Source organism: Streptomyces sp. NPDC001153, assembly GCF_053598315.1.
This window is the reverse complement of the sequence record NZ_JBSFJZ010000011.1, coordinates 112,539-168,109: the sequence shown is the minus strand read 5'-3', so window position 1 is coordinate 168,109 and position 55,571 is coordinate 112,539. Positions and strand designations below refer to the sequence as shown.

51 protein-coding genes, 1 tRNA gene and 2 pseudogenes (2 of these 54 cut by a window edge) are annotated in these 55,571 nt (G+C 72.0%); 25 read left to right on the top strand and 29 right to left on the bottom strand.

What is annotated here, in order from left to right:
• Window positions 1-65: the 5' portion of an RNA polymerase sigma factor gene (locus tag ACWDEN_RS15225; RefSeq protein ID WP_351615956.1), read on the bottom strand. 574 nt of this gene lie to the left of the window's left edge; 65 of the gene's 639 nt are visible here — the first part of the coding sequence; the start codon lies at window positions 63-65; its stop codon lies beyond the left edge, outside the window.
• A complete protein-coding gene (locus ACWDEN_RS15220) occupies window positions 62-1,486 on the bottom strand; it encodes a S8 family peptidase (protein WP_450859293.1) in 1,425 nt (474 codons plus the stop codon). The genes ACWDEN_RS15225 and ACWDEN_RS15220 overlap by 4 nt, the downstream gene beginning before the upstream one ends.
• Before the next feature lie 76 nt (window positions 1,487-1,562).
• Here ACWDEN_RS15220 and ACWDEN_RS15215 point away from each other — a divergent pair, with 76 nt between their 5' ends.
• Window positions 1,563-4,175, top strand: coding sequence for a CHAT domain-containing protein (locus ACWDEN_RS15215; RefSeq protein WP_450859291.1), 2,613 nt, complete (start codon window positions 1,563-1,565; stop codon window positions 4,173-4,175).
• Between the two features lie 4 nt (window positions 4,176-4,179).
• On the opposite strand, the gene ACWDEN_RS15210 is transcribed toward ACWDEN_RS15215, so the two are convergent.
• On the bottom strand, window positions 4,180-5,892 hold the full coding sequence (locus tag ACWDEN_RS15210) for a LuxR family transcriptional regulator AbsR2 (protein WP_450859289.1): 1,713 nt from the start codon (window positions 5,890-5,892) through the stop codon (window positions 4,180-4,182).
• A 95-nt stretch (window positions 5,893-5,987) separates the two neighbouring features.
• Between ACWDEN_RS15210 and absR1 the strand changes: the two genes are divergently transcribed.
• Window positions 5,988-7,082, top strand: a complete 1,095-nt coding sequence (gene absR1, locus ACWDEN_RS15205; protein ID WP_450859287.1) for a beta-glucuronidase AbsR1 — start codon at window positions 5,988-5,990, stop codon at window positions 7,080-7,082.
• A gap of 108 nt (window positions 7,083-7,190) precedes the next feature.
• On the opposite strand, the gene ACWDEN_RS15200 is transcribed toward absR1, so the two are convergent.
• From ACWDEN_RS15200 to ACWDEN_RS15180, 5 genes are all read right to left on the bottom strand, one after another.
• Window positions 7,191-8,573, bottom strand: coding sequence for an NtaA/DmoA family FMN-dependent monooxygenase (locus ACWDEN_RS15200; RefSeq protein WP_450859285.1), 1,383 nt, complete (start codon window positions 8,571-8,573; stop codon window positions 7,191-7,193).
• Between the two features lie 24 nt (window positions 8,574-8,597).
• A complete protein-coding gene (locus ACWDEN_RS15195; RefSeq protein WP_351623345.1) occupies window positions 8,598-9,824 on the bottom strand; it encodes an LLM class flavin-dependent oxidoreductase in 1,227 nt (408 codons plus the stop codon).
• A gap of 113 nt (window positions 9,825-9,937) precedes the next feature.
• Window positions 9,938-10,048 carry a putative leader peptide gene (locus ACWDEN_RS15190; RefSeq protein ID WP_450859283.1) on the bottom strand — a complete coding sequence of 37 codons (111 nt, stop codon included), beginning with the start codon at window positions 10,046-10,048 and terminating at the stop codon, window positions 9,938-9,940.
• Between the two features lie 187 nt (window positions 10,049-10,235).
• Entirely contained in the window at window positions 10,236-11,123 is an 888-nt protein-coding gene (locus tag ACWDEN_RS15185) for a glutathione S-transferase C-terminal domain-containing protein (RefSeq protein WP_450859281.1), read from the bottom strand.
• A gap of 77 nt (window positions 11,124-11,200) precedes the next feature.
• The gene (locus tag ACWDEN_RS15180; protein ID WP_351623343.1) at window positions 11,201-11,323 is read right to left on the bottom strand and encodes a hypothetical protein; all 123 of its coding nucleotides are present in this window, start codon (window positions 11,321-11,323) and stop codon (window positions 11,201-11,203) included.
• Window positions 11,324-11,485: 162 nt separating this feature from the next.
• Between ACWDEN_RS15180 and ACWDEN_RS15175 the strand changes: the two genes are divergently transcribed.
• The 7 genes from ACWDEN_RS15175 to ACWDEN_RS15145 all read left to right on the top strand — a co-directional run bounded on the left by ACWDEN_RS15175 (window position 11,486) and on the right by ACWDEN_RS15145 (window position 18,729).
• On the top strand, window positions 11,486-12,655 hold the full coding sequence (locus ACWDEN_RS15175; protein ID WP_351623342.1) for an NAD(P)/FAD-dependent oxidoreductase: 1,170 nt from the start codon (window positions 11,486-11,488) through the stop codon (window positions 12,653-12,655).
• A 5-nt stretch (window positions 12,656-12,660) separates the two neighbouring features.
• Window positions 12,661-12,996 (top strand): (2Fe-2S)-binding protein, encoded by a 336-nt coding sequence (locus ACWDEN_RS15170; protein WP_351623341.1) that lies wholly within the window; start codon window positions 12,661-12,663, stop codon window positions 12,994-12,996.
• Window positions 12,989-14,377, top strand: a complete 1,389-nt coding sequence (locus ACWDEN_RS15165; RefSeq protein ID WP_450859278.1) for an FAD-dependent oxidoreductase — start codon at window positions 12,989-12,991, stop codon at window positions 14,375-14,377. The genes ACWDEN_RS15170 and ACWDEN_RS15165 overlap by 8 nt, the downstream gene beginning before the upstream one ends.
• Before the next feature lie 95 nt (window positions 14,378-14,472).
• Window positions 14,473-15,381, top strand: a complete 909-nt coding sequence (locus ACWDEN_RS15160; protein WP_450859276.1) for a dihydrodipicolinate synthase family protein — start codon at window positions 14,473-14,475, stop codon at window positions 15,379-15,381.
• A 22-nt stretch (window positions 15,382-15,403) separates the two neighbouring features.
• Window positions 15,404-16,405, top strand: a complete 1,002-nt coding sequence (locus ACWDEN_RS15155) for a proline racemase family protein (RefSeq protein WP_450859274.1) — start codon at window positions 15,404-15,406, stop codon at window positions 16,403-16,405.
• A gap of 32 nt (window positions 16,406-16,437) precedes the next feature.
• Window positions 16,438-17,130, top strand: coding sequence for a GntR family transcriptional regulator (locus ACWDEN_RS15150; protein WP_351622707.1), 693 nt, complete (start codon window positions 16,438-16,440; stop codon window positions 17,128-17,130).
• 159 nt (window positions 17,131-17,289) lie between these two features.
• The gene (locus ACWDEN_RS15145; RefSeq protein WP_351622704.1) at window positions 17,290-18,729 is read left to right on the top strand and encodes an amino acid permease; all 1,440 of its coding nucleotides are present in this window, start codon (window positions 17,290-17,292) and stop codon (window positions 18,727-18,729) included.
• A gap of 220 nt (window positions 18,730-18,949) precedes the next feature.
• Here ACWDEN_RS15145 and ACWDEN_RS15140 read toward each other — a convergent pair whose 3' ends face one another.
• Window positions 18,950-19,639: a response regulator gene (locus ACWDEN_RS15140; RefSeq protein ID WP_351622701.1), complete on the bottom strand. Its 690-nt coding sequence runs from the start codon at window positions 19,637-19,639 to the stop codon at window positions 18,950-18,952.
• A complete protein-coding gene (locus ACWDEN_RS15135; RefSeq protein WP_351622698.1) occupies window positions 19,639-21,303 on the bottom strand; it encodes a sensor histidine kinase in 1,665 nt (554 codons plus the stop codon). The genes ACWDEN_RS15140 and ACWDEN_RS15135 overlap by 1 nt, the downstream gene beginning before the upstream one ends.
• A 237-nt stretch (window positions 21,304-21,540) precedes the next feature.
• Here ACWDEN_RS15135 and ACWDEN_RS15130 point away from each other — a divergent pair, with 237 nt between their 5' ends.
• The 3 genes from ACWDEN_RS15130 to ACWDEN_RS15120 all read left to right on the top strand — a co-directional run bounded on the left by ACWDEN_RS15130 (window position 21,541) and on the right by ACWDEN_RS15120 (window position 24,419).
• Window positions 21,541-22,401 (top strand): ABC transporter ATP-binding protein, encoded by an 861-nt coding sequence (locus tag ACWDEN_RS15130; protein WP_351622695.1) that lies wholly within the window; start codon window positions 21,541-21,543, stop codon window positions 22,399-22,401.
• Entirely contained in the window at window positions 22,398-23,276 is an 879-nt protein-coding gene (locus ACWDEN_RS15125; RefSeq protein WP_351622692.1) for an ABC transporter permease, read from the top strand. The genes ACWDEN_RS15130 and ACWDEN_RS15125 overlap by 4 nt, the downstream gene beginning before the upstream one ends.
• Before the next feature lie 63 nt (window positions 23,277-23,339).
• Window positions 23,340-24,419, top strand: coding sequence for an ABC transporter substrate-binding protein (locus ACWDEN_RS15120; protein ID WP_450859270.1), 1,080 nt, complete (start codon window positions 23,340-23,342; stop codon window positions 24,417-24,419).
• Window positions 24,420-24,546: 127 nt separating this feature from the next.
• On the opposite strand, the gene ACWDEN_RS15115 is transcribed toward ACWDEN_RS15120, so the two are convergent.
• Complete coding sequence (locus ACWDEN_RS15115; RefSeq protein ID WP_351608780.1) at window positions 24,547-25,575, bottom strand: 6-phosphofructokinase; 1,029 nt, start codon at window positions 25,573-25,575, stop codon at window positions 24,547-24,549.
• A gap of 367 nt (window positions 25,576-25,942) precedes the next feature.
• On the opposite strand from ACWDEN_RS15115, the gene ACWDEN_RS15110 reads away from it, so the two are divergent.
• Window positions 25,943-26,248, top strand: a complete 306-nt coding sequence (locus ACWDEN_RS15110) for a putative quinol monooxygenase (protein ID WP_450859268.1) — start codon at window positions 25,943-25,945, stop codon at window positions 26,246-26,248.
• Between the two features lie 106 nt (window positions 26,249-26,354).
• On the opposite strand, the gene ACWDEN_RS15105 is transcribed toward ACWDEN_RS15110, so the two are convergent.
• A tRNA-Pro gene (locus tag ACWDEN_RS15105) sits at window positions 26,355-26,428 on the bottom strand.
• 45 nt (window positions 26,429-26,473) lie between these two features.
• Window positions 26,474-27,901 (bottom strand): MFS transporter, encoded by a 1,428-nt coding sequence (locus ACWDEN_RS15100; protein WP_351608775.1) that lies wholly within the window; start codon window positions 27,899-27,901, stop codon window positions 26,474-26,476.
• A 190-nt stretch (window positions 27,902-28,091) separates the two neighbouring features.
• On the opposite strand from ACWDEN_RS15100, the gene ACWDEN_RS15095 reads away from it, so the two are divergent.
• Window positions 28,092-28,670 carry a TetR/AcrR family transcriptional regulator gene (locus tag ACWDEN_RS15095; protein ID WP_351608772.1) on the top strand — a complete coding sequence of 193 codons (579 nt, stop codon included), beginning with the start codon at window positions 28,092-28,094 and terminating at the stop codon, window positions 28,668-28,670.
• Window positions 28,671-28,683: 13 nt separating this feature from the next.
• On the opposite strand, the gene ACWDEN_RS15090 is transcribed toward ACWDEN_RS15095, so the two are convergent.
• Window positions 28,684-29,199 carry a hypothetical protein gene (locus ACWDEN_RS15090; protein ID WP_351608769.1) on the bottom strand — a complete coding sequence of 172 codons (516 nt, stop codon included), beginning with the start codon at window positions 29,197-29,199 and terminating at the stop codon, window positions 28,684-28,686.
• A gap of 129 nt (window positions 29,200-29,328) precedes the next feature.
• Between ACWDEN_RS15090 and ACWDEN_RS15085 the strand changes: the two genes are divergently transcribed.
• The gene (locus tag ACWDEN_RS15085; RefSeq protein WP_450859265.1) at window positions 29,329-29,673 is read left to right on the top strand and encodes a cupin domain-containing protein; all 345 of its coding nucleotides are present in this window, start codon (window positions 29,329-29,331) and stop codon (window positions 29,671-29,673) included.
• 34 nt (window positions 29,674-29,707) lie between these two features.
• On the opposite strand, the gene ACWDEN_RS15080 is transcribed toward ACWDEN_RS15085, so the two are convergent.
• Complete coding sequence (locus ACWDEN_RS15080) at window positions 29,708-30,286, bottom strand: poly-gamma-glutamate hydrolase family protein (RefSeq protein ID WP_450859263.1); 579 nt, start codon at window positions 30,284-30,286, stop codon at window positions 29,708-29,710.
• Window positions 30,287-30,297: 11 nt separating this feature from the next.
• Window positions 30,298-31,329: a LacI family DNA-binding transcriptional regulator gene (locus ACWDEN_RS15075; RefSeq protein ID WP_450859261.1), complete on the bottom strand. Its 1,032-nt coding sequence runs from the start codon at window positions 31,327-31,329 to the stop codon at window positions 30,298-30,300.
• Window positions 31,330-31,577: 248 nt separating this feature from the next.
• On the opposite strand from ACWDEN_RS15075, the pseudogene ACWDEN_RS15070 reads away from it, so the two are divergent.
• Together ACWDEN_RS15070 and ACWDEN_RS15065 are read left to right on the top strand one after the other, a co-directional pair.
• Window positions 31,578-31,769, top strand: a pseudogene (locus ACWDEN_RS15070) (SDR family oxidoreductase); the annotation flags it as partial.
• Window positions 31,770-31,794: 25 nt separating this feature from the next.
• On the top strand, window positions 31,795-32,799 hold the full coding sequence (locus tag ACWDEN_RS15065; protein WP_450859259.1) for a Gfo/Idh/MocA family protein: 1,005 nt from the start codon (window positions 31,795-31,797) through the stop codon (window positions 32,797-32,799).
• Window positions 32,800-32,873: 74 nt separating this feature from the next.
• Here the strand turns inward: ACWDEN_RS15065 and ACWDEN_RS15060 are convergent, their stop codons facing one another.
• From ACWDEN_RS15060 to ACWDEN_RS15040, 5 genes are all read right to left on the bottom strand, one after another.
• Entirely contained in the window at window positions 32,874-33,068 is a 195-nt protein-coding gene (locus ACWDEN_RS15060) for a hypothetical protein (RefSeq protein ID WP_351608757.1), read from the bottom strand.
• Window positions 33,069-33,160: 92 nt separating this feature from the next.
• Window positions 33,161-34,069, bottom strand: coding sequence for a sugar phosphate isomerase/epimerase family protein (locus ACWDEN_RS15055; RefSeq protein ID WP_351608754.1), 909 nt, complete (start codon window positions 34,067-34,069; stop codon window positions 33,161-33,163).
• 2 nt (window positions 34,070-34,071) lie between these two features.
• Window positions 34,072-34,977 (bottom strand): ATP-binding cassette domain-containing protein, encoded by a 906-nt coding sequence (locus ACWDEN_RS15050; RefSeq protein WP_450859256.1) that lies wholly within the window; start codon window positions 34,975-34,977, stop codon window positions 34,072-34,074.
• A 4-nt stretch (window positions 34,978-34,981) separates the two neighbouring features.
• Window positions 34,982-36,058, bottom strand: a complete 1,077-nt coding sequence (locus ACWDEN_RS15045; RefSeq protein WP_351608748.1) for an ABC transporter permease — start codon at window positions 36,056-36,058, stop codon at window positions 34,982-34,984.
• A complete protein-coding gene (locus ACWDEN_RS15040) occupies window positions 36,058-37,077 on the bottom strand; it encodes a sugar ABC transporter substrate-binding protein (RefSeq protein ID WP_351608745.1) in 1,020 nt (339 codons plus the stop codon). The genes ACWDEN_RS15045 and ACWDEN_RS15040 overlap by 1 nt, the downstream gene beginning before the upstream one ends.
• A 178-nt stretch (window positions 37,078-37,255) precedes the next feature.
• Between ACWDEN_RS15040 and ACWDEN_RS15035 the strand changes: the two genes are divergently transcribed.
• The 7 genes and pseudogenes from ACWDEN_RS15035 to ACWDEN_RS15005 all read left to right on the top strand — a co-directional run bounded on the left by ACWDEN_RS15035 (window position 37,256) and on the right by ACWDEN_RS15005 (window position 45,297).
• Window positions 37,256-38,047, top strand: a complete 792-nt coding sequence (locus tag ACWDEN_RS15035; protein ID WP_450859253.1) for a GntR family transcriptional regulator — start codon at window positions 37,256-37,258, stop codon at window positions 38,045-38,047.
• Between the two features lie 309 nt (window positions 38,048-38,356).
• Window positions 38,357-39,670 (top strand): ABC transporter substrate-binding protein, encoded by a 1,314-nt coding sequence (locus tag ACWDEN_RS15030; RefSeq protein ID WP_351608740.1) that lies wholly within the window; start codon window positions 38,357-38,359, stop codon window positions 39,668-39,670.
• Window positions 39,671-39,678: 8 nt separating this feature from the next.
• Entirely contained in the window at window positions 39,679-40,659 is a 981-nt protein-coding gene (locus ACWDEN_RS15025) for a carbohydrate ABC transporter permease (RefSeq protein WP_450859251.1), read from the top strand.
• Window positions 40,656-41,543, top strand: a complete 888-nt coding sequence (locus ACWDEN_RS15020) for a carbohydrate ABC transporter permease (protein ID WP_351608734.1) — start codon at window positions 40,656-40,658, stop codon at window positions 41,541-41,543. Before ACWDEN_RS15025 ends, ACWDEN_RS15020 begins: the two co-directional genes overlap by 4 nt.
• Window positions 41,544-41,578: 35 nt before the next feature.
• Entirely contained in the window at window positions 41,579-43,591 is a 2,013-nt protein-coding gene (locus ACWDEN_RS15015; RefSeq protein WP_450859249.1) for a beta-galactosidase, read from the top strand.
• Between the two features lie 921 nt (window positions 43,592-44,512).
• Window positions 44,513-44,875: pseudogene (locus ACWDEN_RS15010) on the top strand (Dyp-type peroxidase domain-containing protein); the annotation flags it as partial.
• A complete protein-coding gene (locus ACWDEN_RS15005; RefSeq protein ID WP_450859373.1) occupies window positions 44,779-45,297 on the top strand; it encodes a Dyp-type peroxidase in 519 nt (172 codons plus the stop codon). The pseudogene ACWDEN_RS15010 and the gene ACWDEN_RS15005, both read left to right, overlap by 97 nt.
• A gap of 95 nt (window positions 45,298-45,392) precedes the next feature.
• Here the strand turns inward: ACWDEN_RS15005 and ACWDEN_RS15000 are convergent, their stop codons facing one another.
• Genes ACWDEN_RS15000 through ACWDEN_RS14975 form a run of 6 tightly spaced genes read right to left on the bottom strand, consistent with a single transcriptional unit; the run spans window position 45,393 to window position 53,171 of the window.
• Window positions 45,393-48,617, bottom strand: coding sequence for an MFS transporter (locus ACWDEN_RS15000; RefSeq protein ID WP_450859247.1), 3,225 nt, complete (start codon window positions 48,615-48,617; stop codon window positions 45,393-45,395).
• Window positions 48,614-49,255 carry a prolyl hydroxylase family protein gene (locus ACWDEN_RS14995; RefSeq protein WP_351608726.1) on the bottom strand — a complete coding sequence of 214 codons (642 nt, stop codon included), beginning with the start codon at window positions 49,253-49,255 and terminating at the stop codon, window positions 48,614-48,616. The genes ACWDEN_RS15000 and ACWDEN_RS14995 overlap by 4 nt, the downstream gene beginning before the upstream one ends.
• 10 nt (window positions 49,256-49,265) lie before the next feature.
• A complete protein-coding gene (locus ACWDEN_RS14990) occupies window positions 49,266-50,000 on the bottom strand; it encodes a tyrosine-protein phosphatase (protein ID WP_351608723.1) in 735 nt (244 codons plus the stop codon).
• A complete protein-coding gene (locus ACWDEN_RS14985) occupies window positions 49,997-51,121 on the bottom strand; it encodes a pyridoxal phosphate-dependent aminotransferase (protein ID WP_351608721.1) in 1,125 nt (374 codons plus the stop codon). Before ACWDEN_RS14985 ends, ACWDEN_RS14990 begins: the two co-directional genes overlap by 4 nt.
• Entirely contained in the window at window positions 51,118-52,482 is a 1,365-nt protein-coding gene (locus ACWDEN_RS14980; RefSeq protein WP_450859243.1) for a B12-binding domain-containing radical SAM protein, read from the bottom strand. The genes ACWDEN_RS14985 and ACWDEN_RS14980 overlap by 4 nt, the downstream gene beginning before the upstream one ends.
• Window positions 52,483-52,514: 32 nt before the next feature.
• A complete protein-coding gene (locus tag ACWDEN_RS14975) occupies window positions 52,515-53,171 on the bottom strand; it encodes a 2OG-Fe(II) oxygenase (RefSeq protein WP_450859241.1) in 657 nt (218 codons plus the stop codon).
• Between the two features lie 234 nt (window positions 53,172-53,405).
• On the opposite strand from ACWDEN_RS14975, the gene ACWDEN_RS14970 reads away from it, so the two are divergent.
• Window positions 53,406-54,032 (top strand): 2OG-Fe(II) oxygenase, encoded by a 627-nt coding sequence (locus ACWDEN_RS14970; protein ID WP_450859239.1) that lies wholly within the window; start codon window positions 53,406-53,408, stop codon window positions 54,030-54,032.
• Between the two features lie 105 nt (window positions 54,033-54,137).
• Here the strand turns inward: ACWDEN_RS14970 and ACWDEN_RS14965 are convergent, their stop codons facing one another.
• Window positions 54,138-54,332, bottom strand: a complete 195-nt coding sequence (locus ACWDEN_RS14965; RefSeq protein WP_351608710.1) for a ferredoxin — start codon at window positions 54,330-54,332, stop codon at window positions 54,138-54,140.
• Window positions 54,333-54,348: 16 nt separating this feature from the next.
• Window positions 54,349-55,571, bottom strand: the 3' portion of a protein-coding gene (locus ACWDEN_RS14960) for a cytochrome P450 (protein ID WP_450859237.1). The gene runs 10 nt beyond the window's last position; 1,223 of the gene's 1,233 nt are visible here — the last part of the coding sequence; its start codon lies off the right edge, out of view; its stop codon occupies window positions 54,349-54,351.

Here is a 55,571-nt window from a genome sequence, read left to right as displayed (position 1 = left end):
ACGGCTCCACCCCTCGTGTACGGCACGTCATCGTACGCCGTGGAGTGGAGCGTTCCGCACCTCATGCGGGCACGGCCGGGGCCACGACCGGGACCGGGCGCCAGGTGCCCGGGCGGAGCGCCGGGACGAGCGCCCCGCGCACCTCGGCGGTGTCCGTCGTGGCCGCGAGCAGCCGGGTGAGCGCGGTGCGCGGGTCGCGCTCCCCGTGCGCCGTCATCCGGGCGGCGACGAGGCCCGCGGCGACCGGCGTGGCGAAGGAGGTGCCGCTCCACTGCGCGAGGCCGTCGAACATCACCTGGTCCGGCTTGGCCCCGGTGCTCTCCCGGCCCTCGCTCAACACGCCGGTGTGGCGCGGGAACTGGCAGGTGCACGGGTAGTCGAAGCCGTACCGGCAGGCGTCGTAGGTGGAGTGCTGGTAGACGTACGGCACGGGGGTGTCGAAGCCGGTGAGGGCGCTGGTGAGGCGCTCGCCGGGGGCGTGGACCCGCACCCATGGGCCGTGGTTGCTGAAGCAGGCCGCGCCGTCGCCGTCGGCGCGCAGTGCGCCGACCGACAGCACGCTGTCGGCGTACTCGGGCAGCGCGGCGTAGGCCGCGGGCCAGAACGGCGTGTCGCCGGCGTTGTTGCCGGCGGCGGCCACCAGCAGGGTGCGCTGCTCGCGCAGTTCGCGCATGAACGCGTCCAGGCCGATCAGTCCGTCGCCGCCCTCGGTCGTGGTGCCGGCCGAGAGGCTGATGATGTCGGGCCAGCCGCCCTGGTCGACCGCCTCGAAGAGCCGGGCGCCGAACTCGGACTCCAGGATCGCCCCGGCGTCGTTCAGGGTTCCGCGGACGGTGATCGCGGTGTTGGGCGCGACGGCCGCGAGGATCCCGGCGATGAACGTGCCGTGGCCGACGTACTGGCGCAGCACCCCGTCGGCACCGGTCTCGGCCGTCTGGGCGTCGCCCGTGGTGTGGGCGAGCAGCGGGTAGGAGCGGTGGTCGTGCACCAGGCCGGTGTCGATCACGAGGACGCCGACGGCGCTGTCCGCGTCGTAACGCCCGTCGGCGGCGGCCGGGTTGGCCTGTCGGGTGCGCGCGACGGGCGCCGGCTCGTCGGCGGGGCAGGCGTTGACCGCGATGTGCATCACGTGGTTACGGCCCACCAGCCGGCGGCCGCGGCGGTCCTCGGCCTCCCGCAGGGCGCGCAGCGCGTGCGGGACGGTGTCGTCGCCGGAACCCGGGGCGCCGGTGCGGATGCGGGTGACGCCGGTGCGGTTGGTCTCCGGGCCGTCCCGCCGGACGTGCGCTGGGTCCAGGCCCTCGGTCGCGGTGAAGTGGGCGCGCACGGCGTCCTCGACGACCATCGCCTCCTCGCCGTCCCGGGCCAGGACGACGCCCTTCTCGTAGAGGAAATGGGCGTCCTCCCCCGGCCCCATGGCCAGGGACACGTCCGGCATGGAGCGCTGGATGTGCTCGAACTGTTCGTGGAACCGCTGTGGAGCCATGACCTGTCCTCCCCCTGAAGACGGTGTTCGACAGTGAGAGTCGCGGGGCCACCGTCTGATACAGCAGGCCACTACCATGCGAGACGTGACGGCGGGAAGCGAGTCGGTTCTCGAACTGCTGCCCCTGGTTTTCGCCGACCCGGGCGAGGCCCGGGCACGCGCGGAACAGGTGCTGGGGGCCGGTCCGCCGCCGCTGCACGCCAGCGTCGCCCACCAGGTGCTGGGCATCTGGCAGCGGGACTTCGGGGATCTGCGGATCGCGCTCAGGCATCTGCGCCGGGCCCGGGACCTGGCCGCGCGCGCCGAGTCGGCCGACCGCGAGGCGGATGTGCTCGCCACGCTCGGGGTCGCACTGGTGCACGCGGGGCGCACGCGGCAGGGGCTCACCTCCTTCGAGCGCGGGGTCTCCCGGGGCAGCGGGCACACCCGGGCCCGGGTGCTGTACCGGCGGGCGTACGTGTGGTGGGTGCTGGGGCATCACCGGGAGGCGCTGGAGGACGTACGGCGGGCGCTGCCGGTGCTGCGGCAGCTCGGCGACGACATCTGGACCGCGCGGGCGCTGACCCTGCGGGCCACCGTGCATCTGGCGCTCGGCGCGGTGGACCGGGCGGTCGCGGACTTCACGGCGGCGGAGCGGCTGTGGGACACCACCGGCCAGGAGCACGACAAGGCCGACGCGGTGGAGAGCCGGGGTCTGGCCGCGTTCCGGTCCGGGGACATCCCGGCGGCCCTGCGGCTGCTGGACGAGGCCGAGGAGCGGTACGCCAAACTCGGCACGCCCACCTACATGCTGTCCCTGCGGCGCTGCGAGGTGCTGATGGCGGCCGGGCTCGCCCCGGAGGCGCTGGCCGAGGCCGACGCGACGACAGCGCTGCTGGACCGGATCGGCGGGCAGTCCACCCGCAAGGCCGAGCTGCTGCTGGCCGCCGCGCGGGCCGCCCGCTCGGCCGGGGACGCGCACACCGCCGTGGCCCGCGCCGCGGTCGCCGTACGGCTGTTCGCGGCACAGCGCCGGATGTGGTGGGAGCAGCATGCCCGGCTGGTGCTGATCGAGGCCCGGGTGGCGGCCGGGCGCCGCTCGGGGCGGCTGGTGGCGGACGCGGCGGCGGTCGCCGGGAAGCTGGCCTCCTTCGGGTCGCCCGCCGCGCCGGAGGCCTCCCTGCTCGCGGGCCGGATCGCGCTCGCGCTGGGCTGGACCGCCGACGCCGAACGGCATCTGGCGGTGGCCGCGCGCAGCCGGTACGGCGGCCCACCGCCGGCGCGGGTGACGGGCTGGGCGGCACAGGCGCTCCGGGCGCGCGCGGCCGGGTCCCGGCGGGGCGTGCTGGAGGCCTGCCGTCGCGGCCTGGACGTGCTGGACGACCACCGGATGACGCTCGGTGCCTCGGAGCTGCGGGCGCACGCCACCGCGCAGGGCGCCGAACTGGCCGCGCTGGCCCAGGAGGTGAGTCTCGCGCAGGGCTCGCCGCGCCGGCTGCTGCAGTGGAGCGAGCGCTGGCGGGCGACGGTGCTGTCCGCGCCGCCCACCCGGCCGCCCGCCGACCCGGCGCTGCTCAGCGGCCTGACCGCCTACCGGGAGATCGCGGCCCGCGCCGAGGAGGCCCGGATGGAGGGCCGTCCGGTGCCCGCGCTGGAACGCGAACAGCGGCGTCTGGAACGGGAGATCCGCTCCCGCACCCACCACATACGCGGCTCCGCCCCGCACGAGGGCGACCGCTTCGACGCGGCCCGGCTGCTGGACCGGCTCGGCGAGGCGCGCCTGGTGGAACTCGCCGTGGTCGACGGGCAGGTGCACGTCCTGCTGTGCGGACAGGGCCGGGTACGGCGGTTCACCGGCGGCCCGCTGGCCGAGGCGGTGGCCGAGGCCGAGTACGTCCAGGCCGGGCTGCGGCGCCTCGCCCATCCCGGCGCCGAGGCCCGGCTGCCGCTGGTGGAGGCCGCGGGCCTGCGCCTGCAGGAACTGCTGCTGGGCGGGGCCGTACCGCATCTGGGCCCGGGCCCGGTGGTGGTCGTGCCGCCGGGGGCGCTGCACCGGGTGCCGTGGGCGCTGCTGCCCGCGCTGCGCGAGAGGGTGCTCAGTGTGTCCCCGTCGGCGGGCAGCTGGCTGCGGGCCCGCGAGACCGAGCCGCCGCCGGGCGGCCGGCATGTGCTGGTGCGCGGCCCGGGTCTCGCGTCCGGCGGCGCGGAGGTACCGGAACTGGCCGCCCGCCACGGTGCGGCGACGGTCCTGGAGGGCGACGACGCCCAGGTCCCGCGGGTCCTGGAACACCTCGACGGGGCGGCCCTCGCGCACCTCGCGGCCCACGGCACGTTCCGCGCCGACAGCCCGCTGTTCTCCGCGCTCCGCATGGCCGACGGCCCGCTGATCGTGCACGACTTCGAACGGCTCACCCGCAGCCCGTACCGGATCATCCTCTCCAGCTGTGACACCGCCCGCCTCGCCTCCGTCGGCGCCGACGAACTCCTCGGCCTGGTCACCGCGTTGCTGCCGCTCGGCACGGCCGGGGTGGTGGCGAGCAGCGCCCCGGTCAACGACGCGGCCGTGGTCCCCCTGATGCTCGCCCTGCACAAGGGCCTTGGCGCGGGACTGTCGTTGGCGGAGGCGCTCCGGGACGCCCGCGCCGCCCTGCCCGAGGACCCGGTCCACCAGGCGACGGGCTGGGCGTTCGCGGCGTTCGGTGCGGCGTAGGCCCCTACGCGGACTCGCACAGCCACGGCAGCGCTCCCCGGTCCCCCGTGCCGAGCCTGCTGTACGCGCTGTACAGATGGTTCCCGACCGTCCGCACGGACAGGGTCAGCCGCTCGGCGATCTCCCGGTTGCTGAGCCCCGCCGCGGCCAGCGTCACGATCTGCCGCTGCCGGGCGGTCAGATGGCCGAGGACCAGTCCGGCCAGCGCGGGCGTCCGCGCGCCCTGGCACCGCCGCGCGAGCGCGACCGCCCGGGTGCGGGACACCCGCGCGGCCCGCGGATCCCGGTGGACCCGTACGGCCTGGGCGTACGCCTCGGCCGCGAACAGCCGGAACCCACGCTCCGCCAGGCCCTCGGCGGCCCGGTCCAGTCCGGACCCGTCCTCCCGCGCCAGCGCTTCGGCGTGCCGCTCGAACACACTGCCGGCGGGCAGCCGCCCCGCGGCCCGCTCGGGTTCACCACGGCGTACGGCGGCGTAGCGGGCGTACGGATCATCACCGACCGCCTCCTCCGCCTCGCCGTCGGCCAGCCGCAGCTCGGCAAGGCATCCCGGGTCTCCCGGCGCGCCCCGCAGCCCCTCCCGAGCCCAGGCGGCGGCGTCGCGTACCTCTCCCCGGAGCCGGGCGAACCGGGCGCGGGCGGCGGCGTACCCGGCGGGGAGTGTGGCGCCCTCCGCCACCAGCCACTCCCCCACCGGTGTCGGCACCGGCCGGACGTCGAGCCGTTCGATCCGCCGTGCCAGGGCCTGCCGTTCGGCCTCCAAGGCCGGGCCGTGGTCGTGCGGAGCGCTGGTCAGCCGGCGGGCACGCAGGCGGCCGGCCGTGGCCCGCAGGGCCGGCCCGTGCAGGGGATCGGCGAGGGTGACGCCGCCCTGGTCGTCGACGTGGATCAGCCCGTCCGCCTCCAGGCGCTCCAGGACCTCCAGGTCGAGGTCTTCCCGCGCCGGCGACAACGGCAGCGGCTCGGCGAACGCCAGCCGTTCCAGCGTGTCCCGCTCGCCGGGGCCGGAGTGCTCCAGCACCGGGGCGAGCCGCTCGCGTACGGCCGCGGTGACCGGCAGCGGCCCCCGCCAGGCCCGCTCCTGCGTTCCCGGAACGGGGGTCAGCCGCCCGGCCGTGCCGAGCGCGGCGACCAGGTCGCGCAGCAGCCGCAGGTCGCCCCGGCACATCCGGTGCAGGCGGCGGACGGTGAGCGGTTCCAGCCGGGCGGCGGCGAGCAGGTGGGCGACGTCCTCGCAGGGCAGCGGTTCCAGGGCCAGCCGGGGCAGCAGCTCACCGGTCCACAGCCGGGACACCGCACCGGGCGCGGGCACACCGTCCACGGCGGCCACGACCAGCCGGGTGCGGCCATGCACGGCGAGCTGGTGGACGAGGGCGGCGGAGGCCTCGTCCAGCAGATGGGCGTCGTCCACGACCAGGAGCCGTACGCCGGACAGGATCCGCACCGCGCGGTGCAGCGAGACGGTGTCGGGCAGCAGGTGGGCGAAGGCCGCGAAGGGCAGGCCCTGGGCCTGGGGCATGCCGGTGACCAGGGCGTGCTCCGTGCCCCGGACCGCCTCGGTGATCAGCCGGGTCTTGCCGTGGCCGGCCGGTGCGGTCACCACGATGCCGTTCCGGCCGCCGGCCGACGAGGCGCGCACCAGCTCCAGTTCGTCCTCCCGGCCGGTGAACGGCCAGGGCAGCTCCAGCGTCTTCGTGTCCTGCTCGTAGTTCCTCACATCATGGAGAGCGCGCGTACTCAGGTTTGATACAGGGCGACTTGAGTAGCCCCCGACTCAGGCGCCCGGCTGCGGCAGGCGAGCATGCTGGCCGCATGACCCGACGCCTCTGCTCGCTCCCGCGGCAGCCGGCCCCGTGCTTCGCACCGGGGCTGACCGCCGAGCGGCTGGGCGCGCTGCTCGCCGGGCGGCGGATGTGGGTCAACGGCACGGTGCTGCACTACGCCTTCTTCGACAGCGTGGGCGACGGTTCCGCCGCCTCGGTGATCCCGGTCCCGGGCACCGGTGAGCTGCGCCGGGTGCCGTGGGCCGGCGGCGAGGAGCAGCAGGACGTGGTCCGCGACTGCTTCCGCGAGTGGCAGGGGCTCGGGATCGGCCTCACGTTCGCCGAGGTCGGCGACCGGCGCGAGGCCGAGCTGCGGATCGGGTTCCAGACCGGTGGCGGTTCCTGGTCGGCGGTGGGCCGGGAGGCGCTGGCGGTGAGCCGGAGCGAGCGCACCATGAACCTGGGCTGGGACGTGACCGGGCCCGGGGAGCGCGACACGGTCCTGCACCAGATCGGGCACGCGCTCGGCATGGTGCACGAGCACCAGAGCCCGTACGCCGGGCTCCACTGGGACGACGAGGCCGTGTACGCCGAGCTGGCGGGTCCGCCGAACTTCTGGAGCCGGGAGACGACGTACACGAACGTCCTGCGCGAGCTGGACGCCGGCGAGGCGAGCTGCTCGGTGTGGGACCCGCAGTCGGTGATGACGTTCCCGTTCGGACCGGGGCTGGTGCTGGAGCCGGAGCAGTACCGCGGGGGGCTGTCTCCGTCCGCTGGGCCGTCCCCGGCCGACAAGGAGTTCGTGCTGCGCTGGTATCCGCCCGCCGCCCCGGCGGGGCCGGCCGCGCTGGTGCCGTTCCGGTCGGCGCCGCTCAGTCTCGGGCCGGGCGAGCAGGCCGATTTCACCGTCGAGCCGCCGGAGACCCGCGACTACACCGTGGGCACCTTCGGCGACGCCGACACCGTGCTCGTGGTCTTCGAGGAGCGCGACGGGGTGCCGCGCTTCCTCGCCGGCCACGACGACGGCGGCACGCCGGACAACGCCGCCGTCCGGGTGCGGCTCGTCAGGGGCCGCCGCTATGTCGTCCGCGTCCGTCCGTACTCCACGTGGGGGTCGGGAGAGACGGCGGTCATGTGCTGGTGAGCACACGCCGACGGCATACGCCACAGTCCGGCACCGGGGGAGCGGCCGTGGACGTCACCTACGGGGGAGGTGACGTCCACGGCCACGCCGGCGTGCGCGGGCGCCGGTTCACGAGGCGGCCCGCTCGGCCGAGGCGTGCACGTCGGCGTCGGGGTGGGCGAGACCGAGGTGGTCGCGCAGGGTCGTGCCCGCGTAGTCGGCGCGGAAGACGCCCTGTACCTGGAGCAGGGGTACGACCCGGTCGGCGAAGGGGTCGAGGCCGCCGGGGGTGATGTGCGGGACGAGGATGAATCCGTCGGCGGCATCCGCCTGGACGAAGTCGTTGATGGCCTGGGCGACCGTGGCCGGGCAGCCGACGAAGGTCTGCCGGTTGCCGGTGTTGATGACCAGGTCGCGGATGGACCACTGGTTCGCCTCGGCGAGCTGCCGCCACTCACGGGCGATGGCGATCGGGTCCCGGTACATCCGCACCTGGGCGCGGCCCCGGGAGATGTGGTCCTCGCTCACCACCGGGTCGACATCGGGCAGCGGGCCCTCCGGGTCGTAGGCCGACAGGTCCCGGTTCCAGACGAACTCCAGGTGTTTGACGGCGGTCGCGCCGCTGACCTGCTGCCGGCGCACCTCGCCGGCGAGCTCGGCGGCCTCCTGGTCGGTGTCGCCGAGGACGAAGGTGGCGGCGGGCAGGATGAGGAGCTGGTCGGGGCGGCGGCCGTAGGTGGCGAGGCGGGACTTGACGTCGGTGTAGAAGGCCTGGCCCTCCTTCAGCGTGGAGTAGCGGCTGAAGATCACGTCCGCGTCGGACGCCGCGAACTCGCGGCCCTCGTCGGAGTCGCCGGCCTGGAAGATCACCGGGCGTCCCTGCGGGGAGCGCGGGACGTTGAACCGGCCGTGGATGTCGAAGTGCTGTCCCTGGTGCACGAAGGCGCCGGCCCGGGCGTCGCGGAGGAAGGTGCCGGTGGCCTGGTCGGCGAGGATCTCGTCGCCGTGCCAGGAGTCGAAGAGTTCGTGCGCGGTGGCCAGGAACTCCTTGGCACGGGAGTAGCGCTCCTGCTGCGGCAGGAAGCCGCCGCGGCGGAAGTTCTCGCCGGTGAAGGCGTCCCAGGAGGTGACCACGTTCCACGCGGAGCGGCCGCCGGAGAGGTGGTCGAGGCTGGCGAACTGGCGGGCCACCTCGTACGGCTCGTTGAAGGTGGAGTTGATGGTGCCGGTCAGGCCGAGCCGGTCGGTGACGGCGGCCAGTGCGGCCAGCACGGTGAAGGTGTCGGGGCGGCCGACGACGTCCAGGTCGTAGATCTTTCCGCCCTGTTCGCGCAGCCTGAGCCCCTCGGCGAGGAACAGGAAGTCGAACTTGGCGCGTTCGGCCGTCCGCGCGAAGTGCGCGAAGGAGCCGAACTCGATGTGGCTGCCGGCGGCCGGGTCGCTCCACACGGTGGTGTTGTTGACGCCGGGGAAGTGGGCGGCCAGGTGGATCTGCTTCAGCGGCTTGCTCATGGTGCGGTCGTCCTCTCCGGCTGCTCAGGCGGTGGCTGCTGCGTAGCGGTTGGCGGGGCGGGCGAGGCCCAGCAGACCGCGCAGGGTGCCGGAGTCGTAGGCCTCCCGGAAGCGGCCCCGGCGCTGCAGTTCGGGCACCAGGTCACGGCTGACGCGGGGCAGATCGTGCCCGGCGACGGCGGGCCGCAGCCGGAACCCGGTCAGTCCGCCCGCCGCCAGCTCCTCCAGCAGGCCGGCGAGTTCCAGGGCCGTACCGGTGAAGATCCGGGCGTCGCCGGTGTACGGCTCGCCCGCGAGCGCGTCCAGCCGCTCCCGCCGGGCCTGGGCCTCGGCCCGGCTGTCGTCGAGGAAGACGACGAGGTCGCCGAAGATGTGCACGGTGTCCCCGGCGCGGCCCGCCGCCCGCTGCTCGGTGCGGATCTCGGCGACGATCGCCCGGGCCTGCTCCGCGTCCTGCGGGGTGACATAGCCGACGTCGGCCTGGCGGGCGACGAGCCGGTACGGGACGGTCCGGTGGGCGAGGGCGGTGACCAGCGGTTGCCCCTGGGGCGGGCGGGGCGTGATCGAGGGTCCCTTGACGCTGAAGTGGCGGCCCTCGAAGTCGATGTAGTGCAGCTTGTCCCGGTCGATGAAGCGGCCCGTCGCCGCGTCCCGGATCTCGGCGTCGTCCTCCCAGCTGTCCCAGAGCCGACGCACGACTTCCACGTGGTCGGCGGCCTCGTCGAACAGTTCGGTGACGATGTCCTGTGCGGCCGGGCTGTCGTGGGCCTCGATCCGGCCGATGGTACGGCGGCCGAAGTGGGCGGCCTCGTTCGGCCGGGCGCTGATCCGCACCCGCAGGCCCGCGCGGCCGTTGCTGACGTGGTCGAGGGTGGCGATCGCCTTGGAGATGTGGAACGGCTCGGTGTGCGTGGCCACCACGGTCGGGACCAGGCCTATGTACTGGGTGAGCGGGGCGACACGGGAGGCGACGAGGACCGCATCGAGCCGGCCGCGCACCTGGTCGGTGCGCTCGTCGGGGTCGAGGAGGTGCGTGGACTGCGGGCCGAGGCCGTCCTCGATGGTGACGAAGTCGATGAGGCCTCGTTCGGCCTCGGCGACCAGATCGGCCCAGTAGCCAGCGGTGAACAGGTCCCGGGGGCGGGCGACGGGTTCACGCCAGGACGCGGGATGCCACCCGGTGCCGTCCAGGGCGACGGCAAGGTGCAGTGGGGGGACCGGTGTTGAGGACACGGCGGTGCCTTCCTTCATGTCCGTGACGGATGTCCGTGACGAGAACACCGGCGCGCGAGGACAGGCGTCGGCGAGGGCGAGCGCGGCAGGAGCAGACCCGGGCCCTGACGCTGGGCAGGCCGGGGAGAAGGTCAGCGGCGACAGAGCGCGGCGGACACGCGCTGGAGGTCTATGTGCGGCCGGGATATCAGCCGGACGGAGCCGTACGGGCGCGGGGCGCGGGGCGGGAGCACGCGGGTCACGGCCGTCACCTCCCGTCCCTCGGCCGCGGCGGGCCGTCTCGCCCGCCTGTCGGATCTCGTCATGACGCACAACGCGCGGCCGGCCGCGGTTGTTCCCACACCTCCGGTCGCTCTTCCGCCTGTTCTCGCACCACCGGTTGTTCCTTCGCTGCGGACCTGCGCGAGGCAGCCGCCGCCCGACCGCTTCTCACCTGCGGGAAGCGTCCTCCGCATCCGCCGCGTGACCCGCCCAGTCCAGGATCTGGACCGCGGCCCCGGCGGCCTCCAGGCCCTGGCAACGGCCGTGGTGGCGGCGGGAGATGCCGTCCAGGTCGAGATGGCGGCCGAAGGCGGGGTGGGCGGCCAGGCGGCGGGCGTAGGCCCACAGGGCGCGGTGGCCCGCGATGCGGTGAACGGCGGAGGCGTCCAGGTGGCAGCGGTGGACGGTGTCCAACTGCACGAGGGTGACCCAGAGTTCGACGTCGGCCGCGGTGAGCCGGTCGTCGACGAGGTACGCCTCTGCGGCCAGCCGGCTCTCCAGCCGGCCCAGGGTGTCCAGGAGCACGTCCAGGGCGGCGGCCCGCTCGGCGGGACCGGCCCCGGCCTGCCCGGCGCGCTGCGCGGCCTCCTCGATCCCCTCGGCGCACATCCGCTCGACGGCCTGGATGACGGACTCCTGATCGCACGGGTACAGGGCGGCGCGGCCCTCGCGCAGGAAGCGGTCGAGGTCGCGCAGGATGTCGCGGGCATGGGTGCTGACGATCCGTCCGGACCAGTCGTCGCTGAGCACGGGCGCGAGGGCCGGGCCGGTGTAGTGGTGGGCGCTCGCCTCGTACAGCGGGCGCAGCGCGGAGTGGCCGCCGCCGGGACAGTCCGGTACGGCGGGCAGGACCGTCACCGGACAACTGCCGTCCAGGCCGAGGAGGCTGTGTCCGACGGCGAGGCGGAGCCCGTCGGGGCAGGCGGTCGACAGATGGAGCCGGTAGCGGTGCGGCACGGCGTAGTGGCCGCTGCGCGCGTCCCGGCCGATCCGGCCCCGGAAGACGGGCGCGGCGCGATGGCCGGACGGGAGGGCGGTGAGCGGAGTGATGGACATGCGTCTCCCCGGGTGATGGACGTACGGGTGTGTGCGGCGACGAGCGGCGCCGGCCGGTGGGCGCGCGGAGCCCAGGCTCAGCGGCAGCGGCTGATCGCGCTGCAGACGCGCAACAGGTCGATGTGCCGGCGGCAGGTGAGCAGGGGGGCGCGCAACGGCGTACGGCCCGTGAGGCCGGTGACCGTTGCGAGGCGCGTCATCATTCCCTACCTACTCACTAGGATTCCCACCCTGGAGTGTCGATCCGGCATCCGGCGACGTCAAGGGGGCGTCCACGCCTGGGACTGCGGGCGGATGCACGGGTCTGCATGCGGAGGAGCCGGGGTCTCCCCACAGGCAGCGCCATGTGACATAGTACTGCCGTGGCAAAGCGACTGACCTGCGATGTCGTGGTCGTCGGAGCCGGCATGGTGGGCGCGGCCTGTGCGCTCTACGCCGCGCGGTCCGGCCTCCAGGTGCGAGTGGTGGACCGGGGCCCGGTGGCCGGCGGCACCACCGGCGCGGGCGAGGGCAACCTGCTCGTCTCCGACAAGGAACCGGGCCCCGAGCTCGACCTGGCCCTGCTGTCCGCCCGGTTGTGGGCCCAGCTGGGCGACGAGCTCGGAGCGGCGGTCGAGTACGAGCCCAAGGGCGGACTCGTGGTCACCTCCACCCCCCGGACCCTCGCCGCGCTGCACGCGTTCGCGGACGGCCAGCGGGCCGCGGGCGTCGTGGCCGACCCGGTGGCCGCAGACCAACTGTCCTCCCTCGAGCCCCACTTGGCTTCCGGCCTGGCGGGCGGGGTGCACTATCCGCAGGACGCCCAGGTCATGCCCGCCCTGGCCGCCGCCCACGTCCTGCGCGCCTCCGGCGCCCGCCTGCACACGGGACGGACCGTGACCGGCGTGCTGCGCACGGCCGACGGCACGGTGACCGGCGTCCGCACCGACCGGGGCGAACTGCACGCACCGGCGGTGGTGAACGCGGCCGGCACCTGGGGCGGCGACCTCGCGGCGCTCGCCGGCGTCCGGCTGCCGGTGCTCCCCCGGCGCGGCTTCGTCCTGGTCACCGAGCCGCTGCCGCGGATGGTCCGGCACAAGGTGTACGCCGCCGACTACGTGACCGACGTCGCGAGCGACTCGGCCGCCCTGCGGACCTCGCCGGTGGTGGAGGGCACGGCCGCCGGTCCGGTGCTGATCGGCGCGAGCCGGGAGCGGGTCGGCTTCGACCGCTCGCTGTCGCTTCCGGCCGTACGGGCGCTGGCGGCCGGGGCGATCGGGCTGTTCCCGTTCCTGGAGCGGGTGCGCGCGCTGCGGACGTACGCGGGGTTCCGGCCGTACCTGCCGGACCACCTCCCGGCGATCGGCCCCGACCCCCGCGCGCCGGGGCTGTTCCACGCCTGCGGACACGAGGGCGCCGGCATCGGACTGGCCGCCGGTACGGGCCGGTTGATCGCGCAGGCGCTCACCGGGATGACCCCGGAACTGGATCTGACACCGTTCCGGCCGGAGCGGTTCGAGCGAGGCGACACCGACGGAGGCGACACGCCGTGAATCCCATGGAGTCGGCACGGAATCGGCTGAAGTCGGCCCGGGATCCCCTGGAGTTGGCCGGGGCGAGGCCGGGCGAGGCCTTCACCGTCACCCTCGACGGGCGGCCCCTCGCGGCCCTGCCCGGGCAGACGGTCGCGGCGGCGCTGTGGGCGGCGGGCGTGACCTCCTGGCGCAGCACCCGCGGGGCCGGCCGGCCGCGCGGGGTGTTCTGCGGGATCGGGGTGTGCTTCGACTGCCTGGTGACCGTCAACGGGCAGCCGAACCAACGGGCTTGCCTGGTGCCGGTCCGGCCGGGCGATGTGATCCGCACACAGGAGGGGACGGGCCGGGACCATGACTGAGCGAGCGCATCTCGCCGTCGTCGGGGCGGGCCCGGCGGGACTCGCCGGGGCACTGGCGGCGGCCGCCGGGGGCGTACGGGTCACCCTGGTCGACGCGGCCGAGCAGGCGGGCGGCCAGTTCTACCGGCAGCCCGCCCGGGCCCTCGGCGCCCGCCGTCCCGAGGCCCTGCACCACCAGTGGCGCACCTGGGAGCGGCTGCGGGACGGCATCGAGCGGCACATCACCGCCGGACGCATCACCCACCTGACCGATCACCATGTCTGGTGTGCACAGGGTGAGTCGGGCGCCTTCACGGTGCACGCCCTGCGCGGCCCCGCACAGGAGGAGGGGGTCACCGTCCACGCCGACGCCGTGCTGCTCGCCACCGGCGGGTACGAGCGCGTGCTGCCCTTCCCCGGCTGGACCCTGCCCGGTGTGGTCACGGCGGGCGGCGCGCAGGCCATGCTCAAGGGCGGCCTGGTGCTGCCCGGCCGCACGGTCGTGGTCGCCGGAACCGGGCCACTTCTGCTGCCCGTGGCCACAGGGCTCGCCGCGGCCGGGGCACGGGTGGCCGCGCTGGTCGAGTCCGCCGGCCCCGGGGCCGTACTGCGCCGCGCTCCGGCCCTGGCGGCGGCGCCCGGCAAGCTCGCCGAAGGCGCCTGGTACGCGGGCCGGTTGCTGCGGCACAAGGTGCGCGCGCTGCCCCGGCACACCGTGCTGGAGGCGCACGGCACCGACCGGCTGGAGGCGGTCACCGTGGCCGCGCTGGACAGGGCCGGGCGGATCAGGTCCGGCAGCGCGTGCCGCATCCCCTGTGACACCCTCGCCGTCGGACACGGCATGCTGCCGCACACCGACCTCGCCGACACGCTCGGCTGCACCCTGACCGGCACGGACGTACGGGTCGACGACGAGCAGCGCACCGACGTGCCCGGGGTCTGGGCCGCAGGGGAGACCACCGGGATCGGCGGCGCGGCCCTCGCGCTCGCCGAGGGACACATCGCGGGCCGCTCGATCGCCGCCCGGCTGCGCGGCGCCGCCCCGGACCCGCGCACCTGGGCGGCGGCCGCCCGGGCAAGGACCCGGCAGCGGGCCTTCTTCGCGGCCCTGGAAACGGTGTACGCGCCGCCCGCGGGCTGGGCGGACCGGATCACGGAGGACACGGTGGTGTGCCGGTGCGAGGAGGTCACCGCCGGTCAGGTGCGAACGGCCGCCGGCCGGCTCGGCGCGGGTGATCTGCGTACCGCGAAGCTGCTCACCCGGGCCGGGATGGGCTGGTGCCAGGGCCGGGTGTGCGCGCCCGCGGTGGCCGGCCTGACCGGATGCCCGCTCACTCCCGGCCGCCGCCCCTTCGCCCGACCGGTGCCGCTCGGCGTCCTGGCCGCACTGCCGGAAGACTGAAAATCACCCGGACCGAATCGCCCGAACCGAGACCTGTCCACAGGTCACCGGTGCACAGTAATATGTCACACCTCATTGAATGGGGGATCCCCGTCATGACCCACTCGCCCGCCCACGCTCCGCACCGCCCCTGGCGCGGTGTCCTCGTCGCCACCGCCCTCCCGCTGCGCGACGACCTCTCGATCGACTACGACCGCTATGCCGAGCACTGCGCCTGGCTGGTGGCGAACGGCTGCGACGGCGTCGTACCGAACGGCTCGCTCGGCGAGTACCAGGTGCTCACCGCCGAGGAGCGCGCCCGCGTGGTGGAGACGGCCGTGGCGGCGATCGGCGGTGAGCGGGTGATGCCGGGCGTCGCCGCGTACGGCTCGGCCGAGGCCCGGCGCTGGGCCGAGCAGGCGGGCGAGGCCGGCTGCGCCTCGGTGATGCTGTTGCCGCCCAACGCCTACCGCGCCGACGAGCGTTCCGTGCTCGCCCATTACGCCGAGGTGGCCCGCGCGGGCCTGCCGGTGGTGGCGTACAACAACCCGGTCGACACCAAGGTCGACCTGGTGCCCGAACTCCTCGCCCGGCTGCACGGCGAGGGCCACATCCACGGCATCAAGGAGTTCTCCGGTGACGTCCGCCGCGCCTACCGCATCGCCGAACTCGCCCCGGAACTCGATCTGTTGATCGGCGCCGACGATGTGCTGCTGGAGTTGGCCGTGGCGGGCGCCAAGGGCTGGGTGGCCGGCTATCCGAACGCGCTCCCCGCAGCCTCGGTGCAGCTGTACCGCGCCGCGGTGGCCGGGGACCTCACCGCCGCGCTCCCCCTGTACCGGCAGCTCCATCCGCTGCTGCGCTGGGACTCCCGGGTGGAGTTCGTGCAGGCCATCAAACTGTCCATGGACGTCGTCGGCCGGTACGGCGGCCCGGTGCGCCCGCCCCGCGTCCCGCTGCCGGCCGAGCAGGAGGCGGCGGTCCGGGCCGCCACCGAGAAGGCCGTCGCCGCGGGTCTCGCATAAGCGCGCACAAGGGAGCCGGATCATGCGCAGCAAGCTCGTCCTGCACGCCGTCGACTCGCACACCGAGGGCATGCCGACCCGGGTGATCACCGGCGGGATCGGCACTGTACCGGGTGCGACGATGAACGAACGGCGGCTGTACTTCCGTGAACACCGCGACCACATCAAGCGGTTGCTGATGAACGAGCCGCGCGGCCACTCCGCGATGAGCGGCGCGATCCTGCAGCCGCCGACCCGTCCCGACTGCGACTGGGGCGTGATCTACATCGAGGTCTCCGGCTATCTGCCGATGTGCGGGCACGGCACCATCGGGGTGGCGACCGTGCTGGTCGAGACCGGCATGGTGGAGGTGGTGGAGCCGGTGACCACCATCCGGCTCGACACCCCGGCGGGGCTGGTGGTCGCCGAGGTGGCGGTGGAGAACGGGGCCGCGCGGAACGTGACCCTGAAGAACGTGCCGTCGTTCGCCGTCGCCCTGGACCGCAAGATCACCCTGCCCGACGGGCGCACGGTCACCTACGACCTGGCCTACGGCGGCAACTTCTACGCGATCCTGCCGCTCGACGCCTTCGGGCTGCCCTTCGACCGCGCCCGCAAGGACGACATCCTGGCGGCCGGTCTGACGCTGATGGAGGCGATCAACTCCGAGGCGGAACCGGTGCATCCGGAGGACCCCTCCATCCGCGGCTGCCACCACGTCCACCTCTACGCCCCCGGTGCCACGGGCCGCCACTCCCGCCACGCGATGGCCATCCACCCCGGCTGGTTCGACCGCTCCCCCTGCGGGACGGGCACCAGCGCGCGCATGGCGCAACTGCACGCCCGCGGCGAACTGCCGTTGCACACCGAGTTCGTGAACGAGTCCTTCATCGGCACCCGCTTCACCGGACGGCTGCTGGGCACGACGGAGGTCGCGGGCCGCCCGGCGGTGCTGCCCAGCTTCACCGGCCGCGCGTGGATCACCGGGACCGCCCAGTACCTCCTGGACCCCACCGACCCCTTCCCGGAGGGCTTCGTCCTCTAGCCGTCCTCTAGACTCAGCCGGTGATGGGTGACATGGCACCGAACTTGCGAGGCACCGAGATGCCCGCGCTCCCCCGGCTGGGCGGCCGGCGCAGCAGCTACCGCGAGCGGGTCGCCGACGCGCTGCGCGCCGCGCTGATCGCCGGCGAGCTGCGGCCGGGCGAGGTCTACTCCGCGCCCTCGCTCGCGGCCCGCTTCGGCGTCTCGGCGACGCCGGTGCGGGAGGCGATGCTGGACCTGGCCAAGGAGGGCCTGGTCGACACCGTGCCCAACAAGGGCTTCCGGGTCACCGCCGTCTCCGACAAGCAGCTGGACGAGTACACGCACATCCGCGCCCTGATCGAGATCCCGACCGTCGTCGGCCTGACCCGCACCGCCGACAGCGTCTCGCTGGAGGCGCTGCGCCCGGCGGCCCGCGAGATCGTGGCGGCGGCGGTGGCGGGCGACCTGATCGCCTATGTCGAGGCCGATACCCGCTTCCACCTCGGCCTGCTCGCCCTCGCGGGCAACGCGCACCTGGTCGAGGTGGTCGCCGACCTGCGCAAACGCTCCCGGCTGTACGGCTTGACGGCCCTGGTGGAGGCCGGCCGGCTGCTCGCCTCGGCCGAGGAGCACCTGCAGCTGCTCGACGCCCTGCTGGAACGGGACGAGAAGGCCGTACACGCGATCATGACCCGCCATCTGGGCCATGTGCGCAGCCTGTGGGCCGACGGCGAGGCCTGGTGAACATCTCGCGGTGAAAAGGCCGTAACGGTGCACTTTTTTCATGATCAGGCGCGTCGGACGGCACAAGAAGCGGCGATTTTGCGGCGGGCAAGGGCATACCGGACCATTGCTGCGTCCCGGCGATCCCGGGACATCTGTTCGATGAGAGGCGCACCACCCATGCACGTCACCGGAACCGCCCCGCAGCCGGCTCCGGCCCCCGCCGAGGACCTCACCGCTGCCGTCGGAGACCTCCCCGGCACCACCGGCGTCACGGACGCTGCCCATGCTTCCACCAGCAAGCACGCCCGCCGCTTCGGGCTGCCGGTCGCGACCGCGCTGGTCATGGGGAACATCATCGGCGGCGGCATCTTCCTGCTCCCCGCCTCGATCGCCCCGTACGGCTGGGTCAGCCTGATCGCGTTCGGTGTGCTGACCGTGGGGGCCGTCGCGCTCGCGCTGGTCTTCGGCCGGCTCGCCGCGCGCGACCCCCGTACCGGCGGGCCCTATGTCTACACCCGCGAGGCCTTCGGTGACTTCGCCGGGTTCCTCGCCGCCTGGGCGTACTGGATCACCACCTGGGTGTCGAACGCGGCGCTCGCCGTCGCGGCCGTCGGCTACCTGGACGTGCTGATCCCGGTCAACCACCACAAGTGGACCGCGTGCCTGGCCGCCCTGGCCCTGCAGTGGCTGCCCGCTCTCGCCAACTTCGCCGGCACCCGGTACGTGGGCGCGGTCCAGCTGGTGTCGACGGTGCTGAAGTTCGTACCACTGCTGCTCGTCGCGGTCGGGGGCCTGTTCTTCTTCGACCCGTCCCGGCTCGGGCCCTTCAACGCCAGTGGTCACAGCGCCGTGGGTGCCGTCTCCGCCTCCGCCGCCCTGCTGCTCTTCTCCTACCTCGGCGTGGAGTCCGCCGCCGTGAGCGCGGGCGAGGTCCGCAACGCCCGCCGCAACGTGGGCCGCGCCACCGTGATCGGCACCGCGGGCGCCGCGCTGGTCTATCTGCTGGGCACGCTGTCCGTCTTCGGCACGGTCGCGCACAACCGGCTGGTGGCCTCCACCGCCCCCTTCTCCGACGCCGTGAACACGATGTTCGGGGGCAGCTGGGGCGGTACGGCGGTGGCGCTGGCGGCGCTGGTGTCGATGACCGGCTGCCTCAACGGCTGGACGCTGCTGAGCGCGCAGACCCCGTACGCCGCGGCCAAGGACGGCCTGTTCCCGGCGGCGTTCGCGCGCCGCCGCCGGGGCGTGCCGACGGTGGGTGTCGGCGTCACCGTCGTGCTCTCCTCCCTGCTCACGGCGTACAACTACCTGTCGGGCTCGGCGAAGGTCTTCGACGTCCTGGTCCTCGTCACCACTTTCACCGCCACCGTGCCGTATCTGCTGGCGACGGCGGCGCAGCTCTTCCACCTGGTCTCCGGCAGGTCGGTGGACCGGGCGCGCCTGGTGCGGGACTCGGTGATCACCGCGGTCGCGGCCGTCTTCTCGGTCTGGCTGATGGCGGGCGCCGGTTACGCGGCGGTGTACCAGGGCGTGCTGTTCCTGTTCGTCGGGATCCTGGTCCACGCGGTGATGGCGGCGCGGCGGCAGCGGAAGACGGCGGAGACCGGCACCCCGTAAATCGCTCGCCGCTCGCATTGACCGGCGGGATGATGCCCGGCGTCGGTCGTGCGACCCCCGTGCCGGTCGGGGAGCCCGAGTACGACGGGGCCCGGCTCGCGTGGGAGGCGCGGCCTGGTCCCGGTGACGTTCAACTACCGTGTGGGCATGGAGAGTTTCGCCTCTCGACGGAGCGCCCGCCAACCGGGGGCCACGTCTTCGCGGCGCTGCCGCTGCTCGGTCAGGAGACGATGCGATAGAGGTGCTCCGGGCGCCCGGCCGCGCCGTACCGGAGCTCCAGGCGGACCATGCCCTCCTTGACGAGGTACGACAGATAGCGCTGGGCCGTGGCGCGGGAGACGCCGGTGAGTTCGGCCGCCTCGGCCGCCGACACCGGGCCGCTCGCGGCGCGCAGCGCCTGGTGGACCAGGGTCAGGGTGGGCGCCGAGTGGCCCTTGGCCGGCACCCGCGGCACGGCGGGCGGCCGGGCGGCGCTGAACAGGGCGTCCACGTCGGCCTGATCGGTCTCGGCGGTCGGGCCGAGCACCTCCACGCGGTGCTGGAGCTCCCGGTAGGCGGTGAGCCGCTCGCACAGGTCGGGCGAGCCGAACGGCTTGACCAGGTAGCCCACCGCACCGAGCTTCATGGCGGTGCGCACCGACTCGATGTCCCGGTCCGCCGTGATCATCAGGGCGTCGGGCCGGGCTCCGCCCTCGTCCCCGGTGAGCCGGCGCAGCACGTCGAGCCCGCTGCCGTCGGGCAGGAAGATGTCGAGCAGCAGCAGGTCGGGACGGAGTGCCCGGACCGCCTCGAGTGCCTCGGCGACGCTCGCCGCCTCGCCGACCACGTCGAAGCCCGGGACGCGGCTCGCGTACTCGCTGTGGATGTGGCTCACCCGGAAGTCGTCGTCCACGACCAGGGTCCGGATCATCAGCGCTCGCCTCCCACCGGCAACGCCGTGGTGAACAGTGCGCCCCGCGGCGCCGAGGCCGTCTCGGGCAGGGGCAGTACGACCGTGAAGACGGCGCCGGGGCCCTCGCTGACCGTGATGGTGCCGCCGTGCCGTTGCACCAGCCGGTGCACCAGGGCCAGGCCGAGGCCGCGCCGGGCGGTGCCCCGTTCCGGCCGGGTCGAGAAGCCGTCCTCGAAGATCGACTCGGCGGCCTCCGCCGGGATCCCCGGACCGGTGTCCGCGACCCGGACCCGCACCTCGTGGGAGCTCTCGGTCAGGGTGAGCCGCACCTCGCGGCCGTCCGCCGGGCGCGGACCCTCGCCGGCCGCGTCGACCGCGTTGTCCAGCAGGTTGCCCACGATGGTCAGCAACCGGTGCAGGTGCGGCGGGTCCTGGCCCAGGGACGAGTCGTCGGTCAGCGCGATCCGTACCCCGCGTTCGGCGGCGACCGTGGTCTTGGCCACGATCAGACCGACCATGAGCGAGTTCCCGATCCGCCTGCGCACGGACTCGCTGAGCGCCTGGCCGGCGCCGGCCGCGCCGACGGCGAACTCGTAGGCGTCGTCGTACTCCCCGATGTCGAGCAGGCCGGCCAGGGTGTGCATGCGGTTGGTGAACTCGTGCTGCTGGGCCCGCAGTGCGTCGGTCAGGCCCCGCACGGAGTCCAGTTCGCGCAGCAGCCCGACCATTTCGGTGCGATCCCGTACGGTGACCACGGCACCGAGTTCCCGGCCGTGCAGGGTCACCGGCATGCGGTTGACGACGAGGCAGTGCTCGTCGGTCAGGACGCTGACGTCGGTACCGGTCAGGGTGCCGTCCAGGGCGCGGCGCAGCCGGCCGTCGGGCAGCACCTCCTCGACGGTCCTGCCGAGCGCGGTGCCGAGCCCGAGCAGCCGGCGGGCCTCGTCGTTCACGACGGTGATCCGGTCGTCGGGGTCGAAGGCGACCACGCCCTCGCGGATGCCGTGCAGCATCGCCTCGCGGTCCTGCAGCAGGCCGGCGATCTCCTCCAGTTCCAGCCCGAACGTGGTCCGCTTCAGCCGTCTGGCCAGCAGATACGCGGCCGCGGAACCGAGCGCGGTGGCGATCGCGGCGTACAGGCCGAAGGTGGGCAGCTCGCGCCACAGCTCGCTGAGCACGTGCCGTTCGGGGATGCCCACGGACACCTCGCCGACCAGCCTGCCCGTCGGCCCTTTCAGCGGGGCCTTGCCGTTGGCGGACCGTCCGGTCGCGCCCTGGTCGGTACCGACGTGCGTCCGGCCGTCCAGCACCACGAGCGGCTCGGCCACCGGCGAGCCGACCAGCCGCGCCATGGGGTGCGAGTGGCGGACCCCGTGCAGGTCGATCACCACCACGTACGACGCGCCCGACGCGATCCGGATCCGCTCGGCGGCGGTCTGCACCACGTCACCGCCGTCGCCGTACTCCATGGCGCGCCGGATCTGCGGGTCCGCTGCCGCGGTCTGCGCGATGCCCACGGCCCGCTCCTCGTAGGTGCGGTCGAGTGCGGAGCGCTGCGCGAAGGCGAACAGGACGAATCCGATGGCGCCCGTGAGCGCCAGGATGACGAGCTGGCTGACGAGGATCCGCGCGGAGAGTCTCCCCCTCCCGCCGCGCCCGATCCGCATACGGATGGGTGTCACAGGTGCCTCTTCGCCTCTGTCCCGCGTGGTGCCGGGCCGGCCCGACGCCGGACCCGTGGTGGCGTGATTGTGCCTGATGGCCGAAATCCTGCCCAGCCCCGTATCACTGAGCAGAATGAGCAGAACCCCGGTTAACGCGGGTTTCGCGAGATACCTGGGAAACAGCGACGTAACACTGGGTGGCCTCTAGCGTCTGCCTTCCTCGACCCCACGAGGTGTGGAAGGAGACGGCCTCACATGGCTTCGCGAAACGATGTCGCGAGGAGCCCGATCGCCGATGCAGCAGAGCGCGAGGACGCTCGCATCGAGATCTCCGGGCTCACCAAGCGATTCCTGACCCCTGCCGGTGAGGTGTTCACGGCGCTGCAAGGCGTTTCGTTCACCGTGGAGCCGGGTCAGTTCTGTGCGGTGGTCGGCCCCACCGGCTGCGGCAAGTCGACCACGCTCGGCATGGTGTCCGGGCTCGACCGGCCCAGCGAGGGCTCGGTCAAGGTCGGCGGCCGCGAGGTGGACGGCATCACCGACGGCGTCAGCTTCATGTTCCAGGCGGACGCCCTGCTGCCCTGGAAGACGGTCCTCGGCAATGTGCTCATGGGCCCCGTCTTCCGCGGCGTCCCCAAGCAGCAGGCGCAGGCCTCGGCGCGGGACTGGCTGCGCCGGGTCGGGCTCTCCGGCTTCGAGGACCGCTACCCGCACCAGCTCTCCGGCGGTATGCGCAAGCGCGTGGCGATGGCCGCGGCGCTGATCAACGAACCCAAGATCCTGATCATGGACGAGCCGTTCGGCGCCCTGGACGTGCAGACCAAGGCGATCATGTCGACCGAGCTGCTGGACCTGTGGGAGCAGATCCGTCCCTCCGTCATCTTCATCACGCACGACCTGGACGAGGCCGTGGCGCTCGCCGACCGGGTCGTCGTCATGACGTCCAGCCCCGGGTCGGTCAAGGCCGTCTTCGACATCGACCTGCCGCGGCCGCGCGGCTCGGTCCAGGAGATCCGCTACCAGCCCCGCTTCATCGAGCTCCAGCACCAGATCTGGGACACGCTGCGCGAAGAGGTGGAGCGCGCTTACGCACGCACCGCAGGAGGAAAGGCATGAGCACGACGTCCACCGCTTCCGCCGTCCGGGGCGCCGACGGCGGGCAGGCCTCGGCCGCGGCCGCCGCCAAACGGGCCGCACGACGCCGTGTCGCGCTGGTCTGGGCGGGCCGCCTCGGCCTCGCCGCGTTCATCATCGGCGGCTGGCAGGCGTTCACCACCTGGGGCATCGTCGACCCCTTCTTCTTCGGACAGCCGTCCGGGATCTGGAAGCGGCTGATCGACCTCTTCCAGAACGGCACCGAGTTCGGGTCCTTCTACGCGAACATCTGGACCACCATCCAGGAGGCGCTCATCGGCTTCGCCCTCGGCGCCGGCACCGGGGTCGTCTTCGGCGTCGCGCTGGGCCAGAGCCGCTACCTGTCCGACGTCCTCGGTCCCTACATCAAGATGGTCAACGCCATCCCGCGCATCGTCCTCGGCTCGATCTTCATCGTCGCCTTCGGCATCGGCGTCACCCCGAAGATCCTGCTCGCCGCCGTGCTGGTGTTCTTCATCGTCTTCTTCAACGCCTTCCAGGGCGTCCGCGAGGTCGACCGCAACATCCTCGCCAACGCCCGGGTGCTGGGCGCCTCCCAGCTGCAGATCATCCGGCACGTCATCGTGCCCTCCGCGCTGACCTGGATCATCGCCAGCCTGCACAGCGCGTTCGGCTTCGCCATCGTCGGCGCGCTGGTCGGCGAGGTGCTCGGCGCGCAGAGCGGCCTCGGTCTCGTCATCAAGACCGCGCAGAACAACTTCGACCCCAACGGTGTGTTCGCCACGATGCTCGTCATCGCGGTGATCGTGCTCGGCGCTGAGTGGCTGATCGGCAAGCTCGAGCACCGGCTGCTCTCCTGGCGCCCGCCGGCCCCCACCGAGGCCAACAGCCTCTGATCCTCCCCCCTCCCCGGTCCATCCCCAGCTCCTCCGGTCCCTTCCCAGAACGAAAGAGCCGCCATGTCCAAGAGAATCCTCACCGCGTCCCTCGTCACCGTCCTCGCCCTCGGCGCGGCCACCGCGTGCTCCAGCAGTTCCTCCGGCTCCAGCGGCTCCGGCGGCACCCCGACCGTCAGGCTCATGGTCGGCGGCATCGACAAGCAGATCTACCTGCCCTACCAGCTCGCACAGAACCTCGGCTTCTACAAGAAGTACGGCGTCAACGTCGTGCTGAGCACCGAGCAGGACGGCGGCACCGGCGCCGAGGACGCCATGGCCTCGGGGCAGGTGGACATGGCGGGCGCCTGGTACAACCACACGATCGACTTCCAGGTGAAGGGCAAGGCGGTGGAGGACGTCGTCCAGCTGTCCGGCGCGCCGGGCGAGCGGGAGATGTGCGGCACCAAGAGCGGTGTGCACTCGGCGGCGGACTTCAAGGGCAAGACGCTGGGCGTGACCGACCTGGGCTCGGGCACCGACACGCTCACCCAGTTCCTGGCCGCCAAGAAGGGCGTCAAGACGAGCGACTTCCACCGGATCGGGGTCGGCGCGGGCTCCACCGCCATCGCGGCGCTGCAGAACGGCAAGGTGGCCTGTGTCATGACGACGCAGCCGACGGTCGCCGCGATCGAGAAGAAGGGCATCGGCTACTCGGCGGTCGACGTGGCCACCACCGAGGGTGCCCAGGCCGCGACCGGCGGCGCCTGGCCGGCCGCGGGTGTCATCGCCCGTACCGACTGGGTGAACTCGCACAAGGACGCGGTGCAGAAGGTCGTCGACGCGCTGGTCGCCACCATGCACTGGATCGACAAGCACAGCGCGGCCGACATCGCCGACAAGCTGCCGCAGTCGTTCGTGCAGAACCAGCTGGTCACCAAGGCCGACTACGTCTCGGCCCTGACCCAGGACAAGGGCCAGTTCCTCCCGGACGGCATCATGCCGGCCGGCGGTCCCAAGAACGTCCTGTCCACGGAGGAACTGGTGGGCCACGCGACCTCGAAGGTGAACCTCGGTACGACGTTCACCAACGACTTCGCCCTCGCGGCCAACAAGAAGGAGGGCTTCACCACGACGACGACCCCGGCGGGGAGCGCCGGCTGAGCACCCGTCACCCACGCAGGACCGGTCGGCCGTGTCGGATCAGCTCCGACACGGCCGACCGGTCTGCGGCAGCACGGCACCGGGACCTGCGGACGCTTGCCGTGCCGAACGCCACCACGTGGCAGCGTCAGGTACCGAAGAAAACGTCGAACTCCGTGTACAGCTCTTGCGGGACCCGTTTGGTCGCCTTCGTCGCGTCAGCGAGCGGGATCCGTGTGATGTCCGTGCCGCGTAGAGCCATCATCGTGCCGAAGTCGCCGTCCCGGACCGCGTCCACGGCGTGCAGGCCGAAGCGTGTGGCGAGCCACCGGTCGTATGCACTCGGCGTGCCACCACGCTGGACGTGGCCGAGAACGGTCGTGCGGGCCTCCTTCTCCGTGTGGTGCTCGACCTGCCTGGCCAGCCAGTCACCGATCCCGGACAGGCGCACGTGCCCGAACTCGTCGCGCGACTCGTCCTTGACCACCATCTGTCCGGCCCTGGGAACGGCTCCCTCGGCCACGACGACGATCGGCGCGTAGTTGATCTCGAAGCGCTTCTCCACCCAGGCGCACACCTGGTCGAGATCGAACTCCACTTCCGGGATGAGGATGGCATTCGCGCCCCCGGCGACGCCGGCATGCAGAGCGATCCACCCGGAGTGGCGTCCCATCACTTCGACGACGAGTGTGCGCTTGTGGGACTCCGCGGTGGTGTGGAGGCGGTCGATGGCCTCGGTCGCGATGCTGACGGCGGTGTCGAAGCCGAAGGTGTAGTCGGTGCCGCCCACGTCGTTGTCGATGGTCTTGGGCACGCCGACCAGGTTGATCCCCGCGTCGGACAGTGCGGTCGCGACGCTGAGCGTGTCCTCGCCGCCGATGACGACCAGGGCATCGATCTTGTGGGCGCCGAGGGTGTTCTTGATGCGGTCGATGCCGTCCTCGAGCCGGAGGGGGTTGGTGCGAGAGGAACCGAGAATCGTGCCGCCGAGCGGAAGGATTCCGCGCACGGCCGGGACGTCCAAGGACATGGTCACGTCCTTGACCGCGCCGGCCCAGCCGTCGACGATCCCCACGAACTTCCAGGCGTGTTCCTGCGCCCCTTTGCGTACGACACTGCGGATCACCGCATTGAGACCAGGGCAGTCGCCACCCCCGGTCAGCACTCCCACCCGCATGATCGTTCTCCCTCGCCTTCACACGTCGGGCGCCACCGGCCCGGCCTGGAGCGGAGCCGGTGCCCGTATGGAGATCTGTCTCCAGCTTGAACCCACACGGGACGGAGCGCACGGTGTGCCCCCGCTCGTCGGCTCCCGGGGCCGCGGAGCCTTGCCGGCAGCCCTGCCCGAGGTCCGGCCGTCCGTCCAGGGCCGGTGAGGGTGTCCAGGACGACGAGCGTGGGTCCACACTCGCCCGGCCGGATGTCACACTCCGGGACCTGCCGCGGCTCTCAGGTGCGACCGCCCACGAATGCCACGAGGGCGGTCCTGTCCGCGGCCTCAGGCCGCGGACGGTCGGAACAACGACACCGACTGGAGAGAAGCCATGGTCAATGTGGGACTGTTCGTGCGCATAGAAGCCGAACCGGGCCACGAGACGGCAGTGGAAGCCCAGTTGAAGGCGGCCCTTACGCACGTCGAGGCCGAGTCCGGCACCGTCGTCTGGCTGGCACTCCGCCTGGGGCCGGGGATCTACGCGATCGTCGACGCCTTCCCCGGCGAGGCCGACCGCCAGGCACACCTGGAGGCAGGACGAACCCGACTGGCTGAAGCACTCGAGCACTTCACCCATCCGCCCACGCTCGAGCGCACGGACGTCATCGCCGCCAAAATCCCCTCACCGGGGGCCTGAGCGCCGAGACCCGCAGTCGAGAGTGCTCGTCCCCACATGGTCCCCGGGATCGCACAAGAGGCCGTATCGGATGTCCGATACGGCCTCTGACCTGCTACGTCGCAAGTCGGGACGACAGGATTTGAACCTGCGACCCCTTGACCCCCAGTCAAGTGCGCTACCAAGCTGCGCCACGTCCCGTTGCGGTCTCACCCGGGGTGTCCCGCGTGATCACGCAGGTCAACACTACCGCACCTGGGCGGGTGCCTGTGCCGCCCCCGCCGCGGCGGGGATCGTCGTACGGGTGGGGCGGCGGGCCGGGACGAGGAGGGCGGCGCCGGCCGCGGCCAGGCAGAGGAGGGCGAGCAGGGTCCAGCCGTGGGTGTAGCCGGAGGCGTAGGGCAGGCCGGAGGGCTGGAGGCGGCCGGTGACCAGGACGCTGGTGAGCGCGGCGCCGATGGAGCCGCCGATGGTGCGGATGTTGGCGTTCATACCGGTCGCGGCGCCGGTCTGCTCGCGCGGGACGCTGCCGACGACGAGGTTGGCCATGGAGGCGAAGGCCAGTCCGATGCCGAGGCCGAACAGCCCCGCCACCACGGCTATCTGCCACTGGGCGTCGTGCCAGAGGGTGAGGAATCCGCAGGCCAGCGCGCCCAGTGCGGCACCGGTGGTGAGGAGCGCCTTGGCGCCGACGCGGGGCTCGAGACGGCCCGAGAGGACGCCGGAGACGAACATCGCCAGCAGCATCGGGAGCATGAGGAGACCGGAGGCGGTGACGCTCGCCCCGAAGCCGTAACCGGCCGCGGCCGGCGTCTGGACGAAGCCCGGCAGGAAGGACCAGATCGCGTACATGCCCGCGCCGAAGAGCAGGGCGGCGGCGTTGGTCGTCCACACCGCGGGCAGCCGCATCACACGCAGATCGATGAGCGGGGTGCGGGAGCGGGCCTCGGCCGTGAGCCACAGGGCGAACAGCACGACGGCGGCGGCGAACAGGCCGAGCACCTTCGGCGAGCCCCAGCCCCACTGCCCGGCCTGGCTCAGCGGCAGCAGCAGGGCCACCAGCCACGCGGAGAGCAGCACGGCGCCGTACCAACTGACCTTCCCCTGGGCCCGCTTGGGTGACTCGGGGACGTAGGCCACGGCGATCAGGACCGTCGCGGCGACGATCGCCACGGGGATCCAGAAGAGCCAGCGGTAGTCGAGCGCGGAGACGATCGGTCCGGCGGCCACCATGCCGACCCCGCCGCCCGCGGCGATGACCGCGGAGAGGTTGCTGATGCTGCCGCTCACCTCGGCGGGCGCGAACTCGTCGCGGATGATGCCGAAGGACAGCGGGAACAGGGCACCGCCGACGCCCTGGACGACCCGGGCGACGATGAGGACACCGATGTCCGGGGCGAGCGCGGCGACGAGACAGCCGGCGAGGACGGCGAGCAGGACGCCGACGAGCGTGCGTTTCTTGCCGACGAGGTCGCCGACCCGGCCGAGGATCGGGGTGAAGACCGAGGCGGACAGCAGATAGGCGGTCATCACCCAGGTCGCGGTCGACTGGGAGGCGTGCAGGGCGTGCTGGACGGTCGGCAGGGCCGGCGCGATCAGCGACTGGAGCATGGAGAACACGCCCGCACCGGTCGCGAGGACCGCGAAGGTGAGGCGGGTGGACGTGCGGGGCATGGGAGGGCCTCTCCGAGTGGGAGTGCTGTGACGGGCGAAGGGGGCGTCGTGCCGGGGCATGTCCGCCCACGGCGGTGGCGCCCCCGCAGTGCTAAAGTGGAGGCGCCCCTCCACTATAGCGGAGGTAGCCCTCCGGTTCAACCGAACCGGATGCATTCCTCCGGTTCATCGATTCCCCTGGGAGGCACCAGTGACGGCCACGCCCTTCCCCGTCGGCGAGATCGTGGCGGCCCGCCGCCCGCACCGCAAGGACGCCGCCCGCAACTACGACGCCCTGCTCGACGCCGCCCGCGAGGCGTTCGCCGAGCACGGCTCCGACGCCTCCCTGGAGGACATCGCCCGCCGCGCGGGCGTCGGCATCGGCACGCTCTACCGGAACTTCCCCACCCGCCGCGACCTCTTCGAGAGCGTCTACGCCGACGAGGTCAACGCCCTGTGCCGGGCGGCCGTGGAGGTCGCGGACCTGGAGCCGTGGGAGGCGCTGACCGCCTGGCTGGACCGGTTCGCCGGCTACATGGTCACCAAGCGCGCGGTGCGCGAGGCACTCAACGACGAGTCGGAGATCTTCCAGGCCTGCCGCGACTCGATGTACGCCGCCGGAGGCCCGCTGCTGGAGCGCGCCCAGCGGGCGGGCGTGGCCCGCGCGGACATGGACTTCACCGACCTGCTGCGGATGGTCGCCGGCATCACGGCCACGGCCTTCGACGACGACGCCCAGCGCGACCGGGTTCTCGCCATCGCGCTGGACGGGGTGCGCACCGGCCGCTGAGGCCGGGCACCGCCTACTTGATGAGCGCGTTCGCCACCACCACGATCACCCCGAGCAACGCGTCCCCGGCGCCCATGAGGACCGCCATGGGCCAACTCCGGGCGGACCAGCGGGCGGTGATCAGGCCGAGGACGAAAAGGATCACGATGTTGAGGGCGAACGCCGGGTACTGGACGCCGTTCGGTGACCACCAGCCCCAGCCCGCGCCCGCGAGCAGGAAGACCGTGGGCAGCACGGCCGTGACCAGCGGCCACTCGTCCCGCAGCGTGCGCAGCACGTCCCAACGGCGGTGCGGGGCGCGTTCGGCGATGTAGTGGGCGTAGCCGTGCGCGAGGGCGGAGGCGAAAGCGGTCACCAGGAGCCACACGGCGTCGTAGCGGCGGCCGGCGGCTGTCGTACGGCCGTACTGGGTGAGCGCCGCCACCATCGAGCTGGCGAGGACGGCGCCGTACACACCGCCGAACAGGACGGCCTCACGTGTGTCGTGCTGCCGGGGCGGTGCCGTGCCGACCGCCGTGGAGTCAGCCATGGTCCCCACGATCACCCGTGCGGCGCCGCCCCGCCAGTCCGCGCGGGATGACGAAGTGTCCTCCCACCAGCCCCGATGCTCCACACACTGTCGACTCCGGCGCGGCTCGGCGCTGGCTAGGCTCGCCGCATGACGCACAGCTTCGCGCTCCACATCCCCGACGCCGGCCTCGAACCCGAGCCCCTCGACCCGGAACAGATCGTCTCCGGCTCCCCCGAGGTCACCGGGAAGGTGGTCTGGGAGTCCCCGGACGGACGGCAGATCCGTGGGATCTGGCAGATCACGCCGGGCGTCGTCACCGACACGGAGGCGGACGAACTGTTCGTCGTGATCAGCGGTTCGGCGACGGTCGAGGTCGAGGACGGGCCGACGCTCGAGGTGGGGCCGGGCGACATGGCGGTGCTGCGCGCGGGCGACCGTACGACGTGGACCGTGCACGAGACGCTGCGCAAGGCGTACGCGATCAACCTGTGAGGCGGGGCGCGGCCGGGGTGCCACCGGTCCTCCGTCAGGCGCTCAGCCCCTTGACGCCGGCGGTCAGCGCCTCGACCACCTTCTCCGGCGGGACGTCCGCTCGCCCGCTCGTCCGGGCCGAGAGCGGCAGTTCCACCTGGACTCCGCCGCGGCGGGTCAGGTTGACCGGGTTCCTGGGATGCACGCCGCGCAGGTCGGCCGGGATGGCGGCCAGGTCGGTGACGGCCGGGAAGTCCCGGGCCCCGGCGGCCAGTGCCTCGGCGAGGACGCGGGCCGCGGCCCGGTTGCGGCCGCCGAGGAAGACGGTGTGCGGTGCCTCGGGCCGCATGTGACCGTGCAGGGAGACGGTGAGGGAGACCCGGTCCAGGAACTCCCGCAGGAGTGCGCAGTGGTCGGCCGCCATGAGCGGGGACGGGATGTGCACGGGCTGCCGTACCCCCGGCTGGGTGAAGACGAGGCTGGTGGCGCCGCAGCGGCGCGCCACGAGGTCCGCGAGTTCGGCCGTACCCCCTTCGTTGCTGCCGTGCAGGGCCAGCAGCCCGATCTCGCCACCCGGTACGAGGGTCGCGACCAGCGGTGTGCCCTGGATCTCCGTGTGCTCGGTGCGGGTCACCGGGTCCCCCTTCACTCGGCCGCCTGCGCGGGCAGGTTGTACGGCGTGACGACCTGGATCGCGGACAGCGTCGGCGGGCCGGCCGGAGGCAGCGCGCCGTGCGCCCGCATCACGAGGTGGCAGGCCTCCCGCATGTCCTGGCGCAGGTCGTGGTGGAGCACGGCGGACAGCCGGTGCTCGCGCAGCAGTCGCGTGTTGTCGTGATCGAGGTCGTGGGCGATGAACACCGCGCAGGCACGGCCGAGGTCGGCGAAGGCGCGCAGGGTGGCGTTGTTGCCGCCGCCGATGGAGTACACGGCCCGGATCTCCGGGTCCCGTTCCAGGGCGGCGCGGACCAGGTCGTACTGGGTGGCGTCCAGGCCCTGTCCCTCGGTGATCTCCACCAGGGTGCGCTCCGGATGCCGGGTCCGCATCACGCTCCGGAACCCCATCTCGCGCTCCTCCTCGTTGCGGAAGAAGCCGCTGCTCAGGCTGGTGAGGACATGGCCGGGCCGGTCGCCGAGCCACTGGCCCGTCAGATAGGCGGCGGTGGCGCCGGCGGCCCGGTTGTCGCTGCCGACGTAGCCGATCCGGCCGCTGGCGGGCAGGTCGGTGACCAGGGTGACGACCGGGATGCCGGCCGCGGTGAGCCGGCTCACGGCGGCGGTGACCTCGGGGACGTCGGGCGCCTTGAGGATCACGCCCTGGGAGCCGCGCCGGGCGATCCGGTCCAGCGTCCTGACCTGCTCTGCGGCCGGACCGGTCTCGCGGAAGTGGAAGCGTGAGCGGACCACGGCCGGGTGCAGGGACGGCAGTTCGGCTTCCAGGGCGGCGCGCACGGCGGTGCTGAACCGCTCCGGTGCCTGCACCACGATGTCGACCATGAAGGTACGGCCGACCAGCCGCACCTGGGTGCGCTGCCGGTCGAGGTCGGCGATGGCCCGGTGCACCTCTTGCGCGGTGCTCTCACGTACTCCTCCCCTGCCGTTGAGGACACGGTCCACCGTGGCCTCGCTGAGGCCCGCCTGACGTGCGATCTCCCGGATCGGGAACGGGTGGCCCATGGGCCGGCTCCTTGAGGGGTTTTTGATGGCTGACTGCTGGTTGTTCGAGGGGTTTGTCATGACAAGAATGACAGGGCCGCGTCGTCGCCGTGGCCGAAAGCCGTGATCGAAAGGACGCCGATGTCCGCCGCCTCCGTGCCAGGACGTGCCTGGCCGTCCGGGCAGGACTGCGACCTGGCCGCCTTCCGCGCCCAGACCGACCGGACGACCCGCCTCGTGGACCACCCGCACGCCGCCTCGGTGACGGAAAGGCCTTCCACTGCGCCGGCGAGGACTGGCGCGAGCAGTCCGCTGCGCAGCTGCCGACGGGCACGCTGGGCCAACCGGACGAGATCGCCGACTTCGTGGTCTTGCTGCTGTCCGGCCGGTCAGGGGTGGTCACGGGGTCGGTGATCGACTGGGACCGGAACGTCCTCGGCACCCTCGACCGACCTCCCTGACGGAAACTCGTACTCAAGGAGCACCATGCGTATCGGAATCCTCGGCCTCGGCCGCATCGGCGCCTTCCACGCCGAGACCCTGTCCGGACTGGACGCCGTCGAGGCGCTCGTCGTCGCCGACCCGTTCGCGGACGCCGCCAAGGCCGCCGCCGAGCGGTTCGGCGCCGAGGTCGCGGACTCGCCGGAGGCGCTGCTCGCGGCCGGGGTGGACGGCCTGGTCGTCGCGGCGGCCACGGACGCCCACCCGGCGCTGATCCGGGCCGGCGTCGAGGCCGGTGTCCCCGTCTTCTGCGAGAAGCCGGTCGCCCGCACCATGGCGGAGGGTGTCGAGGTGCTGAAGGCCGTGCGCGACAGCGACGTGCCGATCCAGATCGGTTACAACCGCCGCTTCGACGCGGGCTTCACCGCCGCGCGCGCCGCCGTACAGGCGGGCGAACTGGGCAAGCTGCACACGGTCCGCTCCACGACGTTGGACCCGGCGCCGCCGCCGGCCGCGTACATCGCCGCCTCCGGGGGCATCTTCCGGGACTGTTCCGTGCACGACTTCGACATCATCCGCTGGGTGACGGGCCGCGAGGTCACCGAGGTGTACGCGGTCGGGGGCAACCGGGGCGCCGACTACATCGAGGCGGCGGGCGACGCGGACACCACCGGCGCGATCCTCACCCTGGACGACGGCACCATCGCGGTGGTCTCCAACTCCCGCCACAACGCCCGGGGTTACGACGTCCGCATGGAGCTCCACGGCTTCGCCGACTCCATCGCCGTCGGCCTGGACGACAAGCTCCCGCTGCGCTCTGTCGAGCCCGGCGTGACCTTCCCGTCCGGCACCCCGCACGACTTCTTCATGGACCGCTTCACCGACGCCTACCGCGCCGAACTCACCGCGTTCACCGAGGTCGTGGCCGGCACCCGCCCCTCCCCCTGCACCGTCGAGGACGCCCTGGAGGCAGGCTGGATCGCCGAGGCCTGCACCCTGTCCCTCCAGGAGCACCGGCCGGTGACGCTCGCGGAGGTGCGGAAGCTCTGAGACATGCGGGAGGCGCCGGGCGGAGGTGCCCGGCGCCGTACCCGTGTCCCAGCCGCGGTGGCCGTACCCGTGTCTCAGCCGCAGTAACGGATCAGCCACTCGTCGGGGTTGTACGTGTCGCGCGCCGGGTCGGGCAGGGTGGCCGGCTTGGTCTCGACCATGTCCTCGGGGCGTATCCGATCGGGCAGCGTGCCGAAGCGGTCGCGGCGCAGCGTCACCGGGTCGGTCGCGTCCCGGGCCGTCTTCCGGGGTTCGGTGCGGTGAGTCATCTGGTCCTCCCGTGTTCGCGGGCGCCCCCGTCGTCGTACACAACGCCCGCGTGCCACCGGTTGGTTCCCGGCCGCCTCCTGGCCCAATCCTGTCAGGCCCCGCAGGACCGCAGGAACCTCCGGGTCCGCACCGCGATCGGCAGGGGCCGGTCCGGCTCGCAGGGATACATGTCCTGCTCGACGATCGCGAACAGCTCCACGCCCAGCCCCTGCGCGGCCTCCAGGACGGGCCCCAGTTCGGGCACGCCGGAGGGCGGTTCGCACATCACGCCGCGCTGCACCGCCGGCCCGAACGGCACCTCGTCGGCGATCACCTCGGCGAGGACGTCCGGGTCGACCTGCTTGAGGTGCAGATAGCCGATGCGCTCGCCGTAGGTCTCGATGAGCTTGACGCTGTCCCCGCCGCAGTAGGCGTAGTGCCCGGTGTCCAGGCAGAGGTTGACCAGGTCGGTGTCGGTCGAGTCCAGGAAGCGCTCGACGTGGTCCTCGGTGTCGATGTGGGTGTCGGCGTGCGGGTGGACCACGATGTCCAGGCCGTACGTCTCCTTGACCTCGTGGCCGAGCCGTTCCATGCCCTTGGTCAGGTGCGCCCACTGCTCGGCGGTCAGCTCGGGCGGCTCCAGGATCTCGGCGGTCCTGTCGTCCCGCCAGAAGGAGGGGATGACCACCAGGTGCCGCGCGCCCATCGCCTGGGTGAGCGCGGCGACCTGGCTGACATGTGCCCACGTCTCCGCCCAGACGGACGGGCCGCGGTGCATGCCGGTGAAGACCGTGCCGGCGGAGACCTTCAGGTTCCGCCGGGCCACCTCGTCGCCGAGCCGCGCCGGGTCGGTGGGGAGGTAGCCGTAGGGGCCGAGTTCGATCCACTCGTAGCCGGCCTGGGACACCTCGTCCAGGAAGCGTTCCCAGGGCACCTGCCGCGGGTCGTCGGGGAACCAGACGCCCCAGGAGTCGGGGGCCGAGCCGACCCGGATCCGGTCCAGCGGGGTGGGGGTGGCCATGGTCAGGGGGTTCCTTCCGGGGAGGGCGCGACGGGTGCGGTGAGGTCCTCCTCCTCGGGTAGTTCGTCGGTGTCGACGCCGCGTACCTGGGCCAGTTCGTGCTTGAGGGCGGCGAGTTCGGCGCCGCCGGCCATGTGGTTGGTCAGTTCCTCCAGGCCGACCTCGGTGCGGGAGGCGGACAGCTCCAGGGTGCCCAGGCGCAGGACGCTGAAGTGGTCGCCGACCATGTAGGCGTGGTGGGGGTTGTGGGTGATGAAGATGACGCCGAGGCCGCGGTCGCGGGCGGCGGCGATGTACTTCAGCACGACCCCGGACTGCTTCACGCCCAGGGCGGCGGTGGGCTCGTCCAGGATCAGGACCCGGGCACCGAAGTGGACGGCACGGGCGATGGCCACGCACTGGCGCTGGCCGCCGGAGAGGGTACCGATGGGCTGTTCCAGGTCGTCCAGGACGATGCCCATGCGGCGCAGTTCCTCGTCCGCGGTCTTCTTCATAGCCGCGATGTCCAGGCGGCGGACCGGCCACGGGCCCTTGGTCATCTCCGAGCCGAGGAAGAAGTTGCGCCACACCGGCATCAACGGCACCGTGGCCAGGTCCTGGTAGACGGTCGCGATACCGCGGTCGAGGGCCTCGCGCGGGCTGGAGAAGCGGACCGGGGCGCCGTCGACGAGGAACTCGCCCTCGGTGTGCTGGTGCAGCCCCGACACGATCTTGATGAGGGTGGACTTGCCCGCGCCGTTGTCCCCGAGGACGCAGGTGACCTCACCGGCGTGGACCTTGAGGTCGACGCCGTGCAGGGCGCGGATGTTGCCGTAGGACTTGCCGGCCCTGCGCAGTTCGACCAGCAAGCCGTCGTCGGCGGGCGGTGTGTCCTGGACAAGGGTGCCGTGGGTCTTGTTGTCGGTCATCGCTCTACCTCCGCGTCGCCGTGCGCCGGACCCACAGATTGATCAGGACGGCGCCGAGCAGCATCACGCCCAGGAAGGCCTTGAACCAGTCGGGGTTCCAGCCGGCGTAGACGATGCCCTGGTTGACCATGCCGAACATGAACGCGCCGAAGACCGGGCCGATCGCGGAGCCGGCGCCGCCGGTGAGCAGACACCCGCCGATGACGGCCGCCGCGATGTAGATCAGCTCCTGGCCGACGCCCTCGCCGGACTGCACGGTGTTGAAGGAGAACAGGTTGTGCATGCCGATGAACCAGGCGCCGAACCCGACCAGCATGAACAGCGAGATCTTGGTGAAGGTCACCGGGACACCGACGGCCCGCGCGCTCTCCTTGTTGCCGCCGACCGCGAAGATCCAGTTGCCGTACCGGGTGCGCAGCAGCACCCAGGTCGCCAGGGCCGCGAAGACCAGCCACCACACCACGGTGATCTTCACCTGGACCCCGCCGACGTCGAACGAGGACGCGAAGACCTTCCTGGCCTGGTCGAAGCCGTCCATGTCGCTGATGTCGTCGGTGGCCACGTTGCCGGTGACCAGCTTGGTCACGGCCAGGTTCACGCCCTGCAGGATCAGGAACGTGCCCAGGGTGATCAGGAAGCTGGGCAGGCCCGTCTTCACCACCATCCAGCCGTTGAAGAACCCGATCCCCAGCGACACGACCAGCGCGACGATCACCCCCGTCCACACGTTCATCGTCAGCTGGTAGCTGAGCATGCTGGCGGTGAGCGCCGAGGTGATCACCGCGACGCCCGCGGAGAGGTCGAACTCGCCGCCGATCATCAGCAGGGCCACCGGCAGGGCCATGATCCCGATGGTCGAGGACTGGTAGAGGATCGTCGCCATCGAGCTGCCCTGGCGGACCGAAGGCGCGACGACCAGGAAGAAGACCAGTACGGCGGCGGCGCCGAGGAAGACGCCCACCTCGGGGCGGGCCAGCAGCCGCAGCACCAGCGGGCGGCGGGCGGTGCGGCCGTCGGTCTGCTCGGGGCCGGACGCCGGCGGCCTGCCGAGGGCGGGCTCAGCCTGCTGGGCCATACTCATCACCGGGTCCCCTTCGCGGCGAACTCGGCGACCTTGTCGACGTTGGACTTGTCGACGAAGGCCGGGCCGGTCAGCACCGGCTGGACCCCGCCGCCGCTGTAGTTGCCGTTGTTCTTGTAGAGCCACAGCGCGTCGACCGCCAGGTAACCCTGCAGATAGGGCTGCTGGTCGACGGCGAACTCGATGGAGCCGTTCTGGACGGCCTTCACCAGGTCTTTGTTCAGGTCGAAGGTGGCCACCTTGGCCTTGCTGCCGGCGTCGCTCAGCGACTGCACCGCCGTGAGGGCGAACGGGGCGCCCAGGGTGACGACGGTGTCGATGGCGCTGTCCTGCTTGAGCTTGGCCGTGATGGTCGACTTCACGGACGGCATGTCGGTGCCGTTCACATACAGCGTCTCAGTGGTGCCCTTGAACGTCTTCTGCACCCCGTCGCAGCGCTGGGTGAGGCCCACGTTGCCCTGCTCCTGGATGACACAGACGACCTTCTTGGCGCCGGTGGAGTTCAGCTTGTCGCCGAACGCCTCGCCGGCCACGCTCTCGTCCTGCCCGAAGAACTCCAGCAGGCCCAGCTTCTTCCAGTCGCTCAGGCCCGAGTTCAGGCCCACCACCGGTATGCCGGACTGTTCCGCCTTGCCGATGACGCTCTTCATGGCGTCCGGCTTGGCCAGGGTGACCGCGACGCCGTCGACCTTCTGGTCGATCGCGTTCTGCACCAGGTTCGCCTGGTTGCCGGCGTTCGGATCGGCGGAGTAGACCAGCTTGATGTTGTCCTTGGCGGCGGCGGCCTCGGCGCCCTTGCGGACGGTGTCCCAGAAGGTGTCACCGGGCGCCTGGTGCGTGACCAGCGCGACGGTCATGCGCGGGGTGTTGGCCTTGCCCGCCGAGGCGTTCTGTGCCGCCTCCTCGGCCTTCTTGCCGCCGTGACTGCTGGCGCAGCCGGCGAGGGTCAGGGCCGCCGCGGCGGCGACCGCCACCACCGGGGCCAGTCTCCGGGAGCGGGAGGGAGAAGAGCGGTCCATCTTTCCTGCACCTCACTGTGCGTGTGACGGGGAAGGGACGCTGTTGCGTTGGGACGGGATCCAAGTCCTTGGGGGCGCCTGCTGTCAATACTTTGTTAAGACATCATTTCAGAAGCAGGTCCGAATGTAAGTACAAACCATTGACACCCGCACCGTCCGGGACCTACACCTGAGAGGCATGAGCCCAGTACACCGCACCCCGCAGCGAACGGCACCGGGTGATCGTGCGCTCGACTCCCTCGGCTTCACCCTGGACCGCACCAGCCCGGTGCCCCTGTACTACCAGTTCGCCCGGCAACTGGAAGCGGCCATCGAACACGGCACGCTGGCCCCCGGCGACCTCCTGGGCAACGAGGTCGACCTGTCCGTACGCCTCGGCCTGTCCCGGCCCACCGTGCGCCAGGCGATCCAGTCCCTGGTCGACAAGGGGCTGCTGGTGCGCCGTCGCGGGGTGGGCACGCAGGTCGTGCACAGCAAGGTGAGGCGGCCACTGGAGCTCAGCAGCCTCTACGACGACCTGGAGTCGGCCGGGCAGGAGCCGACCACCCGGGTGCTGCGCAACGAACACATCCCGGCGGGCGCCGAGTTGGCCGCCGCCCTCGGGATCGCGGAGGGCACGGAGGTCACCGTGCTGGAACGGCTGCGCTGCACCCACGGCCGCCCGGTGGCGTTCCTGTGCAACTACCTGCCCGCCTCGCTCCTCGAACTCCCCACGCGGCAGCTGGAGTCGACGGGGCTGTACCGCATGATGCGGTCCGCCGGGATCGTGCTGCACAGCGCCCGCCAGTCCATCGGCGCCCGCAGCGCGACGGCCGAGGAGGGCGCCCTGCTGGAGGAGCGGGAGGGCGCGGCCCTGCTCACCATGCGGCGCACCGCGTACGACGTCACGGGCCGGCCGGTGGAGTACGGCAGCCATGTCTACCGGGCGTCGCGGTACGCCTTCGACTTCCAGCTACTGGTCCGTACCTGAACCGCCGACGCGGGACCCGAACCGCTGGTCAGGACCCGAAGCGGAATCACCCGTGTTCACACAGCCCCCTCGGCCGCCCGCGCCGTGGGGGCTCTCGGCTCTTCGCCCGGGTGAACACGCAGGTAACGGTGACGATTACGTTTCGGGCAAGAGACAGCCCAGGAGGGGCCGCCCTATTGACGCATGAGCGGACATGGGGCTGTTATTACGCCCACGATGTTCGGTCGAGTTGGTTTCTGATCGGTTTCGAAAACCTTTCGGTGATCAACTCATCCCCTTGACCGAGCCCTGTATTCCTCAGGAGCCGCCATGCGCCTCTCCCCCTCCGGTCTCTCCGTCCCGGGTCCCAGCCGTCGTTCGGTCCTGCGCGGAGCAGGCAGTGCCGCCCTGCTCGCCGGGGCCGGCATACCCCTGCTGTCCGCCTGCGGAGGCAGCGGTTCCTCCTCGGACCCGAAGACCGTCACCCTCGGCTCCAACGCCTCGGACGCCGTGCCGAAGCAGGCCTTCGCGAGCGTGTACGCCGGCTTCAAGAAGCAGTACGGCATCACGGTCGACGTGAACACCAAGGACCACAACACCTTCCAGGAGCAGATCAACTCGTATCTGCAGGGCACGCCGGACGACGTGTTCAACTGGTTCGCCGGGTACCGCATGCAGTTCTTCGCGGCGAAGGGCCTGGCCTCGCCGATCGACGACGTGTGGGCGAAGATCGGGGACAACTTCCCCGACGCGATGAAGAAGCTCAGCAAGGGCCAGGACGGCAAGTACTACTTCGTGCCGCTGACGACGTACCCCTGGGCGATCTTCTACCGCAAGAGCGTCTTCCAGCAGCACGGCTACAAGGTCCCCGCCACCTGGGACGAACTCGTCGCGCTGTGCAAGCAGATGAAGAAGGACGGCCTGGTCCCGATCGCCTTCGGCGACAAGGACGCCTGGCCGGCGATGGGCACCTTCGACCAGATCAACTTCCGCCTCAACGGCTACGACTTCCACGTCCAGCTGATGGCGGGCAAGGCGGCCTGGACCGACCCCAAGGTGAAGGCCGTCTTCGACCACTGGGCCGAGATCCTGCCCTACCACCAGGACGGCTTCATGGGCCGTACCTGGGAGGACGCCGCCCAGACCCTGGTGTCGAAGAAGGCCGGCATGTACCTCCTCGGTTCCTTCGTGGCCCAGCAGTTCACCAACAAGGCCGACCTGGACGACCTCGACTTCTTCCCCTTCCCGGAGATCAACTCCGCGTACGGCCAGGAGACGGTCGAGGCACCCACCGACGGTTTCATGGTGAGCAAGTCCCCGAAGAACCACGACGGTGTCGTGAAGCTGCTGGAGTACCTGGGCAGTCCGGCTGCCGAGGAGCTGTACCTCAAGACCGACCCGAGCGTGGTCGCCGCATCGAACAAGGCCAGCACCTCCGCGTACTCGGCGTTGCAGAAGAAGGCGTTCGACATGATCGGCAACGCCAAGAGCCTCACCCAGTTCATGGACCGCGACTCCCGGCCCGACTTCACCTCCACGGTGATGCAGCCCGGCCTGCAGAAGTTCCTGCAGAACCCCAAGGGCGTGGACAGCCTGCTGTCGTCCATCGAGCGCCAGAAGAAGACCATCTTCGCGTCCCAGTGAGCGGCCCGATGACGACCGATACCACCACCCAGACCCCGGAGGCGGCCGCCGTGCCGCCTCCGGGCGCCTCGCCCGCGCGCACGCGGGCCACGCACGGCCATCGCCGCCTGCTGACCCGCCGTGACCGGTTCACGCTCGCCCTGATGGCGGGCGTGCCGACGATCCTGCACGTGCTCCTGGTGTGGGTCACGGCCATCGCCTCGATCTTCCTCGCCTTCACCACCTGGGACGGCATCGGGTTCGGCTCGATCAAGTGGGTGGGCCTGGACAACTTCAAGCAACTCTTCAACGACAACCCGCAGTTCTGGCCCGCCGTCCAGCACAACGTCATCTGGTTCGTCGTACTGATCCTGATCCCGACGCCGTTCGGCCTGTTCCTGGCCGTGCAGCTCGACAAGCGGATCCGCTTCAGCCGGGTCTACCAGACCGCGTTCTTCCTGCCGGTCGTCATCTCGATGGCCTGCATCGGCTTCGTCTGGCAGCTGATCTACAACCCGGACACGGGCCTGATCAACAGCATCATGGGCGCCAACAAGCCGGGCCACTACATCGACTGGATCGGCGACCCGCACCTCAACCTGTGGGCGGTGCTCATCGCCGCGTCCTGGCGGCACACCGGCTACATGATGATCCTGTACCTGGCGGGTCTCAAGAGTGTCGACCCGTCGCTCAGGGAGGCCTCCGCGCTGGACGGCGCGAACGAGTGGCAGACGTTCAAGAGCGTCATCTTCCCGACCCTGCGCCCGACCAACACGGTCGTGCTGGTCGTCACGATCATCGAGGCGCTGCGCGCCTTCGACCTGGTCTTCGTCTTCAACAAGGGCGCCCAGGGCACCGAGTTGCTGTCGATCCTGGTCACCAACAACATCATCGGCGAGTCCAGCCGCATCGGTTACGGCTCCGCCATCGCGGTCGTCCTGCTGGTGATCTCGCTCGCGGTGATCATCCCCTATCTGATCGCCACCTTCCGGAAGGAGCGGCGCGCATGAGCAGCACCACTCTGCCGCTGAAGCGGCGTGCGCCGATCCGCCCGGCCCGTGTCCTGCTGCACGTCTTCCTGGCCGGTACGGCGCTGGCGTGGCTGGCGCCGCTGCTGTGGGCGATCTTCTCGGCCATGCGGCCGTACAGCGAGACCAGCGCCAAGGGTTACGTCTCCTGGCCGGACAAGCTGACGTTCGAGAACTTCACGAACGCGTATCAGCAGTCGGACATGCTGCACTACTTCGGCAACACACTGGTCATCGCGATCCCGGCCGTGCTGCTGACGCTGTTCCTGTCCTCCTGCGTGGCGTTCTACGTGGCCCGGTTCGACTTCCGCCTGAACCTCGCCCTCCTGCTGGTGTTCACGGCCGGCAACCTGCTGCCGCAGCAGGTCATCATCACCCCGCTGTACCGGCTGTACCTGCTGACGAACCTGCCGGGCATCACACAGAGCGGCAAGCTGTACGACTCCGCGCTCGGCCTGGTCCTCATCCATGTGGCGTTCCAGTCCGGGTTCTGCGCGTTCGTGCTGAGCAACTACATGCGCTCGCTGCCGCACGAGCTGACGGAGGCCGCGCTGGTCGACGGTGCCTCGGTGTGGCGGCTGTACTGGCAGATCACGCTGCCGCTGTGCAAGCCGGCGATGGCGGCCCTGGCGACCCTGCTGTCGATCTGGATCTACAACGACTTCTTCTGGGCGCTGGTGCTGATCTCGACCGGCCAGAACATGCCGATCACCTCGGCCCTGAACAACCTATCGGGCCAGTACTTCACCGACCCCAACCTGGTGGCGGCGGGCTCGCTGCTGACCGCGATCCCGACCCTGGTCGTCTACTTCGCGCTGCAGCGCCAGTTCGTCAGCGGTCTGACCCTGGGCTCCAACAAGGGCTGACCCGCCCGCACGTTCAAGGGAACGAAGAGAACACAGTGAAGCGCACCCTGTCCGTCCCCGGCCTGGCCTACGGCGGCGACTACAACCCCGAGCAGTGGCCCGAGGAGGTGTGGGCCGAGGACATGCGCCTGATGCGCGAGGCCGGGGTGAACCTGGTCAGCGTCGGCATCTTCTCCTGGGCGCTGCTGGAACCGTCCGAGGGTCGTTACGACTTCTCGCACCTGGACAAGGTCCTCGGACTCCTGCACGAGAACGGCATCGCCGCCGACCTGGCCACGCCCACGGCGGCGCCTCCGGCGTGGTTCTTCCGCGCCCACCCGGAGGCGCTGCCGGTCGACCGCGACGGCCGCACCCTCTCCTACGGCAGCCGGCAGACCTTCTGCCCGTCCTCCCCCGCCTACCGCGAGGCCGCGCTGCGCATCGCGGGCGCGCTCGCCGAGCGGTACGCGGACCACCCCGCCGTGCGCATGTGGCACGTGCACAACGAGTACGGCTGCCACAACGCGGCCTGCTACTGCGACACCAGCGCGGCCGCGTTCCGCCGCTGGCTCCGGGCCCGCTACGGCCACGACCTGGCGGCACTCAACGGCGCCTGGGGAACGAGGTTCTGGAGCCAGTGGTACGGCGACTGGGAGGAGATCCTCCCGCCGCGCGCCACGGGCGCCGTACCCAACCCGACGCACCAGCTGGACTGGCGCCGGTTCTGCTCCGAGGAGCTGCTGTCGCTGTGCACGGCGGAACGGGACGTGCTGCGGGCGGCGGCGCCGTCGATCCCGGCCACCACCAACTTCATGGTGATGTTCGACTTCGACGCGCTCGACTACTGGCGCTGGGCGCCGGAGCTGGACATCGTCTCCAACGACCACTACCTGATGTCCGCCGACCCGGAGTCGCAGATCGACATCGCGCTGAGCGGCGACCTCACCCGCTCCCTGGCGGGCGGCCCATGGCTGCTGATGGAGCACTCCACCGGCGCGGTGAACTGGCAGCCCGTCAACCGGGCGAAGAATCCTGGAGAGTTGCGCCGTAACGCGCTGGCGCACGTGGCGCGCGGCGCGGACGGCATCGCGTACTTCCAGTGGCGGCAGTCGAGGGCGGGTGCGGAGCAGTGGCACTCGGCGATGGTGCCGCACGCGGGTACCGACAGCCGGATCTGGCGGGACGTGGTCCAACTGGGCGCGGACCTGCGGGCGTTGGCAGAGGTACGCGGCAGCACCTCGCCCGCCGAGGTGGCGGTCGTCTGGGACTGGGGCGCCCGCTGGGCCCTGGAACTGCCCTCGCAGCCGAGCGGGGAGCTGCGCTACGCGGACCTGGTCCGGGCCTGGTACGAGCCGCTGTGGCGGTCGGGTGTGCCCGTGGACTTCGTGCGACCGCAGGCTGACCTGTCCGCCTACCGCCTGGTCCTGGCGCCCAGCCTGTACCTGGTGGACGACGAGGGCGCGGCGAACCTGGCGGCGTTCGCCGAGCGCGGCGGCACCCTCGCCGTGGGCTTCCACAGCGGGGCCGTGGACGAGAACTGCCATGTGCGGCTGGGGGGTTACCCGGGCGCGTTCCGCGAGGTGCTGGGCGTCCGCTCGGACGAACCGTTCCCGCTGCTGCCCGACGAGCAGGTGGCTCTCTCCGGTGCGGTGCCGGACGGGGCGACGGGCACGCTGTGGTCGGAGCGGCTGCGGCTGGGAGGCGCCGAGGCGGTCGCCACGTACGCCGACGGCCCCCTGTCCGGCATCCCCGCGGTGACCCGCCGCCCGCACGGCACGGGCACCGCCTGGTACCTGGCCACGCTCCCGGACCCGGCCACGCTGGCCGCGCTGCTGGGCCGCGTACGGGGCGAGGCGGGCGTGGAACCGGTACGTACGGCCCCGCCCGGCGTGGAGGTGGTCCGCCGGCGCGGCCCGCAGGCGGACTACCTGTTCGTCATCGACCACGCCGGGCAGGGCGCGGAGGTGCCGATCGGACCGGGCGCGACGGAACTCCTCACCGGCAAGGAACTGCACGACTCGGTGACGGTCCCACCGGGCGAGGTCGCCGTCGTACGGGAACCGCGGTGACCTTCGCAGCAGGACGGCTCCCCGGGTGCTCCGGTGCCCGAACATGATCAAGGGGTGGTGCCGGACTGCTCCGGCACCACCCCTGAACCACGACTCTCACAAGTCGGGACGACAGGATCTGAACCCGCGACCCCTTGACCCCAGGAGTGAGCGTCAAGGCTATTTTCTGGACATAGCAGACTTAATCATGGCGCAGGAGGTGAGTGGAAGGCTCCCTCGTGCACCATCGCGCATACCGTGTGGTCCCCAACCGGTCCCCACTCGCGGGCATGGCTCTGATGCCAGACGCTCCGTGAGACGCGTCGACGCCATGACCAGGATGCACCGGCCGGACCTCTGCGGACACTGCCGTACAGCTACCCGTCCCCCGAGGGCGACATCTTCGCTCTGGGCACAGATCTTCACCACGGCCGACGCTACGAGGCAGATCCGTGCACCGGACACTGGTCCCCGGAGCTGGTCCCCAAGCCAACGTCACCGAGCCCTCCACCCAGTTGGAGGAGGAGACACTTACGTCATCGCCGACCAGGCATCCGTTACGCACGTCCAAGGGTTGCCGACGGGTCAGGAGGCCGGTTCGCCGCGGCCGGTCACGGCGTGAGATCTCGCGACTTTCCGCCTGAGGTCGCGGATGGCGACGCCGCGCGAGACACCGTGTTCGCGCATGACCTCAGCTAGGGAAGGCAGTTCCGTCATCTCCAAGTTGTCCTCGATCAGAGCCCTAACCGAGTCGGCAACCTTCAGGAACGTTCCCCGAGGACTGGCCTGCTGCGACACCCGTTATCCCCTCTGCTGGCCGCTAACGGGTTCAAGCGTCTTTACAGTCCCCCCACCTGACCGGCAGAGCGGCCACCGAGGCCCTCGTCCGAACCCTTACCCGCTGGCCCCCTCCTCCAGCACCCCGAGAACCCCGCGCTCACCGGGACCCTTGGGTTCGGCCCCGGTTTCCCCGCGTGCCTGGGCCGTACAGCCCCCGAGCCGCTTCGGGAACTTCCCCCGTTCCCCGGCGACGACCTCACCCACAAGACCCCCGACCTGGTCCTCCAGCTCTGCGCGACCACCCCCGAGGCCCTCACCGCCAAGGCCTGCACCCTCCTCACCGAGGCCACCGGCACCCTCCGTACCCGCTGGCGCCAGCCCGCCCACCTCCCCCCGCCCCCCGGCCAGACCCCCCGCAACCTCCGCGGATTCAAGGACGGCACGGAGAACCCCACCCCGAGGAGTGCGAACGCTGGGTCTGGGCGGACGACGCGACGTACCTCGTGGTCCGCCGTATCCACCTGAAGGTGAAGGAGTTCACGAGCCTCTCCCTCACCGTCCAGGAACAGACGATCGGCCGGCACCGGGACCCCGGCGCGCCCCTTGGACGCCGGCACGAACACGACGACGTGGACGTCTTCTCCAAAACCCCCGAAGGCCGCTACACGACCCCCCTGCACGCCCACGTCCGCGCCGCCAGCCCCCGCTACGACGGCGGCGCGCGCATGCTCCGCCGGGGCTACACGTACGACAACGGACCCGCCGACCAGGGCCTCCTCTTCCTCGCCTACATGCGCGACCCCACCCTCTTCACCCGGGTCCAGGAACAGCTCACGACGAGGGACGACCTGCACCCGTACACGGAACACCGTGCGTCGGCGCTCGCGTACGTCCCCCCGACCCCGGCGCCCGGCGAGTACGTGGAGGAGCGGTTCCTGGACTCATGAGGCTGGGACGCGCCCGCCCGGACGGGCGGTGGTGGCGAGCGCGCCCAGGGCCTCCTTACTCCAGCAGGGCCCCGTCGCGGTCGCGGCTCAGGACGTCAGGCCGGGTCCGCACCGGCCCCCGCCGTGAGCTTCGGCCGGACGTCGGGCGCCGTCGTGTGCCGGATGTCGGCGCCCAGCTTCACCAGGTCCTCGACCAGGTCGCGGTAACCGCGGGCCAGGTGGTGGTGGTTGCGCAGCGTGGTCCGGCCCGGTACCGCGAGCGCGGCGAGCAGCAGGACCGCGGCGGCGCGCAGGTCGGTGGCGTGGAGGTCGGTGCCGGGCCGGTACGGCGGGCAGGGGCCGTCGACGCGCAGGACCGTGTCGTCGACCGCCGTCCGCATGCCGAGCGCCTCCAGCTCCGGGGCGAAGCCGAAGCGGTGCTCCCAGACGGCCTCCCTGATGTGGGTGGGGCCTTCGGCGTACGCCGCCAGCAGGGCGAAGAAGGGCTGGTTGTCGCTGAACACGCCGCGCGACATGGCGGTGAACTCCACCGGCCGCAACGGCTTCGCCAGCGGGTGCGCGGTCACCTCGTCGGCGCCGACGTCGACGCGCACCCCCATGCGGTCCAGCAGGTCGAACTCGGGCGCGAGCGCGTGGACCGCGCGGTCGATGCCCGGGCCGGTGATCCGCAGCGGCTCGTCCGCCAGCAGGACGCCGGCGCAGATCCAGGTGACCACCTCGATCAGGTCGGGGATCAGCGTGACGTCGGCGGGCCGGTCCAGCGCCTGAGGGCCCCGCCCGTGGATCACCCACGTCTCGGGCCCGGCGAACTCGATGTCGGCGCCGAGGTCACGGAGCACGGTGACCATGTCGGTCACGTCGGGCTTGAGGTACGGGTGGTGCAGCGTGGTCGTCCCCTGCGTGACCGCGCCCATCAGCAGCGCGGTCTTGACCGCACCGCTGTAGCAGGGCCCGCTCATGAGCGCCTTGTTGCGCGTGTAGTCGAGCATGTCGATGGTGCACGGCGTGAGCCGCTGCGCGGTGAGGTCCACGGAGCCGTCCGCCGTCAGCCGGGTGGTGACCCCGAACCGCCCCATCACGTCCAGCATGTGCTCGACTGGCCTGCCGCGCGGGCCTTCGCCGATCGTGCAGCCGCCGCTCGCGGGCAGCCGGGCCACGCCGTTGCGCGAGACGAGGGCGGGCAGCAGGTAGAGCGAGCCGTGGATGCGGCCGACGAGATCGGCCGGCAGCTCCGCGCGGTCCCAGGCGGACGCGTCGACGGTGAACGTCTCGGCCGGCCCGTCGTAGTGCGCGTGCGCGCCCGCCGCGCGGAAGATCTCGCCCAGCACCGTCGTCTCGACGATGTCCGGGCAGTTCCCGATGCGCACCGGCGCGCTCGCGGTGGCCGCGGCGGCCACCGTGGTGACCAGGGAGTGCTTGAACCCGGAGGTGCGGACGGACCCGGAGAGCCGGTTCCCGCCGTGGATCTCCAGCAGCGGCTCGCCCGGGGGAGCGGGTTCTCGCCGACGGTCCTGCATGGGGGTACCTCCTGCGCTGAGTGGTGAGGGGGCGGGCGAAAGGGGCCGGTGCTCGATCGAACGCAGCCACTGCCGCGCTTGACTCGCACTGGTCAGGTGGACGACGGCGAGGCCGGGGTGCAGGCCGAGGAAAGCGGCCGTCTCGGCCCGCCGGGTGGCGTGCTGGGACCAGGCCCAGCGCAGCGGGTGGCGCGGGTTGCGCAGCATCGACCGCCAGGTCTCCCGGTTGCCGTGCCACAGCTCCCGGCCGGTGGCGGCGCGGACCACCGAGCGCCGCAGAACGCGGCGCATGACGGTCCGGCGGGGCAGGTCGAGCCAGACGAACGTGTCGGCGCGCTCGCCGAGCAGGTCGCCGACGACCCAGTGGTACTGGGCGTCGCAGATCCACGCCGGTGCCCGCGTGGCGCGCTCCACGTCGTCCGCGAACTCCGCGCGGTGGGTCCACCCGGGCCCGTGGTAGAGCGCGTCCATCTCGATGTGCCGGATGTCCAGCGCCCCGGCGAGGGCGGCGGCCAGCGTGGTCTTGCCCGCGCCGGAGATCCCGCCGACGACGATCCGCCGCATCGGTGCCTGCCCGGGCGCCACCGGCCGCGTCGGCCGCGTGAGGAACCCGGCCGACAGGGCCGTCCCCGCGCAGACGACGGCCAGGCCGAGCCACAGGACGGCGTTCCCGTGGGCCAGCAGCACCGTCCCGGCCGCCGGGGCGACGGCGCCCGCGATCCCGAAGGACGTCTGGAACGTCGCGTTGTAGCGGCCCTCCAGACCGGGCGGCGCGGCGGCGTTCGCCGTCGTGGTGACGACGGGGGCGAACAGCGCGTCGCCGAGCGTGCCGATCAGCGCCGCGCCGAGGACGACCGCGGTGGTGGACGGCCCCGTCCAGCCGGACGGTGCCATGACCAGGGCCGCCAGGGTGAAGAAGCAGGCCGCCAGGCGCAACGCCGGCGGGGCGGAGACGCGCTGCGCGTAGGCGACCGCGGGCCGCCGGGCCACGGCCATCGCCACGCAGGCGACGGCGATCACCACCCCCGGCACCCACGACGGCTGCCCCAGCACCACGACGGCAACCACCGGGAGCATCGTCGTCAGGCAGTCGGAGACGAACGCCAGCAACAGCGTCAGCAGGCACAGCCGCAGGAACCCGGGGTCGTCCCGCAAGTCGCGCCACCGCCACGCCCGCCCGTCGGCCGAGGGCTCGGCCCCGGGGGACGGCCGGACGTGCCGGCGCACCGTGAGCACCAGGCCCATGGCCGCCGCGTAGGTGAGGCCGTTGGCGTACGCGACCAGGTGCAGTCCCGTACCGCTGTCGATCAGCAGGCTCCCGGCGGCCGCGCCCATCGCGCCGCCCGCCGCCCACCCGCCGACCTTCAGCACGCTCGCCGTGCTCAGCACGCCGAGGAGCGCCTCGGCCGGGACCAACCGGGCCAGCAGCGGGGTGCTGGCCGTCCAGAACAGCCGGTCCGCGCCGACCGCGACGACGGCGAGCACGCCGACCTGCCAAGTCGCGGAGACGAAGGGGAACAGCGCGAACACCCCGGTGCGCACGGCGTAGCTCAGGGCCGCGCCGTTCGCCGGGCCCCACCGGTCCACCAGCAGGCCGTTCACCGGCCCCGCCAGCAGGCCGAGGAGCCCGCCGACCGTCAGCGCGGCACCGACGTGCGCCAGGGGGAGGTGCTGCCCCCGGGTGAAGAAGATCAACGCGACCGGCGTCCACAGGCCGTTGCCCACGCAGTCGACGGTCAGCGCCACCAGGTAGGTGCGCTTCCCGGGCGTCTCCCGCCCCCGGCCGATCCGGAACGGGGTCACGGGCGGACGAAGTGCACGAGCAGCGCCCGCCGGTCCACGGGGCAGGTGTCGGCGACCGGCGGGACGCCGTGCCAGGACCGGTCCGAGCGGACGAGCACGACGGACGTCCCGGTGGTCGGCGCCACCCGCTTCGCGCAGTCGTCCATGTCGGCGCTGCGCAGCAGCCGCAGGTCACCGCTCCACCGCGGGTCCCACCCGTCGTTGAAGTAGAAGAGGTGGGTCACCGCCTTGTCCGGGCGGTCGGTGTGCGGCTCGATCCAGCACCCCCGGGCGTAGCGGGTCATGCGGGCCTCGACCAGGCACCGTTCCAGGTCCACGCCGGTGAGCGCGGACAGCGCCTCGCGGTAGGGCCGGGAGACGACGTCCGCGACGAGCTGCCGCCAGTTCGCGGGGAGCGTGCGCACCTGGCCCTCGTCGACCGCGCCGGCGGTGACGAGGTTGCGGTTGAACATCCGGTACTGCTTGTCGGACCGGTTCAGGTCCGTGCGCTCGGACTCCTCGAAGCCGTCGTCGCTGAACTCGCCGCGCAGGCTCTCGGCGACGGCGTCCGTGACGAACGAGCGGGGGATCACGGCGTGGCCGAACGGGTCCTGTTCCAGCTCGGCCCCGCTGATGGTCTCGATGTCGACGAGGGACACGTCTTCTTCCTCACAGGTGGACGGGGTGGGTGAACGCGCCGGCGACCGTGCGCAGCCGGGTCTCCTCCCGGAGGCCGTGGAGCGTGAGCAGCCGGGCGACGCTGCCGTGTTCGGCTTCGATCCCGGCGATCAGCGAGCGCATCGTCGCCGCCGGCGTGGAGGTCCGCAGCCGCAGTTGCGCGAGGGTGTCCTCGCGGGTCCAGCCCGGGCGGGCGTCGGCGCCGCGCAGGGCGCGGTAGGCGCGGGCGGTCAGGGCGTAGTCCCGGGCGACGTCCGCCGTCCGCACCCCGAGCGCCCGCAGGACCAGGGCGCTGACCACGCCGGTGCGGTCCTTGCCCATCGCGCAGCAGATGTAGACGGGGACCTCCGCCCCGTCGGCGAGCAGGTCCACGATCTCCGCCGCGACCGGCGCCGCCCTGGTCAGCATGTCGCGGTAGTTCGCGAGGTAGTCGCTGGGCCGGGGCCGCACATTGCCCCGGATACGGCTCATGTCGCCGGCCACGGGCCGAGGCAGCACGGTCGCGCCCGTGCACTCGGGCCCCCGGTACTGCCGGCGTTCCTCCTCCAGGCGCAGGTCGACGACGGTACGGATGCCCAGCCCGCCCAGCGCCGGCGCCGTCTCCGGCGACGGCGCCGGCCCCCGGACGAGGAGCCCCCGCCGCAGGTACCCCCCGCCGGGACCGCGCAGCCCGCCCAGGTCACGCACGTTGGGCAGGCCCGGGACCATGATCCTCCGGGTGTTCATGCCATCCCTTCGCGGTACCGGTCGCTCAGGGCGGCGACGACCTGACGGACGACGGCCTCGTTCGCGACCGCGATACGGACGGCGGCCGGCAGCCCCGGCGCGCCCGACAGGTCCCGTACGACGATCCCCCGCTCCAGGAGGTGCCGGCTCGCGGCCTCGGCGGCCGTCGGGTCGGGGACGTCCCAGGTCACGAAGTTCCCGCCGCTCGGCCGGGCGCGCCAGCCGGGCACCGCGCGCTCGACCTCGGCCGCGAACCGCTCCCGCAGCCGTCGCACGTCGGCCCAGATCCCGGTGAAGACGGCCTGCTCCTCCAGCGAACGCCGCAGCAGCGCGACCGCCAGAGCGGAGACCGAGCCCTCCGGGTCCAGGTCGAACAGGTGCCGGGCGGTCGCCGGGTGCGCGACCGTCACCGCGATCCGGGCACCCGACAGGCCATAGCACTTGGAGAACGTGTTGACGCGGACGACGTGCCGCAGACCGGCGAGCCCGCGCACCAGCTCCTCGCCGCCCTCGGTGAACGCCAGGTAGGCGGTGTCCACGACCAGGAGACTGCCGTGCTCCGCCACGGCGTCCGCCAGCTCGGCCAGCTCCTCCGCACCGTGCACCTGCCCGGTGAAGCTGTGCGGGGTGGTGACGACGACGAACGCCGGCGCACCCGCGCGCAGCCGCCGCGCCAGGTCACGGAGGTCGAACAGGCCGGTCTCCGGGTCCGGGGCGACCGGGTCGAGGACACAGCCCGAGATCGCCGCGAACTTCGCCCAGCCGTCGAAGTTCGGCTGGTGCAGGACGATCCGCGACACCTCCGGGAACGCCCGGGTCAGCAGGTTCAGCCCCGGATCGCTGCCCGCGGTGAGCACGAGCGAGTCGACGTCCACCCCGAACCGGTCGGCCAGCATGCCGTAGACCGGCTGGAGGATGGGGTAGGTCAGCACGTCGTTCGGGTCGAACCGATCCAGCGTGGCCCGGTGCACCGCCGCCGCCCGGCTGTCGAGCAGCCCGCAGTTCTTGAGGTTGATCTCGTCGGGGACCCGGACGCGCCGGCTGCGGAACCGGCCGGCGCTCTCCCGCAGGAAGGGGGAGCCCGCCCCTTCCCGCGCCGTCACGAGCGTCTCGTCCCTCATGCCGGGCGCAGGGCCGGGCCGGCGGCGCGGGCAGGGATGTTCTCGAACACCTGCGTGACGTCCGGCTGGCTGCCGAAGACGATGTCGTAGCCCCGGGCCAGCTCCTCGTCGGTCAGCGCGTGGGTGCCCGGCACGAACAACTGCCGGTTGAACGCGGCCATCTCGTGATCGAGGAGGTCGGGGCCCGCGAGCTCCCAGGGGGCGTACACGGTCGGCCGGGCCCGGCCCCCGCGCTCCTGGACGGCCTCGATGGTCCGCTCGGCACCCTCGATCGTGGTGCCGGGCAGTCCGACGATGACGAAGCAGTTCAGCTCGATGCCCGACTCCTTGCACCAGGCCGAGAGCCGGTCGAGGTCCATCGCGGACTTCTGCTTCGGCCGGGGCAGCAACGCGCCCTCCTGCGGGTCGAGCGTCTCCAGACCGACGCTGATCCGGACGCAGCCGGCCGCCCCCATCGACCGGATCATCCCCTCGCTGAGGTGGTGGATCGTCGTCGCGCACTTCCACGGGTACGGGGACCCCCGGCCGGTCAGCTCCCGGCAGAGCTCCTCCATCCACTTCTTGTCCAGCGTGAACGTCGGCGCGTAGAACGCCACGTACTCGAACGGCGCCGCGGCGAACGACTCCTCGATGTACCGGAGCGTCCGCTCGACCGTGAGCCGCCGTTCCTTCCTCGTGTAGATCAGCGGCACCTCGCAGTAGGAGCAGCCGACCGGGCACCCGCGAGCCGCCGGGACGACCAGTTCGCGGCGGCGCGGGATGCCGCAGAACTTGTTCGCGTCGTCGAAGTAGAGGGCGTCGTAGTGCCCGTACGGGATCTCGTCGGGCGTCGGCAGGTACCAGTCCTCAGCCGGAAGCAGGTCACCGCGGCGCTTCGGAGCGGCCCAGGAGCCGTCGCGCCGCAGGTGCACCCCCGCCGCGTCCGACGCACGGCCCCGGAAGGTCTCGATCGCGGCGCCGACACCGGCCTCGAAGTCGCCGGTCTCCACGATCGCGTCGATGTCGAAGCGCTCGAAGAAGCGGGGGTTGACCCCGGACAGCCTGCCGAACGTGACGATCGGGGCGTCGGGGTTCAGCGCCCGCGCGTAGGAGACGAGCCGGCGCAGTCCGTCGATGCCGTCGAACTCGTTCATCACGGCGATCACGTCGTACCGCTCCTGGAAGAGCCTGCTGCCGAGGTCCTTCCACGTCAGCCGCTCGACACTGGCGTCGATGGCGGTCACCTGGGCGCCCGGGTAGACGGCGCGCAGGTGACCGGTGACCTGGTAAAGCGCGAGGTGGTGCCCCGCGTTGAAGTAGCTGAGCACCTGCGGCGGCCAGATCACGAGGATCTTCCGGGGTTCGTCCACAATCTTTCCCATGGGGGGTCCTTTCGGTGCCGGGCGCCGGACGGTCAGTTCTGCGGCCGGTACGCGGAGCCGGCGAGCCCGGTGGTCAGCCAGTACTCGATCTGGACCGTGATCCGCTCGGTCCCCTCCGGGTGCTCGATCTTCGAGACCGCGTGCCACGACTTGTCGGTGGGCGGGAAGGCGAGCAGTTGGCCGCCGACCGGGCTGATCTCCTCCGTGGGGCCCGCCTTGGGGGACGCGAAGATCTGGAACTGCCCGCCCGCCTCGATGGGCCAGTCACGGTTCAGGTAGAGGATCACGGTGATCGCCTTGGTCGGCTTGTCCTTGTGCACCGACAGGTAGTCGCCGTTGCGGTGGGTGTAGAGGCCGATGCTGCGTTGCAGGCCGGCCAGCGCGATCCCGGTCGACTTCTCCAGCCAGGCGGTGAACTCGGCGCCCCGCAGGTCCTCCACGAGGTCGCGCCAGATCGCGGGCAGGCGGGGGAAGACCGGGGCTTCCTTCTCCAGGACGATGAGGTCCACGAGGTTCATCCGGTACTGCTTCTCGTGCTTGGGGTCCTCGACCGCGATCTTCGCGACGTCGGCGGTCGGCATGGTCGCGAGCAACTCCTTCAGCTGCCCGTCGTCGAGCAGGTCACGGCCGCGGAAGAGCTGGAACGGCTGGGTACGTTCCTCCAGCGCCGAGTCGAGCGTCAGCACCACGGTGTCTCCTTCGGGTCGATGCGGGGGTCCCGGGACGGCCGGGGCCCGACCTGGCCACAGCCTGTACGCGGGCCCCTGCCGACCCCTTGTCGGTTCGCTGCCCGGCCGCTGCCGGGGATCGGCAAGGTCTTCGCAAACCGGCGCGCCATCACACGGCAAGCGCGGCGGTGAGACTGGCGGGGCAGCCCTGATACCCGAACCGGTGCACACGCCGGCCGCTGAGAGGTGTGAGTCTTGATCAACCTGGACGTCCGGCTCGAAACGTGGGACCACCCCTTCAGGTACTTCCGCGGCGCCGGTCTGATCTGCGCGCGCGACCTGGCCGACCTCGGCGCCACCGCGCCGGACGCGGGCCTGTTCCAGCGGATCGACACCTCGACCGGTGACGTACGGCGCCGCTACCGCTCGTCCGTGCTGCCGTTCGCCGACAACAAGACCGGCCTCACCCCCGATGACATCCCTCTGGCGGCGCCCTGGCGCGAACTGGTCACCGACCTGCTGTCCGACGAGTTCACCGACTGGCTGCGCCGCGAGACCGGGGTGGACACCACCGGGCTCCACCGCCGGGCCGAGATCTACCACCACTGCGACGGCGACTTCGAGGACCTCAACGTCGGCAAACAGCACAAGAGACTCGCCTTCGCGCTGCACACCAACGAGCACTGGCCGGCCGACGGCGGCGGAGAACAGGAGTACTGGTCCGGCCCGGACAGGTCGGCCGGCCCCGCCTCGACGATGTCCCCGACGGGAGGCACCGCCTGGTTGTACTCGGCTTCGCCCTCGTCCTGGCACCAGATGGCGCCGGTCAGCGCGGGGCGGGGCCTGGTGCGGCGGTCGGTCGTCATGGACTTCTTCGAGTAGCCGGCGAACCCCGGCCGGACACCGACAGCCAAACACCGACGGAAGCCGCCGCCCGAGCTGTCTCGGACGGCGGCTTCCGTCGGTGGACCTCTACGCTCCCGCCGGTCACTCCTCGTCGATCCGGATGGCCGACGACGGGCACAGGTGGACCGCCTGACGGACGGCCGGCCCGTCCGCCCCGGCCGGATCCACCGTCAGCGGCGCGACCAGCCCCTCCTCGTCCTGGTCGAAGACGGCGGGCGCCGCCAGAACGCACTGGGCGGCACCGACGCACCGCTCCCTGTCCGTGGTGATGTGCACGGGCGTGCCCCTTCCCTCAGCAGTGCACCGGCACCCGGTAGATGCCGTAGATCCCGGCGTCGTCCTTGTACGGCAGCTCCTTGGCCGGCACGGCCAGCGACAGGTCCGGCACCCGCCGCAGCAGCGTCTCGAACACGACCTCCAGCTCCACCCGGGCCAGGTTCTGCCCGAGGCACTGGTGGACCCCGTACCCGAAGGCGACGTGGTGGCGCGCGCCGCGCTCGAAGTCGAGCCGGTCCGGGTGCTCGAAGACCTCGTCGTCCCAGTCGGCGGCCAGGCCGGACACGACGATGCCCTCGTCCTTGCGGATCGTGACGCCGCCGATCTCGATGTCCTCGGTGGCGACCCGGGCGGGCGCGTTCTCCACGACGCTGAAGTAGCGCAGCATCTCCTCGATCGCCGGGGGCAGCAGCGCGGGGTCGGCCGCGATCCGCGCCCTGTGCTCCGGGTTCTCCAGCAGCGCGACCACGCCCAGCGAGATCATGTTCGCGGTGGTCTGGTGCCCGGCGATCAGCAGCATGACGGCGGTGCCGACGATCTCGTCGTGCGTCATGACCGGTGTCTGCCGGTTGCGCGCGATGAGCCGGCCGATCAGGTCGTCGGTGGGCTCGCCCCGCTCCTTCTCGGTGACGAGGTCCTCCAGGAAGTCGTTGAGCGAGTCGGAGGCCGCGGCGCGCTCCCGTATCGACACGGACCGGCTGACCAGCATGCCCGCCCACTCGTGGAAGTCGCGGCGCTGCTCGTGGGGCACGCCCAGCAGCTCGCAGATCACCAGCGACGGCACCGCCTGCGACACGTGCTCGACGAGGTCGGCGGGCTGCGGCGCGGCCAGCAACTCGTCGATGCTCCGGTCGACGATCTCCTGGACGCGCGGGCGCAGCGCGGCGATCCGGCGCAGCGAGAACTCGCCGGTCAGGATCTTGCGGTGGGCCCCGTGCTCGGCCCCGTCCAGGTGGATCATGGACCGCCGGGTGCTGAGCCGGCGCACGCGCTCGGCCGCCGCGCGCTGCTCGGCGGTCAGCCGGCCCGGGAACGCCGGGTGCAGGCGGTCGGCGCTGACCCGCGGGTCGGCGAGCAGTCTGCGGGCCAGCTCGTGCTTGGTGACCAGCCAGGCCACCTGCCCGTCGGGCATCCGGACCCGGCTGACCGGCTCCTGCCCGCGCAGCTTGCGGTACTCGGCGGGCGGGTGCATGGGGCACTCGCGGGCCATCGGGAACGACGGAATGTCGTGGTCGAGTG

Bases quoted from the DNA above. Each gene is read 5' to 3' on its own strand.
- ACWDEN_RS15150 (WP_351622707.1), top strand. From the start codon at position 16,438: ATGGCACCGAACTTGCGAGGCACCGAGATGCCCGCGCTCCCCCGGCTG.
- ACWDEN_RS15220 (WP_450859293.1), bottom strand. From the start codon at position 1,486: ATGGCTCCACAGCGGTTCCACGAACAGTTCGAGCACATCCAGCGCTCC.
- ACWDEN_RS14985 (WP_351608721.1), bottom strand. From the start codon at position 51,121: ATGAGGGACGAGACGCTCGTGACGGCGCGGGAAGGGGCGGGCTCCCCC.
- ACWDEN_RS15050 (WP_450859256.1), bottom strand. From the start codon at position 34,977: ATGACCGACAACAAGACCCACGGCACCCTTGTCCAGGACACACCGCCC.
- ACWDEN_RS15040 (WP_351608745.1), bottom strand. From the start codon at position 37,077: ATGGACCGCTCTTCTCCCTCCCGCTCCCGGAGACTGGCCCCGGTGGTG.
- ACWDEN_RS15155 (WP_450859274.1), top strand. From the start codon at position 15,404: ATGCGCAGCAAGCTCGTCCTGCACGCCGTCGACTCGCACACCGAGGGC.
- ACWDEN_RS15110 (WP_450859268.1), top strand. From the start codon at position 25,943: ATGGTCAATGTGGGACTGTTCGTGCGCATAGAAGCCGAACCGGGCCAC.
- ACWDEN_RS15195 (WP_351623345.1), bottom strand. From the start codon at position 9,824: ATGAAGGAAGGCACCGCCGTGTCCTCAACACCGGTCCCCCCACTGCAC.
- ACWDEN_RS15185 (WP_450859281.1), bottom strand. From the start codon at position 11,123: ATGTCCATCACTCCGCTCACCGCCCTCCCGTCCGGCCATCGCGCCGCG.
- ACWDEN_RS15115 (WP_351608780.1), bottom strand. From the start codon at position 25,575: ATGCGGGTGGGAGTGCTGACCGGGGGTGGCGACTGCCCTGGTCTCAAT.
- ACWDEN_RS15145 (WP_351622704.1), top strand. From the start codon at position 17,290: ATGCACGTCACCGGAACCGCCCCGCAGCCGGCTCCGGCCCCCGCCGAG.
- ACWDEN_RS15180 (WP_351623343.1), bottom strand. From the start codon at position 11,323: ATGACGCGCCTCGCAACGGTCACCGGCCTCACGGGCCGTACGCCGTTG.
- ACWDEN_RS15200 (WP_450859285.1), bottom strand. From the start codon at position 8,573: ATGAGCAAGCCGCTGAAGCAGATCCACCTGGCCGCCCACTTCCCCGGC.
- ACWDEN_RS15030 (WP_351608740.1), top strand. From the start codon at position 38,357: ATGCGCCTCTCCCCCTCCGGTCTCTCCGTCCCGGGTCCCAGCCGTCGT.
- ACWDEN_RS15025 (WP_450859251.1), top strand. From the start codon at position 39,679: ATGACGACCGATACCACCACCCAGACCCCGGAGGCGGCCGCCGTGCCG.
- ACWDEN_RS15215 (WP_450859291.1), top strand. From the start codon at position 1,563: ATGCGAGACGTGACGGCGGGAAGCGAGTCGGTTCTCGAACTGCTGCCC.
- ACWDEN_RS15055 (WP_351608754.1), bottom strand. From the start codon at position 34,069: ATGGCCACCCCCACCCCGCTGGACCGGATCCGGGTCGGCTCGGCCCCC.
- ACWDEN_RS15090 (WP_351608769.1), bottom strand. From the start codon at position 29,199: ATGGCTGACTCCACGGCGGTCGGCACGGCACCGCCCCGGCAGCACGAC.
- absR1 (WP_450859287.1), top strand. From the start codon at position 5,988: ATGACCCGACGCCTCTGCTCGCTCCCGCGGCAGCCGGCCCCGTGCTTC.
- ACWDEN_RS15100 (WP_351608775.1), bottom strand. From the start codon at position 27,901: ATGCCCCGCACGTCCACCCGCCTCACCTTCGCGGTCCTCGCGACCGGT.
- ACWDEN_RS15140 (WP_351622701.1), bottom strand. From the start codon at position 19,639: ATGATCCGGACCCTGGTCGTGGACGACGACTTCCGGGTGAGCCACATC.
- ACWDEN_RS15020 (WP_351608734.1), top strand. From the start codon at position 40,656: ATGAGCAGCACCACTCTGCCGCTGAAGCGGCGTGCGCCGATCCGCCCG.
- ACWDEN_RS15075 (WP_450859261.1), bottom strand. From the start codon at position 31,329: ATGGGCCACCCGTTCCCGATCCGGGAGATCGCACGTCAGGCGGGCCTC.
- ACWDEN_RS15060 (WP_351608757.1), bottom strand. From the start codon at position 33,068: ATGACTCACCGCACCGAACCCCGGAAGACGGCCCGGGACGCGACCGAC.
- ACWDEN_RS15120 (WP_450859270.1), top strand. From the start codon at position 23,340: ATGTCCAAGAGAATCCTCACCGCGTCCCTCGTCACCGTCCTCGCCCTC.
- ACWDEN_RS15130 (WP_351622695.1), top strand. From the start codon at position 21,541: ATGGCTTCGCGAAACGATGTCGCGAGGAGCCCGATCGCCGATGCAGCA.
- ACWDEN_RS15045 (WP_351608748.1), bottom strand. From the start codon at position 36,058: ATGAGTATGGCCCAGCAGGCTGAGCCCGCCCTCGGCAGGCCGCCGGCG.
- ACWDEN_RS15170 (WP_351623341.1), top strand. From the start codon at position 12,661: ATGGAGTCGGCACGGAATCGGCTGAAGTCGGCCCGGGATCCCCTGGAG.
- ACWDEN_RS14990 (WP_351608723.1), bottom strand. From the start codon at position 50,000: ATGAACACCCGGAGGATCATGGTCCCGGGCCTGCCCAACGTGCGTGAC.
- ACWDEN_RS15085 (WP_450859265.1), top strand. From the start codon at position 29,329: ATGACGCACAGCTTCGCGCTCCACATCCCCGACGCCGGCCTCGAACCC.
- ACWDEN_RS15125 (WP_351622692.1), top strand. From the start codon at position 22,398: ATGAGCACGACGTCCACCGCTTCCGCCGTCCGGGGCGCCGACGGCGGG.
- ACWDEN_RS15165 (WP_450859278.1), top strand. From the start codon at position 12,989: ATGACTGAGCGAGCGCATCTCGCCGTCGTCGGGGCGGGCCCGGCGGGA.
- ACWDEN_RS15160 (WP_450859276.1), top strand. From the start codon at position 14,473: ATGACCCACTCGCCCGCCCACGCTCCGCACCGCCCCTGGCGCGGTGTC.
- ACWDEN_RS14980 (WP_450859243.1), bottom strand. From the start codon at position 52,482: ATGGGAAAGATTGTGGACGAACCCCGGAAGATCCTCGTGATCTGGCCG.
- ACWDEN_RS15035 (WP_450859253.1), top strand. From the start codon at position 37,256: ATGAGCCCAGTACACCGCACCCCGCAGCGAACGGCACCGGGTGATCGT.
- ACWDEN_RS15065 (WP_450859259.1), top strand. From the start codon at position 31,795: ATGCGTATCGGAATCCTCGGCCTCGGCCGCATCGGCGCCTTCCACGCC.